This is a genomic window from Flavobacterium suzhouense (genome assembly GCF_042684765.1).
GTDB lineage: Bacteria > Bacteroidota > Bacteroidia > Flavobacteriales > Flavobacteriaceae > Flavobacterium > Flavobacterium suzhouense.
Map to the genome: position 1 here is coordinate 57672 of NZ_JBHUMD010000004.1, position 43246 is coordinate 100917.

48 protein-coding genes and 1 tRNA gene (1 of these 49 running past the window's edge) are annotated in these 43246 nt (G+C 39.1%); 31 read left to right on the forward strand and 18 right to left on the reverse strand.

Features of this window, described 5'->3' with window-relative positions; all coding sequences use genetic code 11:
• From ACFSR3_RS02495 to guaA, 7 genes are all read right to left on the reverse strand, one after another.
• Nucleotides 1–1079 carry the 5' portion of a CTP synthase gene (locus tag ACFSR3_RS02495; protein ID WP_379819579.1) on the reverse strand. Its footprint begins 538 nt before the window's first position, so 1079 of the gene's 1617 nt are visible here — the first part of the coding sequence; the start codon lies at nucleotides 1077–1079; the stop codon falls past the left edge of the window.
• A 264-nt stretch (nucleotides 1080–1343) separates the two neighbouring features.
• Entirely contained in the window at nucleotides 1344–1571 is a 228-nt protein-coding gene (locus ACFSR3_RS02500) for a DUF3820 family protein (RefSeq protein WP_379819580.1), read from the reverse strand.
• 98 nt (nucleotides 1572–1669) lie between these two features.
• Nucleotides 1670–2131, reverse strand: coding sequence for a lipocalin family protein (locus tag ACFSR3_RS02505; protein ID WP_379819581.1), 462 nt, complete (start codon nucleotides 2129–2131; stop codon nucleotides 1670–1672).
• Between the two features lie 103 nt (nucleotides 2132–2234).
• Nucleotides 2235–2633, reverse strand: a complete 399-nt coding sequence (locus ACFSR3_RS02510) for an OsmC family protein (RefSeq protein WP_379819582.1) — start codon at nucleotides 2631–2633, stop codon at nucleotides 2235–2237.
• Nucleotides 2634–2635: 2 nt separating this feature from the next.
• Nucleotides 2636–4567, reverse strand: a complete 1932-nt coding sequence (locus ACFSR3_RS02515; RefSeq protein ID WP_379819583.1) for a PBP1 and LysM peptidoglycan-binding domain-containing protein — start codon at nucleotides 4565–4567, stop codon at nucleotides 2636–2638.
• Between the two features lie 132 nt (nucleotides 4568–4699).
• Complete coding sequence (locus tag ACFSR3_RS02520; protein WP_379819584.1) at nucleotides 4700–5104, reverse strand: LysM peptidoglycan-binding domain-containing protein; 405 nt, start codon at nucleotides 5102–5104, stop codon at nucleotides 4700–4702.
• Nucleotides 5105–5376: 272 nt separating this feature from the next.
• Nucleotides 5377–6906 carry a glutamine-hydrolyzing GMP synthase gene (guaA, locus tag ACFSR3_RS02525; RefSeq protein ID WP_379819585.1) on the reverse strand — a complete coding sequence of 510 codons (1530 nt, stop codon included), beginning with the start codon at nucleotides 6904–6906 and terminating at the stop codon, nucleotides 5377–5379.
• Nucleotides 6907–7132: 226 nt separating this feature from the next.
• Here guaA and ACFSR3_RS02530 point away from each other — a divergent pair, with 226 nt between their 5' ends.
• The 7 genes from ACFSR3_RS02530 to ACFSR3_RS02560 all read left to right on the forward strand — a co-directional run bounded on the left by ACFSR3_RS02530 (nucleotide 7133) and on the right by ACFSR3_RS02560 (nucleotide 12490).
• Complete coding sequence (locus ACFSR3_RS02530; RefSeq protein ID WP_379819587.1) at nucleotides 7133–7528, forward strand: VOC family protein; 396 nt, start codon at nucleotides 7133–7135, stop codon at nucleotides 7526–7528.
• Nucleotides 7529–7605: 77 nt separating this feature from the next.
• Complete coding sequence (locus ACFSR3_RS02535; RefSeq protein ID WP_379819588.1) at nucleotides 7606–8394, forward strand: glycine-rich domain-containing protein; 789 nt, start codon at nucleotides 7606–7608, stop codon at nucleotides 8392–8394.
• Nucleotides 8395–8459: 65 nt separating this feature from the next.
• Entirely contained in the window at nucleotides 8460–9137 is a 678-nt protein-coding gene (locus tag ACFSR3_RS02540) for a DUF4919 domain-containing protein (protein ID WP_379819589.1), read from the forward strand.
• Between the two features lie 99 nt (nucleotides 9138–9236).
• Entirely contained in the window at nucleotides 9237–9668 is a 432-nt protein-coding gene (locus ACFSR3_RS02545) for a VOC family protein (RefSeq protein WP_379819590.1), read from the forward strand.
• A 120-nt stretch (nucleotides 9669–9788) separates the two neighbouring features.
• Nucleotides 9789–10802: a DHH family phosphoesterase gene (locus ACFSR3_RS02550; protein WP_379819591.1), complete on the forward strand. Its 1014-nt coding sequence runs from the start codon at nucleotides 9789–9791 to the stop codon at nucleotides 10800–10802.
• 4 nt (nucleotides 10803–10806) lie between these two features.
• Nucleotides 10807–11367 (forward strand): gliding motility-associated peptidyl-prolyl isomerase GldI, encoded by a 561-nt coding sequence (gldI, locus tag ACFSR3_RS02555; protein WP_379819592.1) that lies wholly within the window; start codon nucleotides 10807–10809, stop codon nucleotides 11365–11367.
• Nucleotides 11368–11377: 10 nt separating this feature from the next.
• Nucleotides 11378–12490 (forward strand): peptidylprolyl isomerase, encoded by a 1113-nt coding sequence (locus ACFSR3_RS02560; RefSeq protein WP_379819594.1) that lies wholly within the window; start codon nucleotides 11378–11380, stop codon nucleotides 12488–12490.
• Nucleotides 12491–12595: 105 nt separating this feature from the next.
• Here the strand turns inward: ACFSR3_RS02560 and ACFSR3_RS02565 are convergent, their stop codons facing one another.
• Complete coding sequence (locus ACFSR3_RS02565) at nucleotides 12596–13027, reverse strand: hypothetical protein (protein WP_114758837.1); 432 nt, start codon at nucleotides 13025–13027, stop codon at nucleotides 12596–12598.
• 434 nt (nucleotides 13028–13461) lie between these two features.
• Between ACFSR3_RS02565 and ACFSR3_RS02570 the strand changes: the two genes are divergently transcribed.
• Nucleotides 13462–16116: a T9SS type A sorting domain-containing protein gene (locus ACFSR3_RS02570; RefSeq protein ID WP_379819595.1), complete on the forward strand. Its 2655-nt coding sequence runs from the start codon at nucleotides 13462–13464 to the stop codon at nucleotides 16114–16116.
• A 72-nt stretch (nucleotides 16117–16188) separates the two neighbouring features.
• Here the strand turns inward: ACFSR3_RS02570 and ACFSR3_RS02575 are convergent, their stop codons facing one another.
• From ACFSR3_RS02575 to ACFSR3_RS02595, 5 genes are all read right to left on the reverse strand, one after another.
• Nucleotides 16189–16677, reverse strand: coding sequence for a hypothetical protein (locus ACFSR3_RS02575; protein WP_379819596.1), 489 nt, complete (start codon nucleotides 16675–16677; stop codon nucleotides 16189–16191).
• An 80-nt stretch (nucleotides 16678–16757) separates the two neighbouring features.
• Nucleotides 16758–18068 carry a UDP-N-acetylglucosamine 1-carboxyvinyltransferase gene (gene murA / locus ACFSR3_RS02580; RefSeq protein ID WP_114758834.1) on the reverse strand — a complete coding sequence of 437 codons (1311 nt, stop codon included), beginning with the start codon at nucleotides 18066–18068 and terminating at the stop codon, nucleotides 16758–16760.
• Between the two features lie 18 nt (nucleotides 18069–18086).
• Nucleotides 18087–18785 carry a DUF4290 domain-containing protein gene (locus ACFSR3_RS02585; RefSeq protein ID WP_379819597.1) on the reverse strand — a complete coding sequence of 233 codons (699 nt, stop codon included), beginning with the start codon at nucleotides 18783–18785 and terminating at the stop codon, nucleotides 18087–18089.
• Between the two features lie 15 nt (nucleotides 18786–18800).
• Entirely contained in the window at nucleotides 18801–19085 is a 285-nt protein-coding gene (locus tag ACFSR3_RS02590) for a DUF493 family protein (protein WP_114758832.1), read from the reverse strand.
• 295 nt (nucleotides 19086–19380) lie between these two features.
• Nucleotides 19381–19683, reverse strand: a complete 303-nt coding sequence (locus ACFSR3_RS02595) for a hypothetical protein (RefSeq protein WP_114758831.1) — start codon at nucleotides 19681–19683, stop codon at nucleotides 19381–19383.
• A 140-nt stretch (nucleotides 19684–19823) separates the two neighbouring features.
• Between ACFSR3_RS02595 and ACFSR3_RS02600 the strand changes: the two genes are divergently transcribed.
• From ACFSR3_RS02600 to ACFSR3_RS02665, 14 genes are all read left to right on the forward strand, one after another.
• Nucleotides 19824–20663, forward strand: a complete 840-nt coding sequence (locus ACFSR3_RS02600) for a methylated-DNA--[protein]-cysteine S-methyltransferase (protein ID WP_379819598.1) — start codon at nucleotides 19824–19826, stop codon at nucleotides 20661–20663.
• A gap of 1 nt (nucleotide 20664) precedes the next feature.
• Nucleotides 20665–21375 (forward strand): 2OG-Fe(II) oxygenase, encoded by a 711-nt coding sequence (locus ACFSR3_RS02605; RefSeq protein WP_379819599.1) that lies wholly within the window; start codon nucleotides 20665–20667, stop codon nucleotides 21373–21375.
• The gene (locus tag ACFSR3_RS02610) at nucleotides 21372–21623 is read left to right on the forward strand and encodes an Ada metal-binding domain-containing protein (protein ID WP_379819600.1); all 252 of its coding nucleotides are present in this window, start codon (nucleotides 21372–21374) and stop codon (nucleotides 21621–21623) included. Before ACFSR3_RS02605 ends, ACFSR3_RS02610 begins: the two co-directional genes overlap by 4 nt.
• Entirely contained in the window at nucleotides 21610–22221 is a 612-nt protein-coding gene (locus ACFSR3_RS02615; protein ID WP_379819601.1) for an alpha-ketoglutarate-dependent dioxygenase AlkB family protein, read from the forward strand. Before ACFSR3_RS02610 ends, ACFSR3_RS02615 begins: the two co-directional genes overlap by 14 nt.
• Nucleotides 22222–22366: 145 nt before the next feature.
• Nucleotides 22367–22666: a hypothetical protein gene (locus ACFSR3_RS02620; protein ID WP_114758826.1), complete on the forward strand. Its 300-nt coding sequence runs from the start codon at nucleotides 22367–22369 to the stop codon at nucleotides 22664–22666.
• 89 nt (nucleotides 22667–22755) lie between these two features.
• Complete coding sequence (locus ACFSR3_RS02625; RefSeq protein WP_379819602.1) at nucleotides 22756–23688, forward strand: 1-phosphofructokinase family hexose kinase; 933 nt, start codon at nucleotides 22756–22758, stop codon at nucleotides 23686–23688.
• An 81-nt stretch (nucleotides 23689–23769) separates the two neighbouring features.
• Nucleotides 23770–24054, forward strand: a complete 285-nt coding sequence (locus ACFSR3_RS02630; RefSeq protein ID WP_114758824.1) for a hypothetical protein — start codon at nucleotides 23770–23772, stop codon at nucleotides 24052–24054.
• Nucleotides 24055–24104: 50 nt separating this feature from the next.
• Nucleotides 24105–24932: a helix-turn-helix domain-containing protein gene (locus ACFSR3_RS02635; RefSeq protein ID WP_379819603.1), complete on the forward strand. Its 828-nt coding sequence runs from the start codon at nucleotides 24105–24107 to the stop codon at nucleotides 24930–24932.
• A 102-nt stretch (nucleotides 24933–25034) separates the two neighbouring features.
• Nucleotides 25035–25439 (forward strand): ester cyclase, encoded by a 405-nt coding sequence (locus ACFSR3_RS02640; protein WP_379819604.1) that lies wholly within the window; start codon nucleotides 25035–25037, stop codon nucleotides 25437–25439.
• Nucleotides 25440–25443: 4 nt separating this feature from the next.
• Nucleotides 25444–25941, forward strand: a complete 498-nt coding sequence (locus ACFSR3_RS02645; RefSeq protein WP_379819605.1) for a DinB family protein — start codon at nucleotides 25444–25446, stop codon at nucleotides 25939–25941.
• A gap of 271 nt (nucleotides 25942–26212) precedes the next feature.
• On the forward strand, nucleotides 26213–27577 hold the full coding sequence (locus ACFSR3_RS02650) for a GH1 family beta-glucosidase (protein ID WP_379819606.1): 1365 nt from the start codon (nucleotides 26213–26215) through the stop codon (nucleotides 27575–27577).
• Nucleotides 27578–27607: 30 nt separating this feature from the next.
• Nucleotides 27608–28609 (forward strand): glycosyltransferase family protein, encoded by a 1002-nt coding sequence (locus ACFSR3_RS02655; protein ID WP_379819607.1) that lies wholly within the window; start codon nucleotides 27608–27610, stop codon nucleotides 28607–28609.
• Between the two features lie 134 nt (nucleotides 28610–28743).
• Nucleotides 28744–28968 carry a hypothetical protein gene (locus ACFSR3_RS02660; RefSeq protein WP_379819608.1) on the forward strand — a complete coding sequence of 75 codons (225 nt, stop codon included), beginning with the start codon at nucleotides 28744–28746 and terminating at the stop codon, nucleotides 28966–28968.
• Between the two features lie 8 nt (nucleotides 28969–28976).
• Entirely contained in the window at nucleotides 28977–29216 is a 240-nt protein-coding gene (locus tag ACFSR3_RS02665) for a hypothetical protein (RefSeq protein WP_379819609.1), read from the forward strand.
• A gap of 63 nt (nucleotides 29217–29279) precedes the next feature.
• Here the strand turns inward: ACFSR3_RS02665 and ACFSR3_RS02670 are convergent, their stop codons facing one another.
• Entirely contained in the window at nucleotides 29280–29771 is a 492-nt protein-coding gene (locus ACFSR3_RS02670; RefSeq protein WP_379819610.1) for a hypothetical protein, read from the reverse strand.
• Nucleotides 29772–30095: 324 nt separating this feature from the next.
• On the opposite strand from ACFSR3_RS02670, the gene ACFSR3_RS02675 reads away from it, so the two are divergent.
• Entirely contained in the window at nucleotides 30096–32405 is a 2310-nt protein-coding gene (locus tag ACFSR3_RS02675) for an Ig-like domain-containing protein (RefSeq protein WP_379819611.1), read from the forward strand.
• 249 nt (nucleotides 32406–32654) lie between these two features.
• Nucleotides 32655–33464, forward strand: coding sequence for a YgaP-like transmembrane domain (locus ACFSR3_RS02680; RefSeq protein ID WP_379819612.1), 810 nt, complete (start codon nucleotides 32655–32657; stop codon nucleotides 33462–33464).
• A 325-nt stretch (nucleotides 33465–33789) separates the two neighbouring features.
• Here ACFSR3_RS02680 and ACFSR3_RS02685 read toward each other — a convergent pair whose 3' ends face one another.
• Complete coding sequence (locus tag ACFSR3_RS02685; RefSeq protein WP_379819613.1) at nucleotides 33790–33969, reverse strand: hypothetical protein; 180 nt, start codon at nucleotides 33967–33969, stop codon at nucleotides 33790–33792.
• 207 nt (nucleotides 33970–34176) lie between these two features.
• Between ACFSR3_RS02685 and ACFSR3_RS02690 the strand changes: the two genes are divergently transcribed.
• From ACFSR3_RS02690 to ACFSR3_RS02705, 4 genes are all read left to right on the forward strand, one after another.
• Nucleotides 34177–36069, forward strand: coding sequence for a RecQ family ATP-dependent DNA helicase (locus ACFSR3_RS02690; RefSeq protein WP_379819614.1), 1893 nt, complete (start codon nucleotides 34177–34179; stop codon nucleotides 36067–36069).
• 1 nt (nucleotide 36070) lies between these two features.
• On the forward strand, nucleotides 36071–37018 hold the full coding sequence (gene fmt, locus ACFSR3_RS02695; RefSeq protein WP_379819615.1) for a methionyl-tRNA formyltransferase: 948 nt from the start codon (nucleotides 36071–36073) through the stop codon (nucleotides 37016–37018).
• Nucleotides 37019–37206: 188 nt separating this feature from the next.
• Nucleotides 37207–37482, forward strand: coding sequence for an HU family DNA-binding protein (locus tag ACFSR3_RS02700; RefSeq protein ID WP_169521291.1), 276 nt, complete (start codon nucleotides 37207–37209; stop codon nucleotides 37480–37482).
• A 220-nt stretch (nucleotides 37483–37702) separates the two neighbouring features.
• On the forward strand, nucleotides 37703–38263 hold the full coding sequence (locus ACFSR3_RS02705) for a YqgE/AlgH family protein (protein ID WP_379819616.1): 561 nt from the start codon (nucleotides 37703–37705) through the stop codon (nucleotides 38261–38263).
• 41 nt (nucleotides 38264–38304) lie between these two features.
• Here ACFSR3_RS02705 and ACFSR3_RS02710 read toward each other — a convergent pair whose 3' ends face one another.
• Both ACFSR3_RS02710 and ACFSR3_RS02715 read right to left on the reverse strand, forming a co-directional pair.
• Nucleotides 38305–39144 carry an aminotransferase class IV gene (locus ACFSR3_RS02710; RefSeq protein ID WP_379819617.1) on the reverse strand — a complete coding sequence of 280 codons (840 nt, stop codon included), beginning with the start codon at nucleotides 39142–39144 and terminating at the stop codon, nucleotides 38305–38307.
• 52 nt (nucleotides 39145–39196) lie between these two features.
• A complete protein-coding gene (locus ACFSR3_RS02715) occupies nucleotides 39197–39589 on the reverse strand; it encodes an START-like domain-containing protein (protein ID WP_169521288.1) in 393 nt (130 codons plus the stop codon).
• A 172-nt stretch (nucleotides 39590–39761) separates the two neighbouring features.
• On the opposite strand from ACFSR3_RS02715, the gene ACFSR3_RS02720 reads away from it, so the two are divergent.
• Both ACFSR3_RS02720 and ACFSR3_RS02725 read left to right on the forward strand, forming a co-directional pair.
• Nucleotides 39762–39835, forward strand: a tRNA-Met gene (locus ACFSR3_RS02720).
• Between the two features lie 70 nt (nucleotides 39836–39905).
• A complete protein-coding gene (locus ACFSR3_RS02725; protein WP_379819618.1) occupies nucleotides 39906–40151 on the forward strand; it encodes a GIY-YIG nuclease family protein in 246 nt (81 codons plus the stop codon).
• A 119-nt stretch (nucleotides 40152–40270) separates the two neighbouring features.
• Here ACFSR3_RS02725 and ACFSR3_RS02730 read toward each other — a convergent pair whose 3' ends face one another.
• A complete protein-coding gene (locus tag ACFSR3_RS02730) occupies nucleotides 40271–41086 on the reverse strand; it encodes a hypothetical protein (RefSeq protein ID WP_379819619.1) in 816 nt (271 codons plus the stop codon).
• 233 nt (nucleotides 41087–41319) lie between these two features.
• On the opposite strand from ACFSR3_RS02730, the gene ACFSR3_RS02735 reads away from it, so the two are divergent.
• Nucleotides 41320–43246 (forward strand): RCC1 domain-containing protein (locus ACFSR3_RS02735; RefSeq protein WP_379819620.1); only part of this gene is annotated, 1927 nt, incomplete at its 3' end.

The window sequence follows — 43246 nt, forward strand, 5'->3', positions numbered from 1 at the left end:
CCTCCAAAACCAGGAGCAACAAGAATACCATCAAGTCCACTTAGTTTCTCCGAAGCATTATCCCTGTCAATGTATTCAGAGTGGATACTGATTACGTTAACTTTGGTTTCATTTGCAGAACCCGCATGTACAAACGCCTCAATGATTGATTTATAAGAATCCTGAAGCTCTACGTATTTTCCAACAAGACCAATATTTACAGTATGTTTAGGATTTTTAAGTCTGAACAAGAACTGGTTCCAGTTCTTAAGATCCGGAGTATTTTTCTCAGGTAAGTCAAGTTTTTTAAGCGTTACCCTATCAAGACCTTCCTCTAACATAAGGTTTGGTACCTCATAAATGGTAGAAGCATCAATTGACTGGATAACAGCCTCTTTCTTCACATTACAGAACAAGGCCAGTTTCTGGCGAAGATCTGAAGAAAGTTCATGTTCTGTACGACAAACAAGAATATCGGCTTTAATACCGCTTTCCATCAATGTCTTAACAGAGTGCTGTGTAGGTTTTGTTTTAAGCTCACCCGCAGCAGCAAGGTAAGGCACAAGCGTAAGGTGGATAACAATACCATTGTTCTCACCAAGCTCCCATACCAACTGCCTTACTGATTCGATGTAAGGAAGCGACTCAATGTCACCCACTGTACCACCAATCTCGGTAATAACAATATCGTAGTCACCTGTATTGCCCAGGTGCTGCATACGTTCTTTAATTTCGTTTGTGATGTGAGGTACAACCTGAACGGTTTTACCCAGGAACTCTCCTCTTCTCTCTTTTTCGATAACCGAAAGGTAAACCCTTCCTGTAGTAACGTTATTCGACTGAGAAGTAGGTACGTTCAAGAATCTTTCATAGTGCCCAAGGTCAAGATCTGTTTCCGCGCCATCATCTGTAACATAACATTCTCCGTGCTCATACGGGTTAAGTGTACCCGGGTCTACATTAATGTAGGGATCAAATTTCTGGATTGTAGTCCTGTAACCTCTTGCCTGCAGTAGTTTTGCCAGTGATGCTGCTATAATTCCTTTTCCTAAAGAAGAAGACACACCGCCTGTAACAAAAATATACTTTGTCTGATTCATTTGTAAAATATGTGTTGTGTTGCTGTTGTAAAAAACGTGGCAAAAGTACAAAAATTAATTGATGTTTAATCTATCAATTATTTAATGTACCAATGTAATCATTACTACACCATCAACAGGTTTATTTTTTTAACCAAAAATAGTGCTATGAATATAAAACCTGCCAAACTGTCTTATTTAATATAACAATGTATCAATGATTTAATGTAACAATTACAACTCCTTCCTTAAATTGGTACATTAAACAATTGCTACATTAGAAAATTATTTAGGATATTGGCGTTGTATATTCCTGATTAGATTCTCAAGACCATTAAGCTTGAGTTCATAAACTAACTGCAGCATTTGCCCCAGCTGCCCCGCCGGAAAACCTTTGTTTTGATACCACACTACATAATGCTCCGGCAAATCAATCAGGTATCTGCCTTCATATTTACCAAAAGGCATTTTAGTATGCGCGAGTTTTATCAGGAATTCTTTCTGTTGGTCCAAAAGTGAAGATTTAAAATAAAAATGCCCTACCGACAGGCAGGGCAAAAGTAGTGTAATTAATCATAACAATACTTTAGTATTACAGTATAAAATTATTATTACTGCTTTACATATGTATCCCTGTATTGGGTATCATCTATATCTCCTGCACTATGCGTAAGCACCATTTTAGCAGCTGTTAGTTCCTCTATATTGCTCTCAAACTCGTCCTGAAAGCCATCATAGGTATACACTACTTTTGTGCCATTGGCCCTTAGCTCCCATGAACCATTGATTACATTAGCACTGCCACAGGTAACAGTTCCCGGATACAATGCCCAATCTCCATCTGACACATATTCCTCGGTATCATCAAGATCACAATCTTCAGTAACGTCTTCCCAGGCTTCAGAACCCTGTCTGGTCTCTTCTTTTGTTTTCTGCCACACGCCTACAATTTTAGAATTGTCTGATGAGTTATCATCTTCATCGCTGTCATCACTACAGGAAACAAAAAGAAAGGTAGTCAGTAAAAAGCACATCATCCAGGTAAATTTTAAAAATCGGGTAATTGTTTTCATCTTAATAATTTGGTTTATGAATTTGTTATACCAAAATTACTGCCGGCAAAAAAAAGAAAACCTCCCTAAAGGGAGGTTTTTACCTATATAACCATAAGTGTTTTTACCAGTTAAATATCACTTCCTGAACAATATCAGGATGCAGGCTATGATGTACCGGGCAATGTAGCGCTACCCTTTCTAAAAGCTTTTGAGCTTTTTCATCAGCATTTGATTTCATATGAAACACCACTTTTATCCCTGCAATCCTTCTGGGCTCTGCTGCCATGGTTTTGGTAACCTCAGCGATTGAACCTTCAAGATTAATTTCCATATCACGGGCTTTTATACCCATAATACTAAACATACAGCTTGCAAGAGCATTTGCAACCGTATCGGTAGGCGAAAAAGCCTCTCCTTTTCCATGATTGTCTTTTGGCGCATCAGAAAGAATCTCTGCTCCTGATTGTATATGAATTGAAGATGTTCTTAAATCTCCAAGGTATGTTACTTTAGATGTCATAATTATTCGGCTATTTTAGTACTTAAATCCTGGTCATAATACAATATATACACTCCTGTATTATGGTTACCCCCTTTTGCTGCTGTATAAGCAAATTTATTTTCTACCTGCTCTGATGCCTTCTCAGCCGAAACCTCTTTAAAACTTTCCGGTTGGAAAATGCGAAGAATCGTATCAAATGTCAAGTCAAAACCTCTTGTCGCATATTGATTAGGCACTACATTATTTTTCTCTCTGAAAACTTTGGCAAACAAAAGGCTTCTGGCAGAATCACTGTCATTGGTTACTGACGGATACAACATTTTAAGCGAAACAAGCCTTGAAAGTGGCAATTCATCATTATCAAAAGTATCATAACGCTCTAACACCACAAGCTGAATCTGATAATCAGAAAGCGACTCCACAAGAGCCTTGGTTGTACCTAAAATCATTCCTATCCTTTCAGTTTCTAGTATCACATAGTTCAACCTGTCTTTTACAAGCATACCCTTAAGAGCATCAATCATAAGTGTTCCATCTGCATTAAGTGAAGCAAATTTGGCTACAGGCAAATTCGTAGCTATAAATTGTCTTGAACTATTTTTCTTAGCATCAACCACTGCTATGATATTACCATTTTTAGTTTTCAGATAATCCAGCATTGCCCCACGCACCGTTTCCGAAGTTGGCACCGACTGATATAAATTACTAAATGATTTAGCTTCTTCTTTTGAAAGTGGCGAAATAACAGGAACACCTTTATTAGCCAATAAAGAGGCTAAGGTTTCAACGTTATTTGGAAAGAAAGGACCAATAATTGCATCCATACCTGCAAGACCACCCGCAAGTGCAGAAACATCTGAAGAAGATTTGCTTTCTTTAGAATCTAATATCTTAACTTTTAAAGGCAATCCAAGCGTTTTAGCCGAATCTATAGCCATCATTGCTCCTGCATAAAAATCAAGCGTCATATTAAGAAACTTATCAGAACGCAGAAGTTTAGCGCGAATAGTATCTGACTCAATTCTTGCAATATGGAAAGGCAACACTAACGCTAATTCTTTAGTTTCAGACTTTTTAAGGGTCGCAGCAAGACCTGTAACCGGTTTATTAGATACATCTGCCACAAATTCGGTATTTACACCTTTAGGCAATTTCAGTACCATACCATCTTTCAGACCATCTTTTACGTCAGGATTTAAGGCAACAATCTGTTCTTCGGTCAGGCCGGTTCTTTTGGTTAAACTATATAGCGTTTCTTTAGGCTGTACCTGGTAATCGACATATTCTTTTACGGGTTGAGCAGGTTGAACCATACCCTCTTTCTTGATAATAGCATTTTTATCAAGTTTAAGTTTATAACCCAAAGGAAGCGTATCTTTCACTTCCGGATTCAATTCATCCAGTAACTGAATTGTCATACCATATTCTTTAGCAATAGAATATTTGGTCTCACCTTTTTCAACCACATGATACATGTATGAAGGCTGGTTAGGCTTTGTCTCAGCTTTCTTTTCAGCTTTTACCTGAGCAGCAACACCGCTACCTTTAATCGGAATAATGATTTTCTGTCCTACCTGTAAGCCATTTTCAAGCGTCACAGTATTAGCTTTCTTGATATCATCTACAGAAACATCATATTTTTTTGACAAACTGAAAAGCGTTTCTTTTGGCTGAACTTCATGAATGGTATTAGCAACTTTTGTAGTTTTTTCTTTTACCGGTTCGGTTTGCGGGGCCTTAGAAGCGGAAGGGATCAACAAGGTGGTATTCTCTTTAAGCCCGTTCTTAGCATCCGGATTAAGGCGGTATATATCGTAAGGTGTAATTTTATATGCTTTTGCAATGCTTGCTATAGTCTCCCCTTTTGCAACTTTATGCTTTTTATAATCCTGTGCATAAGACGGTGTTGACAGCAATGCGAATGAAAAAATAAAAATTACGAAATACTTCATGGTGTGGGTTATTTTAGAACAATTTAACAAATGCAAATTTATAGTTTACAAACAGCATTAGATAGTTTTATCTTATAAATTTCAGTTAAAAATACAAAAGCCATACCAAAAGGCAATTACAAAAAAAGAGGACTATTCTTCCTCTTCTTCCTCTTCTTCTTTTTTCTTTATCGGCGGAACTGCAGGGACCTGTATAGGGTTACCTCCGTTCTTTTTTATAAGCTCCTGCTTAAATTTTTCCAAATCCTGTTTGTGCGATTCGTGCAGTGGAATCTTTAATATTTGCCCGGGTACCAAACCATTCTTATCGCTTTGAACTTCATTATACTTATAAATCTCATCGGGATCGACCATATATTTTTTAGATATCATGATCATCCTTTCACCCATAGTGGTTTTATGATCTATAAAATAAGTATCATAATCTATAAGCTCCGGCTGAGTTTCTTCACCGGCAGATTGATTATCTCTATCGTCCTGAGCAGCAACATTCTGAAAAACCATGAATGCAGCAAGTAATAGCAGTATTTTTTTCATAACAGTAATCGTGGTTATTTGGATGCCTAAAAGTAATGATTTTAGAGGAATGACAAAACCTCTGGTTGGTTTTATAGTTTACAAAAGAAAAACCAAATGACTGTTAACTCTTTTATTAGTAGAGACATTGCACTGCAACGTCTGCCAAAATAATTGCTGAAAACAAAAAGACGTTGCAGTGCAATGTCTCTACGAAAATTACAAAGAAAATTCAACAAACAAAAAAAGCCGTACAAAATGCACGGCTTTCTTATATCTAAATCTATAAAAGATTATTCCCACTCAATTGTGGCCGGTGGTTTAGAGCTAATGTCATAAACAACACGATTAACACCTTTTACTTTATTGATGATCTCATTAGAAACTTTCATCAGGAACTCATACGGAAGGTGTACCCAATCAGCCGTCATACCGTCGGTAGATTCTACAGCACGAAGCGCAACTACTTTTTCATAAGTACGCTCATCACCCATAACACCTACACTGTTTACAGGAAGAAGGATTGCTCCTGCCTGCCATACTTTATCATATAGTCCGTGCTCTTTAAGCCCGTTGATGAATACTGCATCAACCTCCTGAAGGATACGTACTTTCTCAGGAGTGATATCTCCAAGAATCCTGATAGAAAGACCAGGACCCGGGAATGGATGACGGCCAAGAAGCTCAGGATCGATACCTAAAGTAGCACCTACTCTTCTCACTTCGTCTTTAAAAAGCATTCTTAGTGGCTCAACCACCTGAAGTTTCATAAAGTCAGGTAATCCACCAACATTGTGGTGTGATTTGATTGTAGCCGACGGACCTTTTACTGAAACAGACTCGATTACGTCAGGATAGATAGTACCCTGAGCAAGCCATTTTACATCAGTAAGAAGGTGTGCCTCATCATCAAATACCTCGATGAATACACGACCAATTGTTTTACGTTTTGTTTCAGGATCTTCGATACCTGCAAGCTGAGAAAGGAAACGGTCAGATGCATCAACACCTTTTACGTTAAGTCCCATATCTTTATATTGGTGAAGAACGCTTTCAAACTCGTTCTTTCTTAGTAATCCGTTGTTAACGAAGATACAGTACAGGTTAGCACCAATAGCTTTATTTAAAAGTACTGCCGCAACCGTTGAATCTACACCTCCTGAAAGGCCAAGAACCACTTTATCATCACCAATCTTAGCTTTAAGTTCAGCTACGATATCCTCTACAAAAGAGTTAGGTGTAAAGTTCTGAGGTACTTCAGCGATTTTCACAAGGAAGTTTTCAAGCATCTTCTTACCATCTGTTGAGTGGTATACTTCAGGATGGTACTGGATAGCGTAAGTAGTTTCGCCTTCAATTTTGTAAGCTGCGTTCTCCACATCTTTAGTACTGGCAAGTACTACACCACCTGTAGGCAGTTTTTTGATCGTATCACTGTGGCTCATCCATACCTGGCTGTTTTCAGAAACACCTTCAAGGAAAGGCTCTCCTTCTTTTACAAAAGAAAGATTAGCACGGCCATACTCGCGTATGTTAGATGGCGCTACTTCACCTCCGTTAAAATGCGCAAGGTACTGAGCACCATAACAAACAGCCAATAGAGGCAGTTTGCCGCGAATTTGAGAAAGGTCAGGATGCGGAGCATCTTCAGCCCTTACAGAGAATGGACTACCTGATAATATTACCGCTTTGTAAGATGATAAATCAACCGGTGGGTTGTTGTAAGGGAAAATTTCGCAGAAGATATTTAACTCGCGAACCCTTCTCGCAATAAGCTGAGTGTATTGCGATCCGAAATCTAGAATAAGTACATTGTGTTGCATGCGCAAAAGTAATACTTATATATGAAATGAAAAAATGAGATTTACGGATTTTTAGATTGTTTGATTTTTAGCAGATTAACCACAAAGTTCACAAGGTTTTACGCAAAGAGCGCAAAGCTTTTTTGAGTTTGGACCTAAAAATTCTAAAAATCAAACCCCTACTGACACACTGTTGTCATTCCACCAAAATAATTTTGCTTCATTAATCACAAAATGAGACATCATTATGAACTTACGATCGTTACGTATAATTACTGAAGACATCAAAAGCCTTGTAAGCTTTTACGAAAAAGTTACCGGCCTGAGCGCTACATGGCACACTCCCGATTTTGCTGAAATAGGTACGCCCTCATGCAACCTGGCTATTGGCAGTACAAAAACACTGGCCTTGTTTGGAGAAAACATAGCCGAACCCTCTGCCAACAAAAGCGTAATCATAGAATTTATGGTAGACGATGTAGACAACAGCTACGAACTGGTTAAGAACACAACAAACGACATCCTTCAGCAGCCGGTAACCATGCCGTGGGGCAACCGTTCTATATTGTTCCGTGACCCTGACGGCAACCTTATCAACTTTTTTGCTCCTGTAACAAAAGAAGCAATAGAGCGTTTTCTTTAAAATCTGTAACAAGTCCACTTTTAAATGAATTGAAAAACTGGGCTGAATGCTGTGTCTGAAGTACCTTTAAAACAAAAATGACACAAACTGAAACGCAGTTTTGGAACAAGCTAAAAAGCTTCCAACTCGATGAAGCGGATGCAGCATTAACCTTCTCTCAACGGCTTGCCCGTGAGAACGGCTGGAACAAAGAGTACACGCACAGGGTGATTGAAGAGTACAAAAAATTCATCTTTCTATGTTGTACCTCTCCTACTTCGGTAACACCCAGCGACCCTGTAGATCAGGCCTGGCACCTGCACCTTACCTATACCAAATCGTACTGGAGCAACCTGTGTAAAAACACCCTTGAAAGGGAAATTCACCACAACCCTACCAAAGGAGGTAAAGAGGAGCAACAAAAATTCAACAACCTCTACACCGAATTACACCAAATTTATTTTGAGAAATTCGGCACTAATCCTCCACCGGATATCTGGCACGACAATAACACACGTTTTAGCGATATTAACTTCCAGAGGGTAAACCTGAACAATTATTGGCTGCTTAAAAAACCCAGGCTATCCAGGCTATACCCTCCCGGTTTATTACTTCAGCTATTTGTTTTTGCGATAAGTACCTTAATGATACAGGCTACCGGTAATGGATTTATACTGGTACTTTTTGTTATAGGATTTATTATTGCATTTGTTAACAGAAACAACAATAACGGAAAAGGAGGCAATAACAGAACAGACGGCAGCGGTTGCAGCAGTTTTTCATGTACATCCGGAGAAGGCCATAGCGGATGCTCAACGCACCACGGCGACAGCGGTTGTTCTTCGAGCGGATGCAGCGGTTGTGGTAGTGGCTGCGGTGGAGATTAATTTAACACCTAACATTTTTTGAGTTAGGATTTTTACTTACCTTTAGATTTCCTAATTCAACATAAATGAAACCTCTTTTTTCATTCCTTTTCCTGCTATTTACAGCAGGTGCTTTCTGCCAGACAGAAGAATTTTCTAAACCTGATTTTAAACTTATTGAGAAAAATGTAAGCGACAAGAAATCGCCTCTCTATTACAATACCCTTTTTGAACGTTACAAAAAAGCGGACAGCACCATGACCATCGAGGAAAAAAGGCATCTGTATTATGGTTATTCTTTTCAGAAAGATTATTCTCCTTACAGCATATCCGACTCTCAGGAAGACCTTAACAGAGTACTCCAAAAACAGGAAGCCGACAAAAAGACTTTTGAAAAACTTATTAAGGTATCAGACAAAGTACTGAAAGATTTCCCTTTTAGCATACGTATAAAAGAATACCGCATATATGCTTTTAAACAACTGGGTAAATATAAAGAAGCACGCGCTGAAGAAACTCAGGCAAGCATAATCATTGATGCTATATTGAGTACAGGGGATGGAGTAACACAGGAAAACAGCTTTTATGTTATCAATACTACTAATGAATATGAAATCCTTGATATACTTGGTTTCCGTTTTGGTGGAGAACAGCAGCTTATAGAACATAAATATGATTATCTGACCCTTGCGGACAACTCGTATCAATACAAAGGCTTTTACTTTGACGTTACAAGGCTATTCGAGAGCTTTAACCTGGATTAATGTAGCAATTCATTAATATAATAATGTATCAATTATGCACCTCGCATTGAACTCAGAACCCAAAACTCTAAACACTTAACAACAAACAAATAAACAATCATGCCACAAGTTAATCCATACATTACCTTTTTGGGTACCTGCGAAGACGCTTTTAATTTTTACAAATCGGTTTTCGGGGGTGAATTCCAGTATATAGGCCGTTTTGGCGAAATGCCCGATGGCGACAAAATGCCTGAAGAAGCAAAAAACCTCATTATGCACGTATCATTACCTATTAGCAAAGAGACCATTCTTATGGGCAGTGACTCGTCTGAAGCATTTGGACAGGTTACAACCGTAGGCAACAACATCTCCGTTTCTATCAATACCGAAAGCAAAGAAGAAGCAACAAGAATCTTCAACGGACTTTCAGCAGGCGGAAAAGTCACTATGCCTCTTGAGCTTACATTCTGGGGCGCTTTCTTTGGAATGTTTACAGATAAATTTGGTATAAACTGGATGGTTAACCACGATACTCAGCCACAGGAATAATTTAGTTGTCAACTTCATTATACAACATAAAAAACTCCGTAACGCATTATGCTTTACGGAGTTTTGTTTATTAACCCATTTATGGTTTAACTATTAGGAGAAAAAATGTAAATTCGCATCATGATGAATCCCAAAGATATTGATGGAGTGAAGCAACTGTTGGCTTCACCAAAAAAGATTGTAATAATCCCTCATAGAAACCCTGATGGCGACGCTATGGGTTCTACATTAGGATTATACCACTTCCTGAAACAAAAAGGCCACGACCCGTTAGTAATGATACCTAATGAAGCACCTGATTTTCTGGCCTGGCTGCCTTCATTTGATACAGTAAAAGTTTTTGAAAAAGAACCCGAAGCTGCCACAAAATTACTTGAGGCTGCTGAATTAGTATTTACACTCGACTTTAACGTACTAAGCCGTACCGGTGACCAGATGGAAGCTGTACTTCAAAATCTGAAAGTGCCTTTCATCATGATAGACCACCATCAGAAACCGGGAGATTATGCACTACATACTTTCTCTGACACTTCTTTTGGCTCTACCTGCGAAATGATATATCATTTTATTGTAGCAATGGGAGAGAAATCACTTATCGACAAAACCATTGCTACCTGCCTTTACACAGGTATTGTAACCGACTCAGGTTCTTTCAGATACCCACTAACAACAGGTACTACACACAGGGTTGTAGCTGATTTTATTGACCTTGGAATTGACAATACTGCAATACACAGCCTGTTGTTTGATAATCATTCGCACAACAGGATATTAATTTTGGCAAGGGCTTTGCAGAACATGAAAGTATTGCCTGCATACAAAACCTCATATACTTCTTTAAGCCAGGAAGAGCTTAACAGCTTTGGACACGCTAAAGGAGATACAGAGGGTATCGTTAATTATGGCCTAAGCATGAAAGACATTGCCTTTACTGCATTCTTTACCGAAAATAAGGATGAAGGCATCATAAAAATATCTTTCCGTTCTAAAGGTAATTTCGACGTAAATCAGTATGCACGTGAGCATTTTAGCGGTGGCGGACACATAAATGCAGCCGGTGGAAAATCTACCGAAAGTTTAGAAGCTACCATACAAAAATTTATTGCTACTTTAGCACACACGAAAATTGATTGATACAATGAAAAAGCTATTTATACTACCGGTTTTCCTTTTGGGAATCATGATCACTTCCTGCTCGCAGCAGCAGGCAAGAAGACCTGTTTCCCACTCATCAGGAACTTTTATGAAAGAGTCTGTAGAAAGGAATAAAAAGCTTGTCGCCAATGAAGAATCGGAGATAGACTCGATAATAAAGAGTAATCCTGCCATTAAATATATTGCGTCAGATAAAGGCTACTGGTACCATTATGAAATGGAAAACACTACCGACAGTATCAGGCCAAAACGCGGTGATGTTGCCTATTTTGACTATGAGATAAAAGACATGAAAGGAAACGTTATATACAGTCAGGCTGAACTGAAGCCACAAGTATATTATGTAGACAAGCAAAATATAATGATGGGTCTGCGTGATGGCATCAAGCTTATGAATGAAGGCGAGAAAATAACCTTTCTTTTCCCTTCTCACATGGGCTACGGCTATCATGGCGATAACAACAAAATTGGCACTAACCAACCGCTAATGTGTACCGTTACTCTTAACGACATTAGACCGGAGAGCCAGGTAAAAGAGAATTAATCTAATATAAATGAAACCAATGACAAGTTTTTTTGTAAGCCTTGTGGCTTTGTTCTTTTCATGTAACACCGCCCCGGAGCAAAAACCGGTAAAACTGGGCGATGGCCTTTATGCCGAAATCGAAACAAACAAAGGTAAGATTGTTTTACAACTGGAATTCCAGAAAACACCTCTTACTGTTGCTAACTTTGTGGCTCTTGCCGAAGGAAAGCAGGATTTTGTAAGTGCCGAATACAAAGGCAAAAAATATTATGACGGGCTTAAATGGCACCGTGTTATTAAAGATTTCATGATTCAGGGTGGCGACCCTAAGGGAGATGGTTCAGGCGGACCGGGATACAAGTTTGCCGATGAGATTACCGACCTTAAACACGATAAACCGGGAATACTTTCTATGGCTAATGCCGGAAAAGCTACTAACGGTTCTCAGTTCTTCATCACTCACGTTCCTACTCCTCACCTTGACGGTATACATACTGTTTTTGGACACGTAGTAGAAGGACAGGATGTTGTAAATGCTATTGAGCAAAACGATGAAATTAAAACAGTAAAAATCGTACGCATAGGTAAAGATGCTAAAAACTTTGATGCTCCTAAAGTATTCAAAGAGTACTTCGAGAAAATAGCAATTCAGCAAAAGAAAGAAGCTGAAGCTCTAGCTAAAACTAAAGCTGATAAAGTAGCTTACTTTGCAGACATTAAAAAAAGTGCTCCTAAAACTAATTCAGGACTTCAGTACATGATCGTTAAAAAAGGTTCTGGTAAAAAACCGGTAGCAGGTACTCAGGTATACCTTGCTTACTCTGGTTTCCTTGATAACGGAACTGCTACTATGTTCGACTCAAGCGATGCAACTGTAGCTAAAGCTTTTGGTAACTATATTCCTCAAAAGGATGCAGCTGGTGCTTATACACCAATACCTTTTACAGCAGGTACTAAAACCGGTATGATACCAGGATTTATTGAAGGTATCGAGCAAATGTCTCTTGGTGATAAAGCTATTATCTTTATCCCTGGCCACCTTGGTTACGGAGAAAGAGGTGCACCACGTGCAGGTATCGGACCAAACGCCAACCTGATATTCGAACTTGAAATGACAGAAACTGCTCCGGCAGGAAAATAATTCTGCATCAGCATAAAACACAAAAGGGATTCCAAATTGGAATCCCTTTTGTGTTTTATGCTGTTTGCTTTCGTATTCAAACAAAAACACTGAATTGTGTATGGGTTAGAATTTCCAGTCGAACTCATCATCTTTATTGATGGTTGCGCCAAGTTCTATTTTAATTACTGAATCAAACTCTGTCTGGAAGATAACCCAGTTATTTTCATTAAAGTGATTATCAATAGTATCAAATGATTCTTTTTCAAAATCTTTAAGTCCGTTGGCTTTAGCCGAAGCCTCAATAACACTCCATGACTCTCCTATGACTTTAGCTCCAAATATCTCAGCAGAAGGATGCGAAACGATAGCGTAACCAAACCTGTAATCTTCATCAGCATAAAAAGTAAGCCTTAGCTTTTTGTCATTGTACAGATAGATCATATTGCCGTCATCGTCTTTAAACTGTCTTGAAGGATTTCCGTAAAGTTCTTTTACGTCACTCTCATGCATACCAAAAAGCAATTTATCTACACCCGATTTTAAGTTTATTTTCATGTTTCTGAATGATAATTTTTGTTTGGGCAAAGGTAGAAAATTTAAAATTTATTAAATAGCACTTATTTAATGCTGTACTTAACGTAATAGGAAAATTTGATTTTTATCTTTTAAAAATCCACTTCTTCAACCGGGGCAGCTGCCTCATACCTGTTTACCGCTAATTAACGAAAAAAAGGAATCTTTCGTTTACATATAGCTACATATAAGACTGGAGCTTTTATGTTACACATTCCTTTTGACGCTTATTTCAACGATTTAAATAATAAAATTTTGTTAACATAAAAACATTCCTTTCTTCGTAAACCCTTGATTTTACTATGTATTCATGATTTTAATAATTTGATTAAGTTTTATTTAACCATTTCATTAAAAAACCATTAAGACAATTACATCGTAGCTTTATTATATCTATAACACCAATTATATATCTTATGAAAAAAACATTTACTAATTTAAAATTGATGACGGGATTATGCTTGCTGTTTATTTTTTCAGCAAATGCGCAAATCACAGTAACTAACGCTAACAATGCCGGAGCAGGTTCGTTCAGGCAGGCAGTACTGGACGTCTCAGCGGGCGGAGCAATCCTTTTTGACGCATCACTTGATGGAACTACAATTACACTTCTAAGCGAAGTGACAATTGACAAAGACATTGTTATTAATGGCAATGGTAATGAAAACACAATAATTAGCGGAAATGGAATGACAAGAGTATTCCTTATTACCGCAGGTAACGTTGTTATAAACAACATTACAGCAACTAATGGCTCAGCTTTGGACAATGGCGGAGCCATTTCTGTTTCCGGTGGTACTACATTAATGAACAACTGTATCGTTTCTGATAGTAATGCCATGGGAGCTTTAGCTACTAACGGTGGCGGTGGTATTTATGTGAGCAATGGTTCGCTTACCCTTAATGTTTCAACGGTTACTAATAATACCGCTTCAGGAGTATCCGGCAGTGGTGGAGGTATTTTAGTAGGTACAGATGGCTCGCTAACAGTAAACGGATCTGTGATTTCTGACAACATGGCCAACAGAGCCGGTGGAGGTATCGAAGTAAACTCAGCTACGGCGGTAAGTATTTCTCTAAACGATACTACATTAAGCGGTAATACAGCCGGATCTAATCCGGGCAATGGTGGCGGACTTCACATTACCGGAGCCAGCAACGCTACAATTTCAGGCGGAGTGGTAACCGACAACACAGCAACATCTGAAGGTGGTGGCCTTTGGAACGGATCGGGTACGATGACTATTACAGGTACTGTTATTAGCGAAAACACTGCAAGCGGAGCAGCTTCCGATCAGGGAGGTGGTGGAATTTACAACTTAAGCGGTATGCTAAACATCAATGCTGAAACAAAAATTACCGGCAATATTGCTGATGGCGCTGCGGGTAGCGGTGGTGGGATTCTGAATGATGTAGGTGGAAAAGTTACAATTAATGATGCCGAAATAACCTTAAACGTTTCTAACAGAGCTGGTGGAGGTATTGAAGACAATTCAGGATCGGCAGGTTTTGTAAACATGACAAATGTTACCCTAAACAACAATACTACTAATATGTCTCCCGGCAACGGTGGAGGACTTCACGTAACAGGTGCAGGTATGGTTACTATTACTGGTGGTACAGTAAGTGATAATGAAGCCGGCGCCGAAGGTGGTGGACTATGGAACGGATCGGGTACCATGACAATTGAAGGTACTGTAATAGCTAACAATACTGCAAGTGGTGCGGGTGCCGATCAGGGAGGCGGAGGAATCTACAACCTAAGCGGTATGCTGAATATTAGCGGAGATACAATGATATCGGGCAATATGGCTACTGGTGCTGCTGGTAGTGGCGGAGGAATCCTTAACGATGTAAATGGTAAAGTTACCATTGAAGATACTGAGATAACTGCGAATATTGCCATGCGTGCAGGTGGTGGTATTGAAGATAATGGTCTTGCTGCCGGCTTTGTAACAATGAACAATGTTACTATAACTTTAAACAATGCAGGAGTGTCTCCAGGTAATGGTGGAGGTGTTCACATGACAGGAATGGGTAATGTAACCATTACCAATAGTATTGTTAGCGGTAATACAGCCGTTGAAGGTGGTGGATTATGGAACGGAACCGGAACAATGACAGTATCTGGTGTAAACATAATGGCTAATACAGCAACCGGAGTAACTGTTACTGAAGGTGGTGGTGGTATCTTTAACAACGGAGGTACACTTAATGTAAGTGCTTCTACCCTTTCTGCTAATGCAGCAACAGGTCTGTTAGGTCAGGGAGGCGGAATTCATGTTAATGGTGGTACTGCAGTTGTAACGACTACTACACTATCAGGGAATACATCTATCACAAATGGTGGTGGTATATACAATAACGGTATGCTAACGCTAAATGCCGATACCTTTTCTCTAAATGCTGCTTTGGTAAATGGTGGAGGAATTGCAAATGAAGGGACTAACACTGTTAGCATTAAAAACACTCTTGTTGCCGGAAATACAGCAATCATTGGTGCTGATCTTTTCGGTGCAGACAACACTATTCTTTCAGGCGGATATAATCTAGTAGCTGTAGTAGATGGTGAGGCTTTCGTAGACACTGAAAACGATATTATGGGAAGTATTTCACTACCTATCGAGATAACTCTTTCAGCATTAACAGAAGTTGAAGATGGCACTCCGGTACATAAATTAAGCTGTCCTAGCCCGGCTGCTGATATGGGCGATCCAATGGATACTTTTGCAGACCAAAATGGTTTTGCTGTATTTAACGGAACTCGCGATATTGGAGCGTATGAAGCTCAGGAAGAATGTACTACAGCCGGCATTGAAGAGTTTGCTGCAAACAGAAGTGTAGTATATCCTAACCCATCAAATGGTGTATTCAATATAATGCTGGCCTCTAACTATAACAGCGATGTAAATATATCAATATATGAAATTGCCACCGGTAAACTGGTTAAAACAATCAAAACCGATGCTATGAACATAGAAATAGGTATGACAGGTATCAGTACAGGTGCTTATGTTATGCAAATCGTTTCAGATAATGCATCCGAAACCCATAAGCTGATTGTAAATTAGTACAATAGGTTTTATTAGTTGGTTTGATAAGCTCTCCCATAAGGGAGAGCTTTTTTTATAATACCTGAAAAACTATATTTTACCTAATTTTTCAAGTACTAACTTTATCTTTTCAGGTTTCTTAGTACCTATCATCTGACTGAAACGACCATCATTAAAAGTTAATAACAATCCCATATTCCCGGAAACATTATAGGCTCCTGCACGCAATCCCCAGCCACCATATTCCGAAACAGGATTGTATTTTTTTACTTCACAAGAGGAAATATTCTCCCAACGGTATAATTTCCATTGCATATGATAAGGCCAAAACCTCACATGTATTCCTTCCTCATCAATTTTCACCGACAGTCGCTGCAGGAGTATAAATAATGTAAAAGCTGTTTGTAAAATTGCAACAAAAACAAGACCTGTATTACTCATAGGCTTGTCTCCAAATACCTGTCCCAAGAAAACCTGGGAAACGAGTCCAAATAATATAAATCCGTTAAGACCTAAAACCAGCCCCAAGAGCCACCATTGACGGAAATACTGTGTTTCAGAAAATAAAATTCTGCTCATATAGCAATGTGTTTCTTACAAATCTACATAAAAAAAGGCTGCAATTATGCAGCCTCATTTTATAATTTACAACTAATCGCTTAGTCGAATCTTTCAATTTTTGCACCGATAGCACGAAGTCTTTCGTCAATTCTTTCGTAACCACGATCAATCTGGTCGCTGTTCTGAATGGTACTTGTACCTTTAGCAGAAAGCGCAGCGATAAGAAGCGATATACCGGCGCGGATATCAGGTGATGACATAAGGATACCTTTAAGGGTAGATTTAAAGTCAAGACCAATAACGGTAGCTCTGTGCGGATCGCAAAGAATGATCTTAGCCCCCATATCGATAAGCCTATCCACAAAGAATAAACGGCTTTCAAACATTTTTTGGTGGATAAGTACCTCTCCCCTTGCCTGAGTAGCCACCACAAGGATGATACTTAAAAGGTCTGGTGTAAAGCCCGGCCACGGAGCATCAGCAATAGTAAGGATAGAGCCATCTATATAATTTTGAATCTCATAACCATCGGTATGAGCAGGAATATAAATATCATCTCCCCTGCGCTCTAAAGTAATACCTAACTTTCTAAACGTACCCGGAATTACCCCAAGGTTATCCCAGCTTACATTTTTAATGGTAATTTCACTTCTTGTCATGGCAGCAAGACCAATCCAGCTACCTATCTCGATCATATCCGGAAGGATACGGTGCTCACATCCGCCAAGTTTCTCAACACCTTCAATTTCAAGAAGGTTAGAACCCACTCCTGTAATTTTTGCGCCCATGCTGTTAAGCATGTTACATAGCTGCTGAAGATATGGTTCACACGCAGCGTTGTATATAGTAGTTTTGCCCTCAGCAAGTACAGCAGCCATCACAATGTTTGCAGTACCGGTTACCGAAGCCTCATCTAATAGCATATAAGCACCTTTTAGCTTAGTAGCCTCTACACCATAAAAATGATCTTCTTTATTGTAACGGAAGGTTGCTCCAAGATTGATAAATCCTTCAAAGTGTGTATCAAGTCTTCTGCGACCAATTTTATCACCGCCCGGTTTAGGAATATATCCTTTTCCGAAACGCGCCAATAGCGGACCTACAATCATGATTGATCCTCTAAGCGCTGCACCTTCTTTCTTAAAAGCTTCGCTTTCAAGATAAGCAAGATTAACCTCATCGGCCTGGAAAGAGTAAGAGCCGTGAGCCAGTTTTTCTATCTTAACCCCAAGGCTACGCAATAAGTTGATAAGCTTATTTACGTCGATAATATCGGGGATGTTGTTAATGGTTACTTTTTCGGGTGTAAGAAGCACCGTGCACAGCACCTGTAACGCTTCGTTTTTAGCTCCCTGAGGCGTAATTTCACCTTTTAGCGGTGCGCCTCCCTCAATTTTAAATGTTCCCATGCAGTGAAAATAGAAATTTTATGTTTTTCGGTTTTTGTTCTGGTTGTTCTTGCCGTTATTAGGCTTGTGCTGCCCTTTTTGTTTCGGGTTATTAAACTGGGTCTTATTGCTCATTTTTTTATTTACCCTCATCAGGTCGGTAGAGTTAGAAAGTTCTTCCTCTGTAGCCTGAAGATTAATTTTGCCTCCTGAAAGTTCATACAGATGCTCAAAAATCACATCGTCTTTCACGGTATCTTTATTCCAGCTCAGGTATGACTTTTTCATATGGTTGGCAATAACCATGATAAGCGCATTCTTCATTTCGCCATCTTCCCATTTATTAGCGACATCAATCATATATTTGATGTTATTGCCATAAAAGCGGTACTTAGGAAAGTTTTGCGGATACTCCAGCCTGTCGGGCTTTTGCGCCAGCAATTCTTTAGAAGGTATTGGGTAAGGTGAATCAACATCCAGCTTAAAATCAGACATTATGAATATCTGATCCCACAGCTTATGCTGAAAATCGGGTACATCGCGCAAATGCGGATTAAGGCTACCCATTACCGAAATGATATATTTGGCAGCTTTGTTACGTTCTTCCCTGTCTTCAAGCTCCACCGCCTGCTCAATTAGCTTTTGCAGGTGTCTTCCATATTCAGGAATGATGAGATGAGGCCTTTCGGCATTATATTCAAGAAATGTAACTGCTTCTGCCGGATTATGTCTCGTCATTTGTTTTTGAGGTCTTTATAATGATATGATTCCTTCGATACCCGAAAGCTCAATATATTTGTCTATTACCGATTGTGCGCTTACCATTCTTACATTAACGGATACCGCAGTATATTTTCCGGTTTTAGACTGTGTAGTTTCTATTACCGCACCCATGTTGTCGAACGATTTTTCAACCTTTTCAACATTCGCCGGAAGCGAAGGCACTATAAATTTAAATAAATATTCCGAAGGCCACAGGGTCGAATCCGTAAGTTCCTGTTTTAGCCTTGCATAAAATTCTTCGCTTTTCTTATCCATTCGTCATAAAATAAACGCAAATATACGTATTACGAACCAAGTATCTATAAAAAATATCAGCTCAGAATGCTTAATTACAACATTCATAATTTTTTACCGACACTGGCTTTTAACTATTGTGAATACTGCATTTTTAATGCAAAATACCCTTTCATTTTTTATCTAAAATATAAAAAATTTATACCACTATACGCAACCTTTCGTTTTTTATGCATCTATAGTATATAGGTTTAGGTTATGAATTGGTTATTTTGAAACCCCGCTGACTTCATGCAGCGGGGTTTCGTTTTTATTTTTAATTTCCTATCAGCATTACAACTATAACAGCAGCGATTATCTCGAGTATAAAAGAAACAAGAATTATCTTATCGAGCAGCGTGCGGTTTCTGAATAACCGTATAGAAATATAAAGCGCAGATCCCATTAAAAGATTAAGATAAATCCACTGCACAAATACATTTGTCAGGTAAGGATTAGGCATCTCACCATAAGTATTTGTAAGCGCCATACCCATCAATACACTAAAAACTATAATCCATATAAAATAGAGCGCTACAAGCACATGAAATGCAATATGTTTACTGTCAATTCTTCTCATTTCAAAAAAGTGTTATCTGTATATAACGCAGTATTATGTATATTTATTGATGCATATCTTCCTAAAAGTTGACAAGAATCGGGTTGTTGCCGGCAAAGGCAGCCTGTACTTTTGTACTGTAACTATAAGGTACATACATCATGAAAGAGCAAAGTAATATAAATTTTGAAAGGATAACACAGGCTATAGGTTATCTTAAAGATAATTTTAAAGAGCAGCCCAACCTTGAGGAGTTGGCAGAAAAAGTACACCTGAGTCAGTTTCACTTTCAAAAGCTGTTTACAGACTGGGCCGGTGTTAGCCCTAAAAAGTTTTTGCAATACCTGAGCATAGAGCATGCCAAAAAACTACTTGCAAACACATCTTCTACCCTCTTTGACACTGCTTTACAAACCGGATTATCGGGTACAGGCAGGTTGCATGACCTTTTCATAAACATAGAAGGTATGACACCGGGGGAGTATAAAAATGGAGGCGAAAACCTCAGTATCAACTATAGCTATGCTACAACGCCGTTCGGAACTATACTTGCCGCATCTACGGTAAAAGGAATTTGCCATTTAGCCTTCGCCGACGACCAAACAAACGCATTTTCGGTATTAAAAAATAAATTCCCAAATGCTCAGTTTTCTCAAATAACAGATAGTTTTCAGGCTGAAGCGCTGAATGTTTTTATAAATGGTACTTCTGCCGACGCTATAAAACTACATCTTAAAGGCACTCCATTTCAGCTAAAGGTATGGGAAGCATTACTTAACATCCCTACCGGCAACCTGATAACTTATGGAAGTATAGCCCAACTAATTGGTTCGCCAAAAGCTTCAAGGGCTGTTGGTTCGGCTGTTGGTGACAACCCGGTAGCCTATATTATTCCGTGCCACAGGGTAATTCAATCCAGCGGAGTTATGGGCAACTACCACTGGGGTAGTAACCGCAAGGCTGCTATGATAGGATGGGAATCAGCAAAAGCAGACATATAACATGAATAGTAAACAAAAGATAGCCACGCTGCAGTGGAGCTGTATTGCCGAAAGCCTTAACAATAAAGGTTATGCCATAATCCCAGAATTTTTCACTGCTGAAGAATGCGATTCGTTAGCTGATTTATATGACAACCCAACCCTATACCGAAAAACGGTCGTGATGGAGCGTCATCGCTTTGGGTTGGGCGAGTACAAATATTTTAACTATCCTTTGCCGGAAGTGATTGCCAGTGTAAGGCAGGAAATTTATCCTTATCTATCGGCAATTGCCAATACATGGATGAAAGCACTGAACATTAACACCTTGTTCCCGAAACAACTGGAACAACTTCAAGAACAATGCCGTACCAACAATCAGATAAAGCCCACCATACTGATCCTGAAATACGGTCAGGGAGGTTTTAACACCCTGCATCAGGATTTATATGGCGATGTATACTTTCCACTACAGGCAGTTGTTATGTTAACTCAGCCTGAAACCGATTATACAGGAGGCGAATTTGTACTGACAGAACAGGTGCCCAGAGCACAATCTAAAGCTATAGTATTAAAACCTAACAAAGGTGATATGCTTATATTTACCACAAACTTCAGGCCTGCAAAAGGTAGTAAAGGCTATTACCGTGCTGCTATGAGACACGGCGTTAGTGAGGTACAAAGCGGCAAACGCATGGCTATGGGAATTATATTTCACGACGCTGTAACATGATTGCCCACAAACAATTATTACCGGAAGAGCTTAGAGCATTAATTAAAGCCCGAGTACTTATCTTTGGAGGAAATAAAAAGCTAAAAATATTCGGAAAATTAAACTGCGCATCAGGCAAAAGGATGAAAACAGATAACCGGGTATTTTTTACTACATCAGAAGAAGCTAAGTTTTTTGGTTATCGTCCCTGCGGACATTGCATGAAAGAAGAATATAAAATCTGGAAAAAGGAAAATGGATTTGTTTAACAACGATAATGAAATCAACCTTCTCCCCTATGATGGTGAAGTAATATACTATGGCCATATACTTAGCGAAAGTGAAGCCTGGCATTATTATAATATTTTACTGAACGAGATCGCCTGGCAAAATGACGAAGCTATTATTTTTGGCAAAAGGATAATAACCAAACGAAAAGTGGCCTGGTATGGTAATGAAAATTACAGCTACACCTATTCAGGCACTACAAAGACAGCATTACCCTGGACAAAAGCTCTGATGGAACTTAAAGAATTAACTGAAAAAAAATGTGGCAGCAAGTTCAATTCCTGCCTTTTAAACCTGTACCACGATGGCGATGAAGGTATGGCGTGGCATAGTGATGATGAAAAAAGTTTAGGCAGGAATACGGTAATTGGCTCTTTAAGTTTTGGCGCTGTAAGAAAATTCAGTTTCAAGCATAAGGGAACCAGTCAGAAAATAGACACAATTTTAGATAACGGAAGTCTTTTAGTCATGAAGGGCGAAACCCAGACAAATTGGTTGCACAGATTGCCTCCTTCCACTAAAATCAAGCATCCGCGAATAAACCTGACATTCAGAACCATAGTTACAAATAAACCATAAGCTTCCAAATTATAATTAATAACATGGATATTTAAACAGGATTACAAATAATGCATATATTTACCCTGTTAATTCTTTGTTATTAAAGAGTTAAGGTCCCCCCAACCGCCCCAAACATACTGTTCAATTAATTTACGTGCAACCTATGAAGCTAAAAGAACTGAAACTATGGCTTAACAAGTTGTCTGACGAAGAACTTGAAAAAGAATTATTGTATAATTCTATGGATTATGGGATTTCAGGGACTGTATCTGAAATTAACAAATCTGACGACAACCTGTACTACGTTGGAGATGAGCCCGTGCTGCTGCACACCAAAGACGAACTGAAACAACGCGGCTATAGCGACAACCAGATATCGGATCTGGATGTTGAGATACCCAAAGGATGCTATTACATTGAATTAAGCAATGAATACAGTATCCTTGAGCGTTTTATGGATTAAATCTCCCGGATTTAACATTAACACAATGCTATGGCAATAATTAGGCAAAATTTGGTAAATTAGCTTTTACCAACACCTTTATTATTGCCATGGCAAAAACTATTCTTTCGATAACACTTAATCCGGCCGTAGACAAAAGCAGTACGGCAAACCATATACAACCCGAAAAAAAGATACGCTGCTCACAACCTGTTTACGAACCCGGTGGCGGAGGAATAAATGTTTCACGCGCACTTTTACGTCTTGGCATAACTTCTACTGCGCTTTTTTCTAAAGGAGGACGCACCGGCGAACTGCTTGAAAATCTTTTAAAAAAGGAAGATGTAACAACTCTTGCTGTGGAAACATCGGCCGAAACACGTGAAAATTTTATTGTGGTAGATACGGCTAATAATAATCAGTTCCGTTTTGGAATGCCGGGTGAAAAGATAACAACTGCCGACGCTGATGCTTTACGCAAAGCAATACTAAATGCTTCTCCCTCTCCTGATATAGCGGTAATCAGCGGAAGCCTGCCTGAAGGCATATCTACCGGATGGCTTACGGAAATAGTTCGCGAGCTCAAATCGAAAAATGTAAAGATCATTGCCGATACTTCGGGCGATGCACTTACCGAAATACTAAACGAAGGTGTACACCTTATAAAACCAAACCTTGGCGAACTCAGCCGCCTGTCCGGTATGGAAGAACTGGATAATGATTCAGCCGATGAAGCAGCTAAAAAGCTCATAAATGAGGGTAAAGCCGAAATTGTAGCTGTATCGATGGGACCCCAGGGAGCCTACCTTGTAAGCAAGGAAGAATGCGTGCACGTACCGGCACCTTCAGTAAAAAAACTGAGTACTGTAGGAGCAGGAGACAGTATGGTAGCAGGAATGGTATCGGTAATTGCCAAAGGTGGCAGCCTTACCGAAATAGCACGCATGGGCGTTGCCTGTGGTACCGCTGCTACCATGAGTAAAGGAACAGGGCTATTTACTAAAGAAAATGCTGAAAAGCTATACCAGTGGCTTTCGAAATAATTGTGCGTTTTGGGTTATGAGTTCAGCGTTCTGTGTTGCTGAACACCAAACCCCGAACTCTAAACCCTAAACATTGAAATTATGAAATACCTAGACGCCAAAGATGTTTTTGAAGAACTTAAAAGCTTTGAAGGCAAAGCCACCTTTAAGGGAGAAGAAACCGTTATAGACTATTTTGTACTACTACCCAAAACCGAGTTAGAAAACCTGGATGCAAAAAACTTTCTTGAAACCTATGAAGCGAGCACTAGTTTTGAGATTGAAGGTTATCATGAAAAAGAGCCCTACACACTTATAGGTATAAATATAGAGGAAGAACGCTATAGCAATGATGTTGACTATTTCATGAAGATGATTGTATGGTAATTTCACAGTATACTGCTTTTTAATACTTTTGACAATATAATACCACCTTAATGGAATACCCTTCCTTTACTAAGCAAATCAGCCCTGATACTGTTACAGGAACAACATCTGTTGTACCTTATGCATCAGATAACCCTGTAATAAAAGAAATGAGCCGGCTGACACAAAATATGATAAGCCTTATTACAGAAGGGGAAAAAATAATTTACAGCAATGGCGAAGCCATACATGTAACTCCTAATACTATAATGATGCTTGCAGGAGGCAGTTATATTTTCACGGAACGTTTTACCAACAACACGTTCCTTAGAAGTACAATGCTTCTATTCGACAATGAACTTATAGCGAAGTTCTGGCCAAAAAGAAACGCCTTTGCAGAACATAAATCCCATGTGTTTTTTCCCAGAGATACATTTATTAAAAGCTATATAGAAACGCTACAGCATCTACAGGCAGCGGGAAATAAAATAAGCGGTGCGATGGCTATACTAAAAGTAAATGAACTTTTACTCTATCTGTCAGATACATATCCCGATATATTTTACAGTTTTCAGCCCTATATAATTAAAGAAACAGCAGAAGATCGTATAAAAAATGTAGTTGAAAAAAACCTCTATAATTTCCTCTCTGTAAAAGAACTTGCTTTTTTATGCAATATGAGCATACCTACTTTTAAAAGAAAATTCGACAGCATTTATAAAACATCTCCTGCAAAATGGATGCAGGAACGCCGTCTGGAAATGGCAGCTGGAAAGATAAAACTCAGAAACGCCAAACCCGGCGATTTATATCTCGAGGCAGGATATTCAAGCCATTCAGCATTCTCACAGGCTTTTAAAAGTTATTATGGTGTTTCGCCCAGCGATTATACCGGATAAGCACCTTTATAAAATGAACCTTTTGCTACAATAAAACGATCTTTCACAGCTAACCACTCGCTTTACTACCACGCTACATTTGTACTCATAAAAACATTATTTATGAATACAGAACAAAACCTTTCTTTAGTTGTGCGATACAATAAAGATGTAATTGAAAGTGGGAATATGGCTATTTTAAAAGAGATTGCTTCTCCCGATTTTATAAATCATTCAGCACCTGAAGGAATGCCTTCTGGACTTGATGGCATGGAGTATTTTTTTAAAGAGATTCTTCACAATGCCTTTTCAGACATCGAAGTAAGCATAGAGGATATGGTTGCGAATGAAAACAAAGTTGCAACCCGCAAAGTAATTTATGGCACTCATACCGGCAAGTTAATGGACATTTTACCTTCCGGCAAAAAGATTGCCATCAATGTCATTGATATACTCCTGATAGAGAATGGGAAAATTAAAGCTCATTGGGGACAAAATAACTTCAGTGAAGTGATACAATCGCTTTAAGGCAATGAATAGAAAATATTTCTTAGAACTTACCGGTTATATTACCTGGACAGATGCCAAAATAATTGATTGGTTACAACAGATTAATGACGAACAATGGGATCGTGAAATGACCAGTAGCTTTACGGGTATTAAACAAACCGCTATTCATATAGCCAGTGCCGAAAAGATATGGATTGATTTCTGGAAAAAAACACCTGATCCTGTTTTTCTGTCTGCTGAATTCAAAGGATCAAGAGATGAACTAATCGCAATATGGAAAGAAACATCTGTCAATCTAAAAAACCTTATAGAGCATTATACCGAAGAAAATTTTTCGGACATAGTAATTTTTAAAGTGCGGGACGAAGAATGGAAAATGGAATTTTGGCAAACATTCATCCATTTTATTAATCATGCTACCTATCATCGCGGTCAATTGGTAACACTATTGCGACAGGCAGGATTCACAGAATTCTCTTCAACAGATTTAGCTACATATTACCGCTTATCTCACTCTTAATTTAAAAATCCGTAATAGTAACATATTGCGGATTTTTGCATTTACTGATTAACAAAAAGAACACAACCGCCTCATAGTTAATATTTTATTAACCTCAACATAACTCTGTATTCATCTCACTATCCGTATTTTACAGAAAAATAAGGATATGAAATTCTTTCTGTTTAAATATCTGATTTCTTTCAGGGAGTGGCTTTTTCTAAAAGCTATGCAGTCTACATTTCTGCATTAATATCTGCTCAAAAAACAATTTTAGATCTCTGCTTTTTGAATGGATATAAATAATGCTTTTACACCTGATAAATCCCATTTTGGAGATGATTTCCTATGGGGTGTATCAACCGCCGCCTTTCAGATAGAAGGCTCTCACGATGCCGATGGCAAAGGATTGTCTATCTGGGATGTTTTTACTGCTAAAAAAGGCAGAATAAAAAGTAATCATCACGCCAGGACTGCTTGTAACTTTTACGCTTCTTATCAAACCGACATTAATCTTATCAGCGAGCTGAATATACCTAATTTCAGGTTTTCCATCAGTTGGTCACGACTGTTGCCTAATGGTACAGGGGAGGTTAACCAGGCGGGAATAGATTATTACAACAACCTAATCGATTACATGACATCTCAGGGTATTGAACCCTGGGTTACCTTATACCACTGGGACCTGCCTCATGCCCTTGAACTTAAAGGTGGATGGACCAATCGGGAAAGTATCAGTTGGTTTACCGAATTTACCGAACTGTGCGCGCGCCACTTTGGCGACAGGGTGAAAAACTGGATGGTAATGAATGAACCATCGGTGTTTACCGGTGCCGGTTATTTTTTGGGCATACACGCTCCGGGAAAAAGAGGCATAAGCAATTATGCAAAAGCAGTACACCATGTAACAATGGCTACAGCAGCCGGAGGGAGGATCTTGCGTAATCTTTTACCTGAAGCAAATATCGGAACTACATTCTCCTGTACTTATATAGAACCGGCATCGGATAAACGCAAAGACATCGCAGCAGCAAAACGTGTTGACACGTTACTGAACCGCACTTTTATAGAGCCCATTTTAGGTATGGGATATCCGCAGGAAGACCTGCCCGTATTAAACAAACTCAACAAATACATGCTGCCGGGCGACAGGGAAAATATGGCTTTTGATTTTGATTTCATCGGCCTGCAATGTTATACCCGCGAGGTTGTACGTTCGTCTATGCTTACGCCTTATATAGGTGCATCACTGGTTACCGCCCAAAAACGTAAGGTACCACTATTAACCGAAATGAAATGGGAAGTATACCCCCCTGCTATCAGCAATATGCTAAAACAGTTTAGCAAGTATGAAAACATCAAAAAAATAATTGTTACCGAAAACGGAGCTGCTTTTCCCGATACTTTAATAAATGGAGAGGTAAAAGACACGGAACGCAAACAATACATTCAGGATCATCTGACCGAGATATTGAGGGCAAAAAATGAAGGTGCAAAAGTAGACGGCTATTTTGTATGGAGCCTGACCGACAATTTTGAATGGGCCGAGGGTTACCATGCCCGTTTTGGACTTATCCACATCGATTTTGACACACAACAAAGAACTATTAAACAATCAGGGCATTGGTACCGTCAATTTTTAGCAGATGAAAAATAGGCCTTCCATATCCCTAAATCCCCTAATACTATGAAAATTCTTTATGCTGTACAGGGAACCGGTAACGGACACCTGAGCCGCGCAATGGACATTATACCGTGCCTTCAGAAGCATGGCGAGGTAGATATACTCGTGAGCGGCATACAGGGAGACCTGAAACTGCCTTTTCCTGTAAAATATGAATTAAGAGGCCTTAGCTTTATCTTCGGAAAAAAAGGCGGTGTAGATCTTTGGAAAACATTTGCTAAAACCAATACCCGAAAACTGGTTAGAAGCATTAAAGATCTTCCTGTTGAAAATTACGATATTGTAATAAATGATTTTGAACCCGTATCGGCATGGGCATGCAACATGAAAAACAAACCATGTATCGCCCTGAGTCATCAGGCAGCCGTACTGGATAAACGCTATCCGCAACCGGAAGACAAAGACAGGACGGGAAGGCTTATCCTGAAACATTATGCCCCTTCTGATTATAGGTATGGCTTTCATTTTAATGGTGATAACGAAACTATATTCACACCTGTAATTCGACAGCAGGTTCGCAACCATGAAGTTACCAATGGCGGACACTATACAGTTTACCTTCCATCATACGACGATAAGACCTTATTAAAAAGACTATCTGAGTTTAAAGACGTAAAATGGGATGTATTCTCTAAACATAACAAAAAAGAGATTGTACAGGGTAACATCATTATTCAGCCTATAAATAACGAGCAGTTTACTGCCAGCATGGCGGCGTCGGCTGGTGTACTTTGTGGCGCAGGCTTTGAAACTCCGGCTGAGGCATTATACCTTGGCAAAAAGTTATTGGTTATACCTATGAAAAACCAGTACGAACAACAGCTTAACGCTGCTGCCCTTGAGCAAATGGGAGTAACGGTGATTAAGAGCCTGAAACCAAAATATGATGGCGTTATTCAGGACTGGATTGAAAATGGCGAGGTGATTCCGGTAAATTATCCGGACATGACCCAAAAGATTGTAGACAGGGTGGTAATGAGACACATGAAAACAAAACTGGTTTAACAAACTACTTAACTGTGTCATAACAGGTTAAGTTTTTTCTTAAAAATAATTAATGTTTTATTGGCTTTATTTTACCAAAATTTTAAAGATATATGGCTCATCTTTGTACCACAATCAACCCAAAAACAGTAGTTATGAAAAAGAACATTGACCTTGCCACTATCAAGAATTTTATCCTGACAAACGCCCTGAATGAAAATGTTATGCTTATGCTGCATCCTTCTAATTTTGACAAACTTGTTACCAATGGGAAAGAAAAAGCAAAAGCACTTTGCATATCAGGAATTAATGTAATACCTGACGATAATAACGAAATAAGCGAGGGCGAAATTGACGTCCTTGAAATAAAATTCAATTAAGAAACATCATGAGAATAGCCATTAGCTACGATACCATTCAGGAATATATATTAGAGAATGACCTGAACGAAAGCGACAGCATTATACTGCACCCTGCAGATTATGATAACCTTGCTGCCGAATATGCTGAAGAAAACAATATTATGATATTCCGGTCTTTCGAAATCCTGGGCATTCAGGTTATAGAAGACACCGAAGATGAAGTAAAAAAGAACCAGATAATGGTTGTACAAATGGACACATTCTAAACGATATTTATAAGTAAAGCCACCGTTATGGTGGCTTTACTATTTCTTATATAGAGTGTAGAGTTAATTTGCTGTCATGGCGACATTAGCCATTGTTCCGCTAAACACACCGGTAAGAAAATTATCGATACAGCCTATATCTTTTTGCGAACGAGAGTCTTTCCTGATTTTTAAGGAAGAATCGACCAGATATTTTTCGCAGCGGTTTACAACAGTTCTGGCCTGGATAGGTCCCATTACTTCTATTATTTTAATATCAGTAACGGTAACCACATAATTACCATCTTCGTTTTTTACAGTAAAACTAAACTTGTAATCATTTCGAATTGCAGGACTGCCTTCCGAACACGAATTCTTTATTTTTTCGGCAAATCCCGTTTGAGTATCATTAGTTGCTATTTCAACTTTTAAATAGGGTTGAGTTTCTACGGTTGCAATTATGTTTGCAGTTGCCGGATAAGTATGCTGCCATACCAGATTGCCGTTTTCGTTCCTGAAACCATCCTGTGCCATAGCAGGCAGTGTAAACAGCAATGATAAAAGTAATTTTTTCATAGCATAAAGTTTTTAAGTTTAAACACTGTTTGAGTATATAGCAAGGTTTACTAAAATTACAACTAAAACAGGCTGAAGTACCAAACCACTACCCTTTTACCATTTTTTTATGATTATAACCCAACAAACAGTTAAAGTCAGCCTGAAAAAAACTGTAAAATCTTAGGTTTTTTATTACAATCAGTAAAAAAATACTGTTAATAAAATAATCTATTCCATGAATCAGGACATAAACCATCATTTTTTCTGATAAATCACATTTTCTTATTTTTAATTAATCTAAATAAATACATTTGCCCTGTAACATAAACTACTCCAAACAGCATGAAAAAAATTATATTCTTAATTGCAGCATTGGCAATGGGCAAAATACAGGCGCAAACCTGTGAAGGAAACGACCCCGGGGAAACAGCCGGAGCCACAAGCTGCGTAACTTTTACTTATGATGGCTCGTCAACTCAATATACCACTGTACGCGCTGCAGACGGCAATGTATGGATGCAACAAAACCTGGGAAGCTCACAGGTAGCTACATCGGCAACAGATGCTGCTTCTTATGGCGATTACTTTCAATGGGGACGTTGGCAGGATGGCCACGAAAAAAGCAACTCGGCTATAGGAACAGACGTTAACCCAAATAATCCAATGGGACTTGGCACAGCCAACAACACTTTTATACCTACCTGGTGGAATGCAGGAAACACTACTGACACCTGGGAAGCTGCTAATCCAACTGCGGTTAGCGAAACCAACGGTTGTGACCCTTGTAAAGCAGCTCTTGGTAACGGCTGGAGAATTCCGACCGAAGCAGAATGGACAGCTGTTATAGAAGCTGAAAACATAACCAATGTAGAATCAGGATTTACAAGTAACCTTAAGCTCGCCGTTGCAGGCTACAGAGGATCTTCCGGGAATTTTTCATTTGTAGGCCAGAGAGGTTATTACTGGAACAGTAACGTAAGCGCTACGTTAAACAATTACGGAAGAAATCTTTACTTTAGTAATGCCGTTATGAACCCTAATGCAGGGGCTCCAAGATTACAGGCACACCCAATACGCTGTATTAAAGGACAGTCTACGGTACAGCCACTGCCTTCAAATCTTACTATCGCTGTTTTGGGTGGTGCTCCAACAGTAATTATTACTAACGGAGGTACTTTACAGTTACTTGCCACAATTACACCATCAAATGCAAGTCAGCAGGTAATATGGAGCATAACTTCAGGCAGTGAATTAGCAACTATAAGCAACACAGGACTAGTAACAGCAACCGCCAATGGAACAATTACTGTTCAGGCTGTGAGCACAGAAGCCCCTGGTGTATTTAATTCTATTACAATAACAATCGCAAATCAGGTAGTAACACCTACTGCCGTTGAGATTTCAACCGAAAATAATGCTGATGCTATAATAAATACCAATGAAGGAACTTTACAGTTAAACGCAGCAGTAGTACCTTCGGGAGCTAACCAAAACGTAACCTGGAGCATAACTTCGGGCAACGAACTGGCATCTGTAGACGGCAACGGACTGGTTACGGCAATTGCTAATGGTACAATTACTGTACAAGCTGTAAGCACAGTTGATACAACACTTACTGACACTATCGAAATTATCATTACCGGGCAATATGTAGCACCAACGAGTATTGAAGTGACTGTTCAAGATAATCTTTCACCATTCATCATCACGGCTGGCGGAACATTACAATTAGAGTCTGCTATACTACCTGCTGAGGCCAATCAGGCAGTGACATGGAGTGTTTCTGCAGGAAACGGACTTGCGACTATAGATGAAAACGGACTTGTTACGGCAATTGCAGACGGCGTAGTTATACTACAGGCAACAAGCAATGACGATGTAACATTACTCGATACTATCGAAGTTACTATCATTAATCAAGATATCGCTTCGGCCGCACCTTACTGTCAGGCAGTAGTTGATTATGATGTAGAGCCTATATCGTTGGTACAGTTTGCCGGCATAAGCAATGCAACAAACCCTGAAGTAAATGCAACAGCATCATACGAAAACTTTACAAGCATAACAGGAAGTGTAGAAAAAGGACAGACTTACCCTCTTACTGTTGAAGGAAATACCTCAGGGTTGTTTACCCACGACATAAGGGTATTTATAGACTGGAATCAGGACAACAGCTTTGATATGGCGACTGAATACTACCTGACTTCATTGGAAAACACTACGGGTACAGATGGCGTTCAGGCGACACTTAACATAACAGTTCCCGAAAATGCTCTTACAGGTACTACAAGGTTAAGGGTAACCAAAGATATGTGGAATGTTTATGAAGAAGGCGAGTTTGAAGCCTGTACCAATGCTTACTACGGACAGATAGAAGATTATTCACTAAACGTATCAGAACCGGTTGCAGGTTTAAATGACAATAATACCATTGCTTTTAAGGTATTTCCTAACCCTACTAACGGAATCGTAAATATAGATTCTGCCGCAGAAGTGGTTTTAGCAGAAGTTTACAACCTTACCGGACAACGTGTTGCCACAAGCAGTCAGGCATCGATTGATCTTTCATCGGCAGCAGCAGGAATGTATATTATTAAATTAGAGTTTGCAGGTGGTAGCACGGCTACCCATAAAATATTGAAAAGTAATTAATTAGTAGTGTAGTTAATTTTGCAAATCAAAAAAAATACTTGTGTAAATAGTTAGTAGTTAAAGTTAGTTTTTGTTTTATTCATATTTTTTTTGAGGGCCGCTGTGTAAAACAGTGGCTCTTTTTTTTTTGTAATCTAAGCCTTTAAATGTTTATGACTCCCTTAAGAATACTTTACCATATCCTTATCATAGTAACCTCCTTATAATGAGTAATTTTAGTACATACAGAAACTATTAAAGCAACTCATTATGGAAACCAGCAAAATATTTAAAACAGCGGAACCCAAAAGGAATTTTTCAAAGTATGATGAATCGGGTACCGACCCAAACCGTTATGCATCAGTTTCCAATGCAACAGAAGCTGATTCATACCTGCACAAAGGCAAAAAAAGCATTGTTCCCGGACTTAGGGTAAACGTAGGCAAAACCGAACGTATTGTTATGGTGGCAGCCGGTGCCTATATGCTTTACCGTGCCCTGAAGAAAGAAAAAAGTACTCCAAAAAAGTTAATTGAGGGAATCACAGCCGGCACTATGCTGTTTAGAGGCATTAGTGGCTACTGCCCTGCTTATGACCTGATAGATAAAAAAGGTCTTTTAAAAGGCAGCAATGTTGCAATTACGGCATCTCTGAATATCAATAAACCGGTTGTTGACGTTTATAATGCCTGGAGAAACCTTGAAAACCTGCCGCAGTTTATGAAACATCTTCATAGTGTAGAAGAAATTGGCGGACAAACATCGCACTGGAAAGCTAAACTTCCGGGAGGTATTGGTACTATTGGCTGGAAAGCCCAGATACTTACCGATAAGCCTAATGAAGTTTTAAGCTGGCAATCGGTTGCCGATTCTACATTGCACAATGCAGGAAGGGTAACTTTTAAGAGAAACAGCGACGGTAACGGTACCGATATTGAAGTAAGTATCGCGTATCATGCGCCATTTGGAAAAGCAGGCGCAGGCGCAGCAAAACTGCTAACTCCTGTATTTGAAAGAATGCTGCAAAAAGACATCGAAAGTTTTAAAACCTATATCGAAGGCGGTATTACACAAGCCTGATAATATTTTAGTGCAATTTCATTTGTTAAGAAGGGCTCTGCATTTGCAGAGCTTTTCTTTTAGATTAGATATGTTAGATTGCGCCTTAAGCTCTTAATGACTAAATTCTACAAGAATTTCAAAGATGCAGTCATTGTAAGGAGGTATAACGAAGCAATCTAAAAGAGACAGATTGCCGCGCTTCACTGCGTTACGCTCCCAATGAACTACTGAGCCTGAAAGGCTCATATAGATTAACCGGGGCATCGCCCTCGGGAATCCGGGTAAATCACAAAAAAAGCCCTTCGTCGTAACGAAGGGCTAACCCAAATAAAATTAACTCAAATTAATTGAAATAGCCTAAGAACCCTGCCCCCATAATGAAGGCAATGGCACAGACTGCTATTATTTCTATATATCGTATAATTGAATTTTTTTTCTGAAATGCCAAATGGTAAACATTTTTACTTTTCCCTGCTGTCACTAACTGTACGTGGCGTACCCCTTTCTTAAATGTGTTTTTCATGGCTTTACTATTTTTTGATTAATAACTCTATGTAAATATAATTAACGTATTTCTGATAAAAAAAGTGTTTAACACAGTATTAAACTTTAGTTTTAAGTTTACGGTTATCAGCTGACAGTCAAACGATACCTTTAACCTTTAACCGTAAATTTTAAATCAAAAAAAGTGCCAAATGTTTAGTAACTTCGTATAACTTTAAAAATAACTATGCAGCAGGCGCTCGATATCCTCAAACAATACTGGAATCATGATACTTTTAGAGAACCGCAGGATAAAATAATCCAATCGGTGTTAGAAGGAAAAGACACTTTTGCACTTATGCCTACGGGCGGCGGTAAGTCGGTATGTTTTCAGGTACCCGCTATGATGAAAGAAGGCCTGTGCCTTGTTATTTCACCGCTTATCGCCCTGATGAAAGATCAGGTTGCCAATCTGGAAAAGCGTAACATAAAAGCTATTGCCCTTACAGGAGGAATTGGTACCGATGAACTTAGTGACCTGTTAGACAACTGCAAGTTTGGAAATTATAAGTTCCTGTACCTTTCACCTGAGCGACTTCAGGCCGACTGGGTAATAGAACGTATTAAGGATCTGCCCATAAACCTTGTTGCCATTGATGAAGCACACTGCGTATCACAATGGGGACATGATTTCCGCCCGGCTTATCTTCAGTTGTCAGCATTAAAAAAGCATTTGCCTCATGTTCCTTTTTTAGCACTTACGGCATCAGCTACAGAAAGGGTTCAGAAAGATATCATTTCACAACTCGGACTTAAGAATCCTGCTATTTTTAAAAAGTCGTTTGCCCGAGAGAATCTTGCCTATATGGTATTTGAAACAGAGGACAAACTACATCGCATTCAGCAGATTCTCACCAAAAATCCGGAACCGTCTATTATATATGTACGTAACCGTAAATCATGCCATGATGTTTCGTCGCAGTTGCAATCGCTTGGTTTTAAAGCGACCTTTTACCACGGAGGGCTAAAGGAAAAAGAGAAAGAGGCCAATATGCAGTTATGGCTCACTGAAAAAGCACAGGTTATAGTAGCCACCAATGCTTTTGGAATGGGTATTGACAAAGCCAACGTAAAAACGGTTGTACACATACAACTGCCCGATAACCTTGAAAGCTATTATCAGGAAGCGGGCCGTGCAGGACGAAGCGGGCAAAAATCGTTTGGGGTGCTACTGGTAAACCAATCGGATATAGCCATAGGAAGGCAGCAATTCTTAGAAGTACTTCCTGACAAGAAGTTTCTGAAAGAAGTATACAGCAGGCTTAACAACTTTTTGCAGATTGCCTACGGCGAAGGCATGGACACCACCTACCCTTTTAACTTTAATAATTTCTGCCAGCAGTATAAGCTTCCGGCAGCTAAAACATATAATGCCCTTCAGTTTCTGGACAGGCAAGGTATACTCACACTTTCACAGCAATTTACCGAAAAGGTAACGATACAGTTTGTCATTCCAAGCAAAGAGGTAATGCGATACATCAGCCTTAATCCTGCCGATGAAGAAATGTTGCTTGTTATACTTAGAAATTACTCAGGTATATTCGACATGGAAACTGCAATGAATATGAGCCTGATTACCAATAAATCGAAAGCAACGGAAGAACAGGTAATGAACCTTTTGGAACGATTAGCCCAAAAAGAGATCATAACCTTGCGAAGCAGCGGAAATGACAGCAGCATTACTTTTAACGAAGTGCGCGAAGATGAGCACACCATAAACCGTGTCTCTAAATTCCTCGAGAATCAAAACGATATTAAGGTGCATCAATTTGAAAAGGTTGTTGATTATGTAACCAATACCGACACCTGCAAAAGCCGTCTCATACTCGAATACTTTGATGAAAAATCCACTGCTGATTGTGGCATTTGCTCCTACTGTATCAGCAAAAACCGTAAGCCTGTAAGCCCTATAGAATCGGCGAATGCCATATTAGAGATACTGAAAAATGGCTCCTCTAATTCGAAAGAACTGGAAAGTAAACTTGACCTCACCGCCGAAGAGACTATCTTTGCACTTCAGCTACTGTTGGAGAACGACAGGATAACAATGAATACGAACAATCAATACACACTGAAATAAAATGGAACGCCTGAGAATTGTTTTTATGGGTACGCCCGAATTTGCCGTAGGCATACTTGATACTATATACCAGCACAACTACGATATAGTTGGCGTTATTACTGCTGCCGACAAACCAGCAGGACGCGGACAACAGCTAAAATATTCTGCAGTAAAAGAATATGCCCTTGAAAAAGGACTACGTCTCTTGCAGCCTACCAACCTAAAAGACGAAACTTTTCTGGAAGAACTTCGTAGTCTGAATGCTAACCTAAATGTAGTGGTTGCCTTCAGGATGTTACCGGAAGCGGTTTGGCGTATGCCGAAGTTTGGTACGTTTAACCTGCATGCATCTCTGTTACCCCAATATCGTGGTGCAGCTCCTATCAACTGGGCTATCATCAATGGTGAGTCAGAAACAGGTGTCACTACATTTTTTATAGATGATAAGATTGATACCGGTGCTATGATATTAAAAGCATCTACACCTATTGGCGATAACGAGACTGCCGGCGAGCTTCACGACCGCCTTATGGATCTTGGTAAAGACACCGTAATTAAAACCCTTACCCTGATTGAAAACGGAAACGCTGAGACTACCATACAGGCAGATGATGCTGATATTAAAACAGCTTATAAACTAAACCGTGAAAACTGCAAGATAGACTGGACAAAACCGGGTGCCGAAATTCATAACCTGGTTCGGGGGCTTAGCCCCTATCCTGCAGCATGGTGTTTTTTTAACGATAATGGCCAGGAATGGAACGTAAAGATTTACGAAACTGAGTTTATTGAAGGAGCTAATAAAACCGAAGTTGGAACTATAACTGCCGATAAAAAAGAAATTAATATAGCAGTTAAAGACGGAACCATAAAAATAAAGAGTTTACAGCTTCCGGGTAAGAAACGTATTACAGCAAAAGAATTATTGAACGGAATGACGTTTTCGGAGGCAGCAAAGGCGCTGTAACCCCCTGAATATCGGACTTTCACAAAATTTTAAGAAAAACAAGCGCCATTGTCAACATTAACATAAAAGTTATCAACAATTGGTTGCAAATTTAGAGAAAACGCTTGCGTAGTATGTATTTCCTTTTAAATTTGTAAGACAGGAATTGTAAAAGCAATTATTTAACCAAACAATTAATAACAATTATTATGAACAAATCAGAATTAATCGACGCAATGGCTGCTGACGCAGGAATCTCTAAAGGTGCAGCAAAAAAAGCATTAGAATCTTTTGTAAGCAACGTAAGCGGCGCGCTTAACAAAGGCGGAAGAGTATCGCTTGTTGGTTTCGGATCTTGGTCTGTTACAAGCAGAGCTGCAAGAGAAGGAAGAAACCCTCAAACTGGTAAATCTATCAAAATTGCTGCTAAAAACGTAGTGAAATTCAAACCGGGAGCAGAACTTGACGGATCTGTAAACAAGTAATTTTATTACCGTAAAATATTAAGGAAGCCTTTCAGAAATGAAAGGCTTTTTTATATTCATTTTTAACTTTTAAGTGATTTTTTTAAGAAAAACTTATCTCACAAATAATCAGCGAGATATACGAAAATCTTTAAATTTTAGGAGGCTTTTTCCTTAAAAAAATGTAATTTTTTTGGCTGTCTGCTTTTTTTCCATTAAATTTATTACAAATTGTAAGAAGATGATTTCACTCAGACCCAAAAAAGGCCATCTGCTGATTGCAGAACCTTCCACAATCGGAGATCTTTCTTTCAACAGGTCGGTAATCCTTCTCGCCGATCATAATGACGAAGGGTCGGTAGGCTTTATCCTGAACAAACCTTTAGGATATACTATTCACGACCTTATCCCTGAAATTAAAGGAAGCTTTAAAATTTACAATGGTGGCCCTGTAGAACAAGACAATCTTTATTTTATTCACAATGTACCGGAGCTTATCCCCGGAAGCATTGAAATCTCTAACGGCATTTATTGGGGAGGTGATTTTGAATCTACCAAAGACCTAATAAATAAAGGCCTGATAAAAAAGAATAACATCCGCTTCTTTTTAGGCTATTCAGGATGGGAAGCCCATCAGCTGGAAGACGAACTGGAAGAAAACTCATGGATTGTAACCGAAAACAGCTATGAAAACAAAATCATAGGCAAATCCAGCACTTCTTTCTGGAAAGAAAAGATAATGGAGCTTGGCGGCGAATACCTTATATGGTCTAATGCCCCGGAAAATCCTACACTAAATTAACAGACTTAGCCACGGAGCATCAATTAATTAATCTGCACCGATTAACTAAACCTGATCTTTGCATTTAGTCTTTTTACAAGTTCAGCAGCAGTAGTACTTACAAATTCCTTTTTACGGTATTTGGTAACGGGCTGTACACCCTGAATTACATTGGTAATAAATAGTTCATCGGCTTTTTGTAAATCGAACGGAGAAATAGAAGCTTCAGTAACTTCAAGTCCTTCAATCTTTTTAGCCAGCTCAAGAATCTGTTTACGCATTACCCCATTCAGACAGCCATCGGCTACCGGAGGTGTTACAAGGTTGTTGCCTGTCAGCATAAAAAGATTACCCTGAAGTGCTTCTACCACATTCTTCTCATCGTTAACCAAAAGGCAGTTTTGCAGTCCGTTCTCGTGTGCATAAATGCTTCCTGTTATCTGCACCATTTTGTTAGTACTCTTCAGTGTCGACAGAAGCTGTTTTGTGACATAAAAATCCTTGAACAGGTCTACTTCATAATTACCTTCGTTAATTGAATACAGAGGCTCTGTAAGCGCCGAAGCAGTAACAATAAATTCCACTTCCCTGTCTGTAGGCAGATAGAAACCTCCCGGCTTACGAAAAACAGACATACGCACCCTATAAGCCGGAGCTGCAGGAAGGCTATTTACAAGCAACTGTACCTGCTCTTCCATATATTCCATAGTGAAATTCATAGGTATTTCCATACGCACAATGCGTAAAGAAGCCATAAGACGGAAGTAATGGTCTTCAAGAAAAAGCACCTTACCATCGAGTACCCTAAGTGTTTCAAAAATGGAATCTCCGTATAGAAAAGCCCTGTTTTCGTGGAGTGTAATATCAGAAGAGGCAACCAGGCTGCCGTTGTAATTGATCATAAAAAAAGCCCTGAAAATTCAGGGCAAATATAGCTTTAAATAAAAAGATTTCCTAAACAGAGCCTAAAACATGCTTCAGGTCGGATATTTGGTTTTCCCAAAGTTGCTTCGATTCAGGAATATCATTCTCCTGAGCAAAGTCAACAACCATCAGCGAAACATCTTTAGTAATCTCATCTACAAGTATACGAAGCTCAAAATAGTAATCACCATCTTTATTATCTTCATCTACCCAACGAAATTTTACTTTCTCTCCCGTCTTTTTAGAAGACATTCTAGCTTTCTCTTCGGTATCATCCCAAATAAAGGTAAAGAACTCCCCCCTGGAATTCACATTGTCAGCAAACCACTCAGAAAGCCCTGAAGGCGTAGATATGTACTGGTACAGAAGCTGAGGTGAAGAAGTTATTGGAAACTCCAGTTCATATTTAATTTTTTCATCCATATGGCGTACTATTTTGGAAATGATAGTTTTAAAATTTTTGGAAATATATAATTTTTAACATTCTAAAAAAAGCCTTTTGAAAAATAATTTTTTTCTTCACTTTTTGTTTGGAACATTTAAATAAAGTCCTATATTTGCACCCGCATTCAAGGATGTAAATAACCGCAAAAATGGCGAGGTAGCTCAGTCGGTTAGAGCGCAGGATTCATAACCCTGAGGTCACGGGTTCAACTCCCGTCTTCGCTACGAAATGTAACCCTTTTGATTATCAAATCAAAAGGGTTTTTTCTTTTAAAATAATCTACAATAAAGCCATATGGAATTCGTAGTTTACATTTTATTTTCAGAAAAACACAACACTACTTACACAGGTTACACATCTGATTTGATATCCCGTTTTAAATCTCATAATGAATTGGCTACAAAAGGACATACAATAAAGTTCAGACCATGGGTGGTTATTCATCTTGAAGTTTACCATGATAAAAAAAGCGCCATGAACCGTGAAAAATATCTCAAAACCGGAGCAGGAAGAGATTTCATAAAAACTTTATTACCATAGCAGGATTCATATCCGCCGCGGCGGACACGGGTTCAACTCCCGTCTTCGCTACGAAATGTAACCCTTTTGATTATCAAATCAAAAGGGTTTTTTCTTTTATAAAACTACAGTAAACCACACTACCTAACTCCCTGAATTCCCGCAACAGTTTTATTATTTCTCAGCGATGGTTCGCTGCTAAAAGTTGCAAAAACAAAAGATATTTTTAAGCTTTTGTAAACCAGTCCGGCTGTAAGCTGGCTAAAAAGAAATTTACTGTCGTTAATTGCTAAGTTTTTCTGATATACATCTGTTCCTATAATATAGCTAGTATTACTATCAAAAAATATCTTAATCGCATCCTTATCGGTACTGCTTAACGGAATCGTTTCGGCATCTATATAAAAATTCATCCCTACAGAACCACTGCCTGCCCAATCATCCGTGGTAGATCCCATAGCCGGTAAATCTGCCGTTCCTTTTAAAAAGAATCGTGACAGCAGGTTAAAATTATAATCATCATTCTTATAGAAAAGCCACGGATATTCGATATTCAGTACCGTGTTGCCGCCATAAGACACTAATTTTTGATATGCTTCGGTAACTTGTTCTTCTTCTGTAGTGTCGGCATTAGTATTACTTACCATCACCCCGAGACTAAGTCGGAATAGCTTTAGGAAACTCCCTCCTCCTAATTCGGTGTAAACCGCACCGCTATTACTCCCTAGCGTAACACCTGCCTGCCCCAGAAAGTTGTTTTGACTTCCATACAAAAATTTCAGGAGGTTCAGGGAATTATTGGCATTGGGAAAAATCACAAAATTTGGAGACTGCCCATTTCCACTGATTTTTGCCAAATCAGTAGTATCCTTATCAACTCTAAATCCGGAAAATCCCTGCCCAAAAAACTGAACTGTAAATAATAGCGTACCAACAATAAGTAATCTTGTTTTCATTGTAATGTTTTAATTGGTTAAAATGTTAAAATTAACCACTCTCTTACTCTGACACATCAGTACTTTTACCTGTTTTTCAAATAACGGATTCGTTAAGAGTTTACAACTACATAAATTTAGATTAACTATTTATTAAGCATAATATTACAAAAATACCCACTGATAGGTATTTAATAATTTTCTTACATCAATTAACTTCGTTGTCAATTAATAATAAATCAATCACCCCTAAAATGAAGTTAATTTACCAATTAAAGACTTTTCTTTTGTTATTTGTTTTTTGGAGTGCCTGCGGCTATAGTGCAAATTTTGTGCGGCCTGTATGGAACCTTCCAACGAAACCGAGCATCGCTATTAGCGATAATGATGTCTATGCATCAGAAACTACTATGCCAATAACTGGTTTAACACCTACTCCACCATCAAACACAACAGAAGGATGCTTTCTGAAAGTGAGTACTGGATCTTCTCATACCGCTGCCATAGCTAATAACGGAACATTATGGACATGGGGATGGAATGGTGATGGGCAATTAGGTGATGGAACTACTGTACAAAAAAATACCCCTACACAGATAGGTACCGCTAACGACTGGAAAGAAATTTATAGTGGATCAGATTATACTCTTGCCATTAAAACTAACGGAACACTTTGGGCATGGGGGTCAAATACGGCTGGGCGATTAGGTGACGGAACGACGATAAGTAAATATACCCCAACACAAATTGGAACAGCGACCAACTGGAAACAGTTGGCATTAGGTAGTCTGCATAACATTGCCATTAAAACTGATGGAACGCTTTGGGCGTGGGGATACAATGCTGATGGTCAAATAGGTAACGGAACAACAACAAACCAGTTAACGCCTGTTCAGATCGGGACAGGTACAAACTGGAAATCTATTGCTGCCGGAATGACACATACAATTGCTGTCAAAACGGATGGAACGCTATGGGCTTGGGGAAGTAATATTAACGGAGAATTAGGAATATCTACCGGAGTTAATTATAATACTCCTACACAAATAGGTACCCTAAATACTTGGAAAGCCATCACATCAGGGGCTTACCATAATCTTGCCCTAAAAACCGACGGAACACTTTGGGGATGGGGATCTAATGGTTTTGGACAGATAGGAGACGGAACAACAACAGCCAAAATGACTCCTACTCAAATTGGCACCGCTTCAGACTGGGACAAAATCAATTCTAATATTTATCATTCAACTGCAATAAAAACTAATGGTACAGTTTATACCTGGGGATGGAATGGAGATGGGCAATTAGGTGACGGGACTACTGTAAACAAAACTATTCCAACACAGATAGGAACTTTAAATACCTGGTTATCGATATACACCGGATTCAATCATACTATGGCATTTAAAACTGACGGAACCTTGTGGGCTTGGGGAGGAAACTCTAACGGGCAGTTAGGAAACGGTACAACGACACAGTCTACTTTGCCTGTTCAAATAGCATGTCCTGCAACTTTAGTATGCGCTCCCCCTACCAACTTAAGCTCCAATTCAATAACATCAAATATGGCTACCCTGCAATGGACAGCGCCTTCACCTGCACCGCAATCATATCAATATCATTATAGTACAACAAATGATATGAATGGTTCAATATACATGACGCAGGCAACAGATGTAGCAATAACACAGCTAACACCTAATACTACCTATTATTGGTGGGTAGCTTCAGCTTGTGAACCGCAACAATGGATACCTGGCGGATCATTTACTACTCTTCCGGCAACAACACCAACAGGGTGTAATCCACCGACAAACCTGAGTACAAACTCTTTGACATCTACCAGTGTTAACCTGCAATGGACTGCACCAACACCAGCTCCTGCTCAAGGGTATTTATATGTATACAACACTGTAAACCAAATTGGGGGTAATGACGGATATATTCCTCAGGGAACTATAGCGGCTATTGGCGAACTAACTCCTAACACCACCTACTACTGGTGGGTAGCTTCAGCTTGTGAACCGCAACAATGGATACCGGGCGGATCATTTACTACTCTTCCGGCAACAACACCAACAGGGTGTAATCCACCGACAAACCTGAGTACAAACTCTTTGACATCTACCAGTGTTAACCTGCAATGGACTGCACCAACACCAGCTCCTGCTCAAGGGTATT

Coding starts and splice junctions, on each gene's coding strand:
- ACFSR3_RS02505 (WP_379819581.1), bottom strand. CDS start 2,131: ATGAAAACAATTACCCGATTTTTAAAATTTACCTGGATGATGTGCTTT.
- ACFSR3_RS02510 (WP_379819582.1), bottom strand. CDS start 2,633: ATGACATCTAAAGTAACATACCTTGGAGATTTAAGAACATCTTCAATT.
- ACFSR3_RS02515 (WP_379819583.1), bottom strand. CDS start 4,567: ATGAAGTATTTCGTAATTTTTATTTTTTCATTCGCATTGCTGTCAACA.
- ACFSR3_RS02520 (WP_379819584.1), bottom strand. CDS start 5,104: ATGAAAAAAATACTGCTATTACTTGCTGCATTCATGGTTTTTCAGAAT.
- guaA (WP_379819585.1), bottom strand. CDS start 6,906: ATGCAACACAATGTACTTATTCTAGATTTCGGATCGCAATACACTCAG.
- ACFSR3_RS02530 (WP_379819587.1), top strand. CDS start 7,133: ATGAACTTACGATCGTTACGTATAATTACTGAAGACATCAAAAGCCTT.
- ACFSR3_RS02535 (WP_379819588.1), top strand. CDS start 7,606: ATGACACAAACTGAAACGCAGTTTTGGAACAAGCTAAAAAGCTTCCAA.
- ACFSR3_RS02540 (WP_379819589.1), top strand. CDS start 8,460: ATGAAACCTCTTTTTTCATTCCTTTTCCTGCTATTTACAGCAGGTGCT.
- ACFSR3_RS02545 (WP_379819590.1), top strand. CDS start 9,237: ATGCCACAAGTTAATCCATACATTACCTTTTTGGGTACCTGCGAAGAC.
- ACFSR3_RS02550 (WP_379819591.1), top strand. CDS start 9,789: ATGATGAATCCCAAAGATATTGATGGAGTGAAGCAACTGTTGGCTTCA.
- gldI (WP_379819592.1), top strand. CDS start 10,807: ATGAAAAAGCTATTTATACTACCGGTTTTCCTTTTGGGAATCATGATC.
- ACFSR3_RS02560 (WP_379819594.1), top strand. CDS start 11,378: ATGAAACCAATGACAAGTTTTTTTGTAAGCCTTGTGGCTTTGTTCTTT.
- ACFSR3_RS02565 (WP_114758837.1), bottom strand. CDS start 13,027: ATGAAAATAAACTTAAAATCGGGTGTAGATAAATTGCTTTTTGGTATG.
- ACFSR3_RS02570 (WP_379819595.1), top strand. CDS start 13,462: ATGAAAAAAACATTTACTAATTTAAAATTGATGACGGGATTATGCTTG.
- ACFSR3_RS02575 (WP_379819596.1), bottom strand. CDS start 16,677: ATGAGCAGAATTTTATTTTCTGAAACACAGTATTTCCGTCAATGGTGG.
- murA (WP_114758834.1), bottom strand. CDS start 18,068: ATGGGAACATTTAAAATTGAGGGAGGCGCACCGCTAAAAGGTGAAATT.
- ACFSR3_RS02585 (WP_379819597.1), bottom strand. CDS start 18,785: ATGACGAGACATAATCCGGCAGAAGCAGTTACATTTCTTGAATATAAT.
- ACFSR3_RS02590 (WP_114758832.1), bottom strand. CDS start 19,085: ATGGATAAGAAAAGCGAAGAATTTTATGCAAGGCTAAAACAGGAACTT.
- ACFSR3_RS02595 (WP_114758831.1), bottom strand. CDS start 19,683: ATGAGAAGAATTGACAGTAAACATATTGCATTTCATGTGCTTGTAGCG.
- ACFSR3_RS02600 (WP_379819598.1), top strand. CDS start 19,824: ATGAAAGAGCAAAGTAATATAAATTTTGAAAGGATAACACAGGCTATA.
- ACFSR3_RS02605 (WP_379819599.1), top strand. CDS start 20,665: ATGAATAGTAAACAAAAGATAGCCACGCTGCAGTGGAGCTGTATTGCC.
- ACFSR3_RS02610 (WP_379819600.1), top strand. CDS start 21,372: ATGATTGCCCACAAACAATTATTACCGGAAGAGCTTAGAGCATTAATT.
- ACFSR3_RS02615 (WP_379819601.1), top strand. CDS start 21,610: ATGGATTTGTTTAACAACGATAATGAAATCAACCTTCTCCCCTATGAT.
- ACFSR3_RS02620 (WP_114758826.1), top strand. CDS start 22,367: ATGAAGCTAAAAGAACTGAAACTATGGCTTAACAAGTTGTCTGACGAA.
- ACFSR3_RS02625 (WP_379819602.1), top strand. CDS start 22,756: ATGGCAAAAACTATTCTTTCGATAACACTTAATCCGGCCGTAGACAAA.
- ACFSR3_RS02630 (WP_114758824.1), top strand. CDS start 23,770: ATGAAATACCTAGACGCCAAAGATGTTTTTGAAGAACTTAAAAGCTTT.
- ACFSR3_RS02635 (WP_379819603.1), top strand. CDS start 24,105: ATGGAATACCCTTCCTTTACTAAGCAAATCAGCCCTGATACTGTTACA.
- ACFSR3_RS02640 (WP_379819604.1), top strand. CDS start 25,035: ATGAATACAGAACAAAACCTTTCTTTAGTTGTGCGATACAATAAAGAT.
- ACFSR3_RS02645 (WP_379819605.1), top strand. CDS start 25,444: ATGAATAGAAAATATTTCTTAGAACTTACCGGTTATATTACCTGGACA.
- ACFSR3_RS02650 (WP_379819606.1), top strand. CDS start 26,213: ATGGATATAAATAATGCTTTTACACCTGATAAATCCCATTTTGGAGAT.
- ACFSR3_RS02655 (WP_379819607.1), top strand. CDS start 27,608: ATGAAAATTCTTTATGCTGTACAGGGAACCGGTAACGGACACCTGAGC.
- ACFSR3_RS02660 (WP_379819608.1), top strand. CDS start 28,744: ATGAAAAAGAACATTGACCTTGCCACTATCAAGAATTTTATCCTGACA.
- ACFSR3_RS02665 (WP_379819609.1), top strand. CDS start 28,977: ATGAGAATAGCCATTAGCTACGATACCATTCAGGAATATATATTAGAG.
- ACFSR3_RS02670 (WP_379819610.1), bottom strand. CDS start 29,771: ATGAAAAAATTACTTTTATCATTGCTGTTTACACTGCCTGCTATGGCA.
- ACFSR3_RS02675 (WP_379819611.1), top strand. CDS start 30,096: ATGAAAAAAATTATATTCTTAATTGCAGCATTGGCAATGGGCAAAATA.
- ACFSR3_RS02680 (WP_379819612.1), top strand. CDS start 32,655: ATGGAAACCAGCAAAATATTTAAAACAGCGGAACCCAAAAGGAATTTT.
- ACFSR3_RS02685 (WP_379819613.1), bottom strand. CDS start 33,969: ATGAAAAACACATTTAAGAAAGGGGTACGCCACGTACAGTTAGTGACA.
- ACFSR3_RS02690 (WP_379819614.1), top strand. CDS start 34,177: ATGCAGCAGGCGCTCGATATCCTCAAACAATACTGGAATCATGATACT.
- fmt (WP_379819615.1), top strand. CDS start 36,071: ATGGAACGCCTGAGAATTGTTTTTATGGGTACGCCCGAATTTGCCGTA.
- ACFSR3_RS02700 (WP_169521291.1), top strand. CDS start 37,207: ATGAACAAATCAGAATTAATCGACGCAATGGCTGCTGACGCAGGAATC.
- ACFSR3_RS02705 (WP_379819616.1), top strand. CDS start 37,703: ATGATTTCACTCAGACCCAAAAAAGGCCATCTGCTGATTGCAGAACCT.
- ACFSR3_RS02710 (WP_379819617.1), bottom strand. CDS start 39,144: ATGATCAATTACAACGGCAGCCTGGTTGCCTCTTCTGATATTACACTC.
- ACFSR3_RS02715 (WP_169521288.1), bottom strand. CDS start 39,589: ATGGATGAAAAAATTAAATATGAACTGGAGTTTCCAATAACTTCTTCA.
- ACFSR3_RS02725 (WP_379819618.1), top strand. CDS start 39,906: ATGGAATTCGTAGTTTACATTTTATTTTCAGAAAAACACAACACTACT.
- ACFSR3_RS02730 (WP_379819619.1), bottom strand. CDS start 41,086: ATGAAAACAAGATTACTTATTGTTGGTACGCTATTATTTACAGTTCAG.